We start from the raw sequence: 57,239 nt of genomic DNA, 5'->3' as shown, positions 1-57,239 counted from the left end.
TTACATTTGTGGGGGCAATTTTGTCATTTTTGGTATATAATTGGCATCCAGCAAAAATCTTTATGGGAGATACAGGTTCCCTGACACTGGGCTTTACGCTATCGGTCATGTGTATTAAGTTCATTTCTGTAAATGGGGGACTTGAACAGTCTGATTTTAAATTTAGTGCACCACTTACCACTGCTATAGTATTAATGATTATTCCATTTTATGATACATTAAGGGTTTTTATCAGGAGAGCCAGTAAAGGTAAGTCACCTATGGCTGCAGATAAAAGTCATGTGCACCATTTTTTGTTAAGGATGGGGTTTAGGCATGATCAAGTTACCATGATATTAGGAGGGGTAAAGATTGCGTTTATTAGTCTAGCTGTTGTACTAAACGGTTTGCCAGATATAGTTATGTTCCCTGTATTTTCTGTTTTAGTCATCAGTGCAGGTATTGTTTTGGATAAAGTGACGTTAAGACGGGTAAAATGCATTGTGCGCGATTCTCCGCGGGTATTGTCTCAGAGATCCTATCATGGATTGCGGGGTAAAGTAAAGATAGATCGGGGAGTTCTTGAGAAAGAAAATGTGAATTTGAATTAGAATATATTGGAGGGTTGTTTAGCCCTCTTCTTGTTTAATATTAGTTTGGTGGTAGTTTTATATACCATTGATTTTATTTTTTCTGTAGATCACTGAGTAAGTTCTAAATTTTTATTTTATTTGTTTTTCTACTCTTAGGAATATTTAATGGACTTGATCAAGTTATCTGAACCAGAATTTGAGATTGAAAACCTAGAAGACTTTCGTACGGCCTTATTGAATAAGGAGGTAGGTTATGTAGGGAGTTATATAGATGAATTTAGAAGCGCTTTAGGAGAAATTTTACATGCGGAACATTTAGGTTTGTTTAGTTCTGGGACGTCTTCTATTCATTTAGCTCTTTTGACCGCTGGAATAAAACCAGGAGATGAGGTCATATGCCAGTCTCTGACTTTTGCTGCTTCTGCTAATCCTATTTGTTTTTTAGGTGCTAGCCCAGTGTTTGTCGGAAGTGAATCTTCTACTTGGAATATGGATCCCCAATTTCTTGAAAGAGCGATTGTTGATAGACAAAATAAAGGAAAAAGAGTAGGGGCTATAATACCTGTACATTTATACGGAATGCCTGCGCGGATAAAAGAAATCATGGCAATAGGTAAGAAATATAATGTTCCAATTGTTGAGGATGCCGCTGAGGCACTGGGAAGCTATACTTCTGATGGTATGTGTGGTGCTTTTGGGGATTTTGGTATTTTATCTTTTAATGCAAATAAAATTATTACAACTGGGGGTGGGGGAGGATTAGTAACTAAGAATGCCTTGGACCTGAAAAGGGCCTATTTTTATGCTTTGCAAGCAAAGGATCCTGCACCACATTATGAACATAGTCAACTTGGTTACAATTATGCGTTTAGTAATCTTAATGCTGTATTGGGTGTTCAACAGTTAAGTTGTTTGGTAGATAAAGTTAAAAGACGTAGGGATGCATATTTTCATTATTATGAGCGTCTAAGCTCGAATGATGGAATTACTTTTCAGCAAGGAATTGAAGGGGATTTTAGTAACAGATGGCTTACAAGCATCGTTTTACCAGATAGCGATATGGTACAAGGCCTGAAAAGATACCTGGAAGGGAAAAAGATAGAGACAAGGCCAGTTTGGAAGCCAATGCATATCCAGCCCTTATATGAAAATTGTGCGTATTATGGAGATAACTATGAGGTTACTCTTTTTGAAAAGGGAATTTGCCTTCCCTCTGGTAGTGGATTGACCAAGGAGCAGCTGGAGAAGACCTCAGGGGCCATTCTTGATTTTTTTAGGCATGGATAGGTGAAAGATGTACATTACATTTTGCAAATCAATAATAGATAGGGGAGTAGGCTTTTTGGGTTTGGTAATACTAAGTCCTATTCTGATAATATTGATAATTATACTTACCTTTCATCATAGGGGAAATCCATTTTTTTCTCAAAAACGAGTAGGGAAACAAAACAGGATATTCAGTATAATAAAGTTTAGGACAATGAGTAATAGGAAGGGTGATAATGGGGAGTTGCTTCCAGATCATCTTAGATTGACTGGTGTTGGTAGAGTTATTCGAAATTATTCCTTGGATGAACTGCCACAGTTTTATAATCTATTAAAAGGAGATATGAGTTTAATTGGCCCTCGCCCGCTTTTGGTAGAATATTTGAAATACTATAATGAGGAACAAGCTAGGCGGCATTTGGTGAAGCCAGGAATAACAGGTTTGGCGCAGGTAAATGGTAGGAATAGCTTGACATGGGAGAAGAAATTTTATTATGATGTTCTTTATGTGAATAATCAATCCTTAGGATTGGACCTGATGATATTAATTAAATCTGCTAAGCAGATTTTTAGGCCTAAGGGGATATATGGGGATGATGGTGGAGTTGTGCCATTTAGGGGAAATGTAACCAATGGCAAGGAAATTAATAGTTGATAGAGGTAATTTGTTTATGTTTTTTAACAAATAGTTTGGGTAAATGCGTGGTTTATTTTTGTGTATAGCGTGAATTTCGTGTTGATTTTGATTTTTGAATTATGTTATATGTATTTTAGATCAATAAAATTGCTTTATGATTTGTTTTTTTAGAATGGTTCAACTAAATTGAGTTATTCTTTTAGAAAATTATTGTTGGTTTTGATCAGGAAATATGACATTTTTAGATAAAGATTTTGAGATGATAAAATGGATCACCCGATTTGTTGACTCTTTCATTTTGTTTCAATCAGTGATTTTGGCATTTTTTATAAGGCTAAATTTTGATTTAAACCTAATGGATTCTTATCCTGTTATTGAAGATGGGGTGTTGTTTGCAGGGGCAGGCTTGATTGCTATGGTAGTGTGTGAGAATTGCATTTGGAAAATTGCCAAAACAAATTTCAGCAATATTCTATCTGTTATCAGGATTGTGTTCGGAGCCCTTCTTATATCGTTTTTACTTGGGATTTGGATAGAAAGCAGTTTTGATTTAGATAATTTTCAGCCTTTATCTGTCCTAGTAATAGCTAGTTTGATTTCGTTTTCAAGCTTGATTTTGTATCGTAGTTTAATTAAGGAAGTTTATACCTATTATATTACGAATAAACTACCGGTCAAGAATATATTGATTTTTGGAGCTGGGGAAGCTGGTAGATTGTCAAAGATTGTTTTGGGGAAAGACGGTGATTATAAACAAAAAATTCATGCTTTTCTTGATGATGATCCAGATAAGGAGGGAGAATTTATAGATGGCGTTCCTATTTATTTGGGCTTGGAGGATCTCAAAGAACTAGTCGTTAAATATAAAATTTCAGATTTGTTGATATCTGTTATGAATATCTCACCAAGGAGAAAAAGAGAGATAATTGATGAGTGTTTTAAGTATGGCATAAGGGTGAGTATTGTGCCATCAATAGATGAATGGGTGAAAGGAGGATTCAATGTCGGTAAAATTAGAAAAATAAAGATTGAAGACCTTTTATCAAGGCCTGAAATTACACTCGATAATCCGCATGTTTATACCCAGATTAATAATAAAGTAGTTCTAGTTACTGGAGCAGCAGGCTCAATAGGCAGTGAACTGTGCAGGCAGATAGTTATTCATAGTCCAAAGCTTCTCATATTGTTAGATCAGTCTGAATCGGCGCTATATGATTTAGAACAGGAGTTTAAATCCCAAAAACTGGAGATTCCTGTAAAACCTATATTGACGGATATTCGAAATAAGAAGGCGATTTCTAATATTTTTAAGACCTATAAGCCTCAGATCGTTTATCACGCGGCAGCATACAAGCATGTTCCTATGATGGAAACTTTCCCAGAGGAGGCAATCCGTAGTAATATTTTGGCCACAAAACATTTGGCAGATTTATCCATTATTAATAATGTCAAGCAGTTTGTGTTTGTAAGTACGGATAAAGCCGTAAATCCTACAAATGTGATGGGGGCTTCTAAGCGGATTGCTGAATTGTATATACAGGCATTAAGTGATTATATGAAAGTGGAAGGTGGTCAATATACCAGATTTGCTATAACCAGATTTGGTAATGTACTTGGATCAAATGGGTCTGTAATTCCTTTGTTCAAAAAGCAGATTGAACAGGGTGGTCCCGTGTTTGTAACGGATCCTAATATCACAAGATATTTCATGACCATAGGAGAGGCCTGTCAATTGATATTGGAGGCTGGTGCGATGTCCAAAGGAAGGGAAATATTTATTTTTGATATGGGTGAGCCTGTAAAAATACTTGACCTCGCGAAGAAAATGATCTTATTAAGTGAGAAAAGGATAGAAAAAGATATTAAGATAGTTTTTACCGGCTTGCGGGAAGGAGAAAAGATGCATGAGGAATTGGTATGTAATTCTGAGGAGTTGAAAATCACCTACCATCCTAAAATCAGAGTTGTAGAGATGGCTCCGATATCTTTTAATAGGATCAATTACCAGATAGAGTATTTTGAGAAACTATTGGCGTTAAATTCTGAAACGGATATAGTGCGGCATGTTAAATCGATAGTTCCTGAATATATCAGTAATACTTCTAGATTTACCGTGTTAGATAGACTTAACTAAGTTTATATTATGCTTAAATTGAAGTGTTTGATTTTTAGTTTGTTGATGAAATTGGTGTAGGATTTTATTTTTTTTGCAGGAGTAAATTAAAGGAATTTTATATCTTGCGGTGATGGAAAATTTTGTAGTCTCAGCCAGAAAATATAGACCTTCTAATTTTAAAAGTGTGGTAGGGCAACAGCATATTACCACTACTTTAAAAAATGCCATTAAGAATAATCATCTTGCTCAGGCATTTTTGTTTTGTGGTCCTAGGGGAGTGGGGAAAACTACCTGTGCCCGTATTTTGGCTAAGACCATAAATTGTGAAAGTTTAAGGGAGGATTTTGAGGCTTGTAATGAATGTGATTCTTGTAAAGCATTCAATACTAATAGTTCCTTTAATGTACATGAACTAGATGCTGCTTCCAATAACTCAGTAGATGATATTAGGAATTTGGTGGACCAGGTGCGATATGCTCCACAAAAAGGATCTTACAAAATCTATATTATCGATGAGGTTCATATGCTATCCACTCAAGCATTTAATGCTTTTTTAAAGACGCTAGAAGAACCTCCAAAATACGCCATATTTATTTTGGCCACTACAGAGAAGCATAAAATTATTCCTACGATTCTATCTAGGTGTCAGATATTTGATTTTAATCGTATTCAGATTAAGGATATTGCTGAACATCTAAAATATATTTCTTCTGAAGAAGAGATTGCATATGAGGATGAAGCATTGAGGCTAATCGCTGCAAAGGCTGATGGTGCTTTGCGAGATGCACTTTCTATCTATGACCTTATTGTGACTTATTCAGCAGGGAATAAACTGACCTACCAGGAAACTATCAATAACCTTCATATCTTGGATTATGATTATTATTTCAAGGTGACGGATGCTTTATTGGAAGAGAGTATTTCTAATGTGCTGCTCACTTTTGATGAAATTCTTAAAAAGGGATTTGATGGGCATAATTTTATTGTTGGGCTAAGTGAGCATTTTCGTAATCTAATGGTTTGCAAGGATGCGGCCACAGTTGAATTACTTCAAGTCTCAGAAAGTGCACAAGAGAGATATGTGGAGCAGGCTGCTAAATCCAGCCTTTCATTTTTGTTGTCGGCACTCAATATTTGCAATCAATGTGATATGCAATACAAGGGGAGTAAAAATCAACGTTTGCACGTAGAATTAGCACTGATGAAACTGGCCAAATTACCTCAGGCGATTTCGCTAGCCGCATTGGCCCAAGAAGAAATAAAAAAAAAAGACTAGCTAAGCAGAAAAATAACAGTACCTCAAAGGAAGTTACAAGTCAGGCAGACTTGGTTTCTGATGCCGCCATAAAGAGGGAGGTAAAGAAGACCATGTCCATTCCTTCTAATATTACAGAGGTAAAGCGGCAAGTAAAAAGTAGCATACAAGAATCGAAAGAGCAAGCATCCAAGGCAAAAGAGCAGGTAAAGGTTCATAACGAAGATCAACTTAGAGATACGCCTTTTGATAAAGGAAAGTTCGGAGCAATGCTTGAAGAGATTATTTTAGATTTCAAGCAAAAAAGGAAATACCAAGAAATCACACTTTTAAAACAGCCGTTTGAAGTAGAGGCTAATAGCGTTAATTTTTTCCTGAACGGGGAGCTTCAAGAACATTTGTTTTCCAAACTTAAGCCCGAGTTAATGGGGATTGTGAAAAGGAAGTTGGAGAATGATTATGTTGAAATTCACTATAAAATTAGGGAGGAAGCGGTAAAAGAGGAGGATAAATTATATACTTCTACTGATAAATTGGCCTATCTTACTAAGAAATCCCCAGCATTGAAAGAGTTACAGAAGCGTTTTGGACTAGAAACAGATTTTTAGAAATCCAGCCCCAAGCCGAAGTTGATCAGGTTCTGAAACTGAATAACTTGTGATTTGCTGCCATCATCCTGTTTTATAAACACATTTTCATCATAAATAAGAACGGTCTCTATTCGAGTACTAATGTACTTATTGACTTTCATGCGGAGGGCTGAATTGAAATTGACTACCATATTGCCAAACTTTCCATAATTGGAGAAGAGGTTAAGGTCGGCTTTCCATTCTATATTTTTCATCAATCGAGTGTCTATGGATGCTCCCAAGGAAGCACCTGCCTCAGGTCTTACTTTTTCACCAGGCAATATACCAAATGCGCCAGCTTGACTTAATGAGTCGTTGGCTACAATGGTGAAACGGCCTGTAAAAGGCGATAATATGGAGGATAATTTAAATCCATCTTTGTCTTTTTGGAAGTTAAGACCAGTGGAAGATTGAATATATGCAGGGCTTAGGAAGTCTGAGATTAGATCTCTATCTTCCATTTCTGAATTGGCTGGCTTGAAGTATTTGTACCCCTTTAATAACTGCGTTCGAGCTTCAAGCTGAGTAGATAAATAAAAGCCTTTTGATAGTTCTCTGCCGTACTTACTTACAAACTTAAAGTTATCATTGGTTTTTCGCGTCTTAAATGATCTTTCAGTTTGTCTGTTAAATCCAAAGTTGACTGTTAGCTTTGTGTCCCATATTCGCCCACCTTTTTTATAGTTGGCAAAAAGGTTGACGCCGGTATTTAGTGCAAAGGAACTTGCTCCCCCTGCCGCCCAGTTCGAAAGGCTTACTTGTTGAATACTTAGGTTGTAATTACCTCCCTTTTTCCAGTAGTTTTGTTTTACCTCTTCCTTGATGATCAGAGAGTCTCCTAGCATGATTAAGGTGTCTCCATTGATCATGATAGTGTCAGGAACTATTTTATTGTCCTGGCCCCATGCTTTATGAAATAAGCCTGAAAATAAGAGAGTCGTTATAAAAATGGTAAAATACCGTGACATTCCTGGATGGAGTTTGAATTTATACGTAAAGATACGTTTCTTATTCAATTCTAATTAGTTCTTTTTGATGATTAACTTTTGCCCTATTTTGATGACTGTTTGGTTTTGGATATTGTTCCATGTTTGGATTTCCGAAACAGAGACACCATATTTTCTAGCAATGGCGTAAAGCGTTTCTCCTTGGGAAACGGTATGGGTAATATTATTGCTGACTGGGTTAAGTTTTGGTTGTATCTCTTGTTTTGAGGAGGAGTTTGCTTTTGTTTTTGAAGGAGCAGAACTGGCTTGTTGATTGACAGGGGTAACAGTCATAATTTTGATGTCTTCATTTCTGCCTCTATATTTTTGTAAATTTAAGACCATACCGACCAATAGATCTTCATCTTTGTAAATCCTGTTTTTTGCTTTTAGAGAGTGTAATCTGATTCCATAAGCTTGGGAAATACTCCATAGTGTTTCTCCTTTTTGAACAATATGGTGTGGGACATCCGACTTGGATTTTTTTCGTTTGGTATAATAATAATGGCCTCGTTGTACATGATCATTCTTTGAAAGGTCATTTCTTCTTCTAAATTTACTTTCTTTTATACCTATTTTTTCGGCAAATGCTTCTGTCGTGCTATTTACAACGGCCTGTATTCCCTTGATGCCGTTTACTTTGATTTGACCAGACTCAAATGGCTGTGCTTGCTTACCGGTTATTTTGGGGTAGCCTGATGCGTTTTTAAATCCCTCTGCCGGTAGGCTGTACTGGTTTGAATTACTTTCACTGCTGGCAGATGAAGTAAGTAAGGGTGTTACTGGTGCAGTACCAGAAGCTAAGTAGACGAGTGAATAGCTTTTACCTTCAGGGATTTTGTTCCCTGTGATCCACTTATTGTATTCTTTGAGCTCAGTTTCAGAGATGCCAAGGTTTTTAGAAAGTGCCTTAACGGTTATAGGTCCTTGGACGGAGACTTCTTTTAAATACTGGTTACTAGTGAATTTACCAATATGGTTCTCAAAGGCTATTTTATGAGCCAGGTATTTTTTGAAATACCAGTGGCTAGCCTTGGTGATTTTCATGCTAGAATGGCCGTTGTATTTACTTCCAAAGTAATTTTTGGCTCCTCCAAGTCCCATTTGGTAGGAAACTAATGCACAAACCCAGTTGTCAAAATAATTGTTGTGCTTTTTGAGGTAGATGGCTGCACCTCTTGTTGAAGCAGCTATGTTTTTTCTTTCATCTATTTGGCCATCTACCTGCAGGAAAACCTCATGGGCAGTCCCTTTTTTAAACTGCCAAAAACCAACAGCATTGGATGTGGAGACGGCATCAGGTATTAGTCCACTTTCCTGGATAACCAAATATTTGATGTCATTGGGAACGCCTTGTTCATGGAGTACTCTTTCAATGATCGGCATGTAGAGATTGACCCTTTCCAGTTTCATATTGAAAAAACGTTCACTTCTACAAAGTGCGTCCACATCTAGCTGTATGTCTCTTTGTGCTTGATCATTGAGTTGTATGGTCATTCCTGCAAATTGGATGCTGCTTGGTACCTTAGGTGTCTGTGCATACAGTATAGAGGAAAGAAATATAAAAAAGAGGCCTAGCCCGAATATGACGTTTTGGCGGAAGGAGAATTTCATACTGGTGAAAGAAAATTGAAACCGATCAGATAAATAACGTTTTGGTGTTTATCCTAATATAGTAATTAAAGTTTATTGACCATAGCTATAGTTTTCTGGCCATCATAATGCCATCTCGGATGGGAAATAGTACATTTTCTACTCTTGGGTCAGATTGTATCATGTCATTAAAGTCCATGATTACCTTGGTGTCTTTATCGATTTTCTCTGAAGTATCTTTGAGTACTTTTCCTGACCAGAGCACATTGTCAGCCATGATCAAGCCTCCTTTACTAACTTTATCAATGATCAAATTATAATAATTGATATAATTCTTTTTATCAGCATCAATGAAGACCATATCAAAAGTTTCATTTAATTCAGGAATGATATCTAAGGCATTGCCCAGCTTGTAATCGATTTGGTCTGATAATCCCGATTTCTCAAAAAATCCCCTGACCATATCTTCTAATTCATCATTTTTATCCAATGTGATCAATCTGCCGTCTTTACTTAGACCTCTTGCCATGCATATGGCCGAGTAGCCGGTGTAGGTGCCTATTTCTAGGACGGTTTTGGGATTTTGCATTTTGGTGAACAATTCAAGGGTTTTGCCTTGGAGATGTCCTGAAAGCATGCGTGGCATTAGCACTTTTGCATGCGTCTCCCTGCTGATGAGTTGTAATAGCTCGTCTTCAGGGCTGGTATGTTCTTCACAATAGTTTTGTAATTGTTCGCTGATGAATTCCATTGTTAGTTGGGTAAATAGGTTAGAAAGCTTAATTGATCCTCCATGAATACTTCTTGAGCAATATCCTGAAGCTCCTCGGAACTGGTATTCCTAATTATATCAAAAATATGATCAAGAGATTCTATTTTTCCTTTGTCAAGTAGGTTTTTGCCAAAAACCAGCATCAAAGCGGCATAATTTTCTTCAGCCATGGCCATTTGACCTATAGCTTGCTCTTTAGCCATATGAAGCTGTAGCGAGCCTAGTTTTTTCTCTCTTAATTTTCTGAGCTCACGCATTACTAAGTTTCTGGCTTTTTTTGCTGTCCTTTCTTCAGTACCATAAAATATGCCTACAAAACCAGTGTCTTTGTATACTTGATAGGCTGATTCTACACTATAAACGTAGCCATATTTTTCCCTTAGCGAAAGGTTTAGCCTTGAGTTCATGCTGGGGCCACCTAAAATATTGTTGAGGAGGAAAAGTTTAAACCTTTTAGGGTGGTATAAGGAAAAGGCTGGTTTTCCGATAGCACAATGTGATTGGGTAATATCCTTATATACTGTTTTATGCTGTGGGACATAATGACCAAAATCACTTCTTATATAAAGACTCTTTTTGATCGGAATCTCATTTAATTTGGGTTCCAATTGATTTAGCACTTTTTTAAATGAAATGTTTCCAACGACAGAAAAGACGATTTTGGAGGTGTCCATTCTGGTGGAGATAAAATCGAAAAAGTCGGATTGGCTGAAGGAGTTAACCGTTTCTTCTGTGCCAAGTATATTTCTTCCCAAAGAGTGGTTTTGGAATACGACCTCATCAAATTCATCCTGAATGGCATCATCTGGAGAATCTCTGTACATGGCCATTTCCTCGAGAATTACTTGTCTTTCCTTTTCTATTTGTTTCTCGGGAAAAGTACTGTGGAAAGTAATATCATAGAGAAGTTCTGCGGCTTTATTGAAATGTTCTTTTAAAATGGAGGAGTAGAAGCAGATTTTTTCTTTAGTAGTATAGGCATTTAATTCTCCTCCGACAGATTCGAGGCGATTTAAAATATGAAAGGCTTTTCTTTTTGTAGTACCTTTGAAGGCCATATGTTCCCAAAAATGAGCCAAACCAGCCTGCTCTAACGTTTCATCTCTGCTTCCAATATCAAGAATAAATCCGCAGTGTACTAATCTAGTGTGATTGACTTCTTGATGGACAATTCGGATTCCGTTCTGTAATTCCTTGATGTTATATGACATGTAATAAATGCTTTCAGCTTTGAAATTACGAAAATAATGTACATTGTCTGGATATTTTTTTGAAGGTAATAAATATGTTATTTTTAATTTAGTGAAGAGGCTGTGAGTTATGACGGTTCTATGGGGCTGGCTGACATTTGAAGTCAATCAGGAAATTAGCATTTACAGTCTTAGTCTAAAGGATGTTGGGGAGGTTAGCGAGGAAGTCAGTTAATTTCGGAGAGAAAAAGTAATACCTGGGTTTGTTTGTAAGAATGGACTATTCAAAAAAAAGATGAGATATACACCTATAAATCAATCCTTTTATAAAAAAAACAGAGATAAACTAGCCAAAGCATTAGAACCTAGGTCTTTGGTTATTTTGCATTCCAATGATTTGATGCCTACCAATGCTGACGGGACGATGAAGTTCAGGCAGAATAATGATCTTTTTTATCTCTGTGGAATAGATCAAGAGGATACCATTTTATTGATGTGCCCGGATTTTCCTAATGAGGGTATGCGCGAAATTCTTTTTGTTAAGGAAACAAACGAACATATAGCTATTTGGGAAGGAAATAAGTTGAGCAAAGCTGCTGCCACTGAAATTTCTGGAGTAAAACATATAAGGTGGAGTTCTGAGTATGGAACGGTATTGCAACAGCTAATGGGCTACTGTAATCATATATTACTCCATACCAATGAACATAGGGGAGCTCACAATGCAGTGGAGACAAGAAACACACGCTATAATAAAAAGGTAAAAGATGCTTTTCCATTGCATAATTATGAAAGGTTGGCTCCAATTATGGAGCGTTTAAGATCTGTGAAGGAGCAAGATGAAATTGATCAAATTCAGCGCGCCTGTGATATTACTGAAAAGGGGTTTAGGAGAGTGTTGGATTTTGTGAAACCTGGTGTGAGGGAATATGAGATAGAGGCCGAGTTTATGCATGAATTCTTAAGAAATGGCAGTAGGGGATTTGCCTATGAACCTATTATCGGGTCGGGAAAGAATAGTTGTGTTTTACATTATTTGGAAAACAATCAGTTATGCAATTCTGGTGAATTGATCCTAATGGACGTAGGAGCTGAATATGGAAACTATAATGCTGATATGACTAGGACCATTCCTGTAAATGGCCGGTTTACCCCCCGGCAAAAATCGGTGTATGAGGCTGTTTTGAGGGTGAAAAGAGAGGCTGTATCGATGCTTCGGCCTGGGGTGTTGATTCAGGAATATCAAAAAGAGGTTGGGAAGATAATGGAGTCAGAGCTGATCGAATTGAGGTTGTTGGATAAAATGGACATTAAACGGCAGGATCCTTCTAATCCATTGTATAGAAAGTATTTTATGCATGGCACATCTCATCACTTGGGGTTGGATGTGCATGATGTGGGATCTGTTTTTGAACCTGTCGAGGAAGGAATGGTATTTACGGTCGAGCCAGGTATTTATATTCGTGAAGAGGGGATAGGTGTTAGATTGGAGAACGATTATGTGATAGGGAAAGACAAGAATTTAGATTTAATGAAGAATATCCCTATTGAAGTAGAGGAAATAGAAGCATTGATGAATTATTAGGGAATAAAAAAACCGCAATCCTTTCGGTCTGCGGTTTTTTGTTTTATACTGTTTCGGAATGAATTATCCGATAGCAATTCTTTTGAAGTCTACTACAGTAAGACCTTTAGAAACACCGTCAAGGTACTGAGAGATTGTTTTGCTGTTGTCTTTAACGAATGCTTGGCTTAGCAAAGTGTTCTCTTTGTAGAACTTGTTCAGTTTACCCAAAGCGATTTTTTCAATCATGGCTTCAGGCTTACCTTCAGCTAGGGCTTGCTCTTTACCAACGGCGATTTCTCTTTCTACTACAGAAGCATCAACGCCATCTTTGTCAACAGCAACTGGGTTCATGGCAGCAATTTGCATGGCTACATCTTTACCAGCTTCTTCAACATCAGCACCACTAACGTTATTAAGAGCTACAAGTACACCCAATTTACCGTTAGAGTGGATATAAGGGACAACGGCTTCACCTTTAACTACTTCGAAGTTACTGATTTCGATTTTCTCACCGATTTTACCAGTCATTTCGATGATTTTTTCACCTACTGTAATATTTTCGTATGGCAATGCAAGGATTTCGTCTTTGCTAGCCGCTTCCTTTTCAACCGCTAGGTCAAGAATGGCGTTAGCAAATGCTACGAATTCTTCATTTTTAGCTACGAAGTCAGTTTCACAAGTAAGAGTGATAAGTACACCTTTAGACTTGTCAGCACTTACGCTAGTAACTACTACACCCTCTTTAGTTTCGCGGTCTGCACGGGAAGCAGATACTTTTTGTCCTTTTTTTCTTAAAATATCAACCGCTTTTTCAAAATCTCCTTCAGCTTCGGTAAGGGCCTTTTTACAGTCCATCATACCGGCACCAGTCATTTGTCTTAGTTTGTTTACCTCTTGTGCAGTAATAGCCATTGTTAGATATTTTTAATTATGATAATGATGACTTTTAATTTTAATGTCTCGCTGCAGAACAAAATCCTGAAACGAAGGGGTAATAACAAAAAAATTGAACATAGGTAGTTTACCGTATGTTCAATTTTCTGTTATTATTAAATCATAGTGGATTACTCTTTGGTTTCGGCAGCGTCAGCAGCTTTTTTTGCTTCTTCTTCCTCAGAGAGTTTAGCCTCTTCCTTATCTTTCTTTCTTTCAGAAAGACCTTCTTCAATTGCTGAACCAACGGCTTTCACCAAAAGTGAAATGGATTTAAATGCATCGTCATTGGCTGGGATTGGGAAGTCCACCTCACCAGGGTTAGAGTTTGTATCTACCAATGCGAATACAGGGATACCAAGCTTTTTGGCTTCGGCAATAGCAATGTGTTCTCTTTTGATATCGATCACGAAAAGCGCAGCTGGAAGACGAGTTAGGTCAGCAATACCTCCCAATACATTTTCCAATTTTTGACGCTGTCTAGTGATCATCAAACGCTCTCTCTTAGCCAAGCTAGTATAAGATTCTTCTTTCATCAACTTGTCGATGGAAGACATCTTCTTCAATGACTTACGGATAGTAGCGAAGTTGGTCATCATACCACCTAACCATCTTTCCGTTACGAAAGGCATTTTCAATCTTGCAGCTTCTTCAGCTACCAAGTCCTTAGCTTGTTTCTTAGTCGCTACGAACATCACTTTTTTGCCGGAGCGTACGATTTGCTTGATTGCGTTGGATGCTTCTTCAAGGCAAACGAGCGTTTTGTTTAGATCAATGATGTGGATACCGTTCTTCTCCATGAAGATATACGGCGCCATTCTAGGATCCCACTTTCTTGTTAAGTGTCCGAAGTGAACACCAGCATCCAGTAAGTCTTTATATTCGATTTTAGCCATTTAAATATATATGTTTTAAATAATATCTGAGTATGATCCAGATTAACGTTTAGAGAACTGGAATCTTCTTCTAGCTTTTCTACGTCCTGGTTTCTTACGTTCAACCATTCTTGGGTCACGAGTAAGGAATCCTTCTTTCTTCAATGCAGGTCTGTGCTCTTCATTGATTTCACAAAGGGCTCTTGAGATAGCCATTCTGGCTGCTTCTGCTTGTCCTTTGATTCCGCCGCCGTCTACATTGATTTTGATATCGTAAGTTTCGCCTTCATTAACTAAAGTAAGAGGCTGTTTAACAACAATCTGATGCAGGTCAAACGGGAAATAAGATTCTATGCTTCTGTTATTTACAGTGATTTCACCTTTGCCCGGCTTCATATAGATCCTTGCAACAGATGTTTTTCTTCTACCGATTGTATTGATAACTTCCATGAATGATCAAATTATAATTTAATTTCTTTTGGTTGTTGTGCTTCATGAGGATGCTCAGCACCTTCATATACATAAAGATTGGTATACAACTTGTTACCTAGTCTATTTTTAGGCAACATACCTTTTACCGCTTTTTCGATTAGAATAGCAGAAGATTTCTCCTTCAATAACTTAGGAGTAGAGATTCTTTGACCACCTGGAAAACCTGTGTGACGAACATAAACTTTTTCATCCCACTTTTTACCGGTTAACCTGATTTTGTCTGCATTGATGACAATTACATTGTCTCCGCAGTCTGCATGAGGAGTATAGCTTGGCTTGTTTTTTCCTCTTAGAATTTTCGCTACCTCACTTGCAAATCTACCTAGTACCATAGATTGGGCATCCACTATTACCCAGTTCTTTTGTACTGTAGCACTGTTTGCTGATACGGTCTTATAGCTTAAAGTATCCACTGTGTAAACGTTTAATTATTAGCTTGTTAAATACATTTCACCCTCAAAAAGGGACACAAAGATAGAAGGATTTCCATACATATGCAAAATATATAAAGGTTTACTGCCTAATTTTCACAAGGATAGCTAATTATCTAGTCTAAATCCCTGGAAGTGCCCATGGTAATCAATGGAAGAAAAAATCCAGTTTTGATCTTTTTGAATCTAGCTGGTTTTTTCCAATTGTTTCATTAATACCGAATAGTCTTTAGGGTAGGGGGCGGTGATATTGATCGTTTCTCCGTCCAATCCCGTAAAGGCTATGGAGTAGGCATGCAGTGAAACCCGCTGCATAATTGGAAGCTCTTCAGTGCCTTTCTTAAGGTTAAATCTTCTTTTAAGATCTGACAGGTATAAAGGCTTTCCTCCATACATTGCATCTCCACATATCGGTGAATTCAAATAGGATAAATGAATCCTGATTTGATGAAGACGGCCTGTTATGGGTTTGCATTCTATCAATGAGTGCGCATAATAGGTCTTTAATGTATTGAAGTAAGTGGTGGCTGGTTTTCCCTTAATGCTGATCTTGGCTATCCCCTTATTGGTTGCGATCAGGTTTCTTTCCACAAGTTCATCTTTGTACTCATGGATTCCATCCACTACTGCATGGTAGACTTTTTCTACTTTTCTGTTTTCAAACTGGATCGCGATATTTCTGTACGCATCCGGGTTTTTTGCAATTACCAAACATCCTGAAGTTTCCTTGTCCAATCTGTGACACACCTGGGCATCTGGAGTGTGACTCTTGGCCAAATGGAGAATGTTTTGTCTTTCATGCCTATCGTCTAAGGTCGATAAGTATGGAGGCTTATTGATGACTATATAGTCTTCGTTTTGAAACAGAATAAGATCATTAAAATCTACTTTTTTCATACAGCCTGGCTTACACCTTCCAAATCAATGTGCAAAATTAGGTAAAAAATGGATAGGTAAAAAATGATGAGCCAAATATTATGTGGCTAAATTTGCGCTTTATTATTTATCTTCTTTTTTCTTCTTCTCTAGGGGGAGCGAAAAGCTGAAGTTAGAACCTTTTCCAACTGTAGATGAAACAGATATTTTACTTTTATGCCCTTCTAGGATATGTTTAACAATGGCCAGGCCAAGCCCGGTGCCTCCCATTTCTCTTGAACGGCTTTTGTCCACCCGGTAGAATCTCTCAAATATCCTTTTGATATCCTCAGGGGGGATGCCTAGTCCATTGTCCTGAATATCAACAGTGAGATTGTTTTTGGAGGTTTTTAGGGATATAATTGCTTCACCGCCTTCCCTGTTATATTTGATGGCATTGGAAAGCAGGTTTTGACAGACACGGTAGATTTTATCTTGGTCAGCTTTGATGGTATAAGACTTGTTTTGGTTGTAGAGGAACCTGAGATTGACATGTCTTTTTTCAGCTTTATGCTCTAGCTCTTCTATTACTTCGTGAATGAGGCTTACCATATCAAATTCTTCAAAATTGAATTTTACTACACCGCTTTCCATATGGCTAAGCGTAAGTAAGTCCTGTACAAGGTTGTCCAGCGCATTAAGGCTTTTTGCTGCTCTCTTTAGAAATTTATCCCTTACCTTAACGTCTTCTACCGCACCATCCATTAAAGTATGTACATAACCTTGAGCCGCAAATATAGGTGTCTTTAATTCATGGGATATGTCAGCGATAAATTCTCTTCTGAATGCCTCATTACGTTGCAAGGTCTCAATTTCTTTGTTTTTGGCTATTGCATATGAATTGATGGTGTTATTTATTTTTCTCAGGGGTGAGATAGAGCTTTTCTTGGGTTTTTGAGCGATTCCTGAAAGGTCTTTTTTCTGGATTTTTTCGAGGGCAGCATAGATATTACTGATTTCCTTGAAAATCAAAAATTCCAAAGTGACATTCATCAATAGGTAAGAGATGGACATGGTTAGTGCCCAAGTAACGGTCAATAACAATAAAGTCGCATCATCCAATAAGGATAAGAATGCGACTGTAAAGACTGAAATAGCAAATGCCAGTAAGAGGGCAATCCCTCTGGAAGTGGTAAGCATATTTTAATTATTGTCGAACTTATATCCAACGCCCTTGACGGTGGTGATATAGTTGTCTCCTATTTTTTCACGAACTTTTCTAATGTGAACATCTACTGTTCTGGCCAGTACGAAAACATCGGATCCCCAGATGTTTTGTAATAATTCATCCCTGCTAAACACCATGTTAGGGTTTTTAGCTAAGAAATGCAATAGTTCGAATTCCTTTTTTGGAAGGGTGATAGTTTTGCCAGACTGATCAATGGTAAAGCTGCTTCTGTCAATGATCAAGTCTTTGATGCGGATCTGTGATACATCTTGTTCCTTCTTTGATTCTCTTCTGAAGAGTGCAGAAATCCTGCTGACCAAAGCCCTAGGTTTAATTGGTTTGGTGATATAATCGTCTGCCCCGACATCAAATGCCGCAACTTCGGAGTATTCTTCAGAGCGGGCTGTTAGGAAGATGATGAAGGTGTTTTTCAGTTCTTCCATGTCCCTGATCTGTCTACAGGTTTCCACTCCGTCTTGATTGGGCATCATGATGTCCAATAGGATCACATCAGGTTTGAACTTAGAGGCTGTTTCAACTGCTTTGATGCCGTCGTTGGCAGATTTGACGTCATAACCTTCTTTTTCTAAGTTATAGGTTAAGATTTCAATAATATCTGGTTCATCATCTACTACCAGAACCTTGATTTTTGGTTTGTCACTCATTTGACTTTGCCAGTTAAAATTGCTAAAAACAATGCTAATTTAGGAAAACTATGAAAAGAAATAACATATAGCGGTAAAATTGCGACTTTAATCAATATAATATTTCGCGACATTGGCCTTGTGTTAAGGTAATGTTATGTAATAGTGATTTATTTGTTACGCAATCCTTTTATAGATGTTATCTCCATGTTAAGTGCTCCAACTACCAGATCTGCTTCTATTTTTACCGGTATTCTGTTTTTGTCATTCGTAATCCAAATTTTTATAGGGTTTTTGCCACTGAAAAGTTTATTGCTCGGCATAATTGGGGAAATGACGAAGGTGTTGAAGTCTCCTATTTTGGTTGAAATTCTATCTTTACCTTTATATGTTAATTTTAGGTTATAAGTTTTTTCGTCGAAGAAGCCTTTAATACTAATGGTATCGCCTTCTTTAAAATTACTAAATTCCAAATGTCGCATATAGTAGAACCCACTGACGATGTCTTGAATCCCCGGGGCAATATCATGCTCCAGTGTTTCTACTATTTTTCGGTTTTCCCTATCATATAATTTTGTGGTGGCTTTTTTGTTTTTATGGTCGATATCCACCACTTCATGTTTTCGGTATCCCCCTTCTTCTATATGTCTGTATGATCTGTAGGGGATGTTCTTGGTAGTATCCATGTATGTTCCCCAATTGTCCTTGACCTTGAAGATGCTGAATATACTGAGTGTTTTTCCATAAACGTCGATTTTATAACTGGGGCGATCATTGATTTGATGAATGTCTTTATCAATAATCATTTTTGCCTCAGCAGCATTGAAAAACAGGTATTTAACCTTGAAGGTCAGTTCTTCTCCTGCTTTATAAGGTTCAGTAGTGCCATTTTGGCCTATTGCAGGGGTAGACAAGGCAATACTCATATAGAATAAAATGAAAAATAATTTGGGATTTATGGGCATATTCCGTGCTAATTACTTGTGCATACGGTGAAGTTCAAAAGTTATACCAGTTTTACAAGGGCTAAATTTACGAATTTCTAATTTATAAAAACGTCATTATAAAACAATGGTTGTAGGGAAAGTTGATATTAAAGTTGCGAATGATTACTTTCACGTATTAAATTATACACCAAGTTTCTACCTTTTGATATATGAGTGAAAATACTGAAAAACTAAAAGCACTTCAGCTTACGATTGACAAATTAGAAAAAACCTACGGTAAAGGTACTGTCATGAAGCTGAGTGATAATACGGTCGTTGATATTCCTGCGATTTCTACAGGTTCGCTAGGCTTGGATATGGCCTTGGGTATAGGAGGGGTGCCGAAAGGCAGGATTATAGAAGTGTATGGTCCTGAATCCTCTGGTAAGACGACGTTGACCATGCATTGTATTGCTGAGGCACAAAAGCAAGGAGGTTTGGCGGCATTTATTGATGCGGAGCATGCCTTTGATAAAATCTATGCAGAGAAGCTCGGTATTGATACAGAAAACTTATTGATTTCCCAGCCAGATAATGGAGAGCAGGCACTTGAGATTGCTGAGCACTTGATCCGTTCTGGAGCCATTGATATTATCGTGATAGACTCCGTTGCCGCTTTGGTGCCAAAGGGTGAGCTTGAAGGTGAAATGGGGGATAGCAAAATGGGACTTCAAGCTAGATTGATGTCACAGGCTTTGAGGAAGCTGACTGGAGCTATCAACAAAACGGGTTGTGCTTGTATATTCATTAACCAGTTGAGGGATAAAATAGGGGTGATGTTTGGAAGTCCGGAAACTACCACGGGTGGTAATGCGCTTAAATTTTACGCTTCCGTAAGATTGGATATCAGAAGAATTGGTCAGATTAAAGAGAGTGCTGATAATATACTTGGTAACAGGACCAAAGTTAAGGTAGTGAAAAACAAAGTGGCTCCTCCGTTTAAAGTGGTTGAATTTGACATTATGTATGGTCAAGGGATTTCTAAAGTTGGAGAAATTATTGACTTGGGTGTCGAGTTTGATATTATCAAAAAAGCAGGTTCTTGGTTCTCTTATGAAGGGAATAAACTTGGGCAAGGAAGGGATGCGGTGAAGAAATTGATCTTGGATAATCCAGAATTGATGGAAGAGCTTGAACTGAAAATTAAAAGTAAAGCTGGCTTAAACGGAGCTGTTGAAGAAGAGCTTGAAGAAAATTAATAGACTCTAAGATTGTAAAAAAAAGGAAGCAAGGGCTTCCTTTTTTTTTGCCTAATTTGTGCGGATAGCTTCTACAGGGTCCATTCTGGCGGCCATTGCTGCTGGGATTGATCCGGAAAGCATGCCTATGGTTGAAGAAAGTCCAAGGCCTAAAATGATGTTTTTGGCTGATAGGAATACTTCCAGTGATCCCAAGGGAACGAAGGTGATGCCAAATACCAAGATTAATCCTGCCAAACCTCCAAACAAGCTCAAAAAAGTGGCTTCGAATAAAAACTGTAAAAGGATGAAGTAATTTTTTGCTCCCAATGATTTTTGGATTCCTATGATATTGGTCCGTTCTCTGACAGATACAAACATGATATTGGCTATTCCAAATCCTCCGACCAAAATGGAGAATCCTCCTATTACCGCGCCAGCGATGCTGATCACGTCAAATATGGCCCCAATAGCATTTTGAATAAATTCTGATTTGTTTAAAGCAAAATCGTTTTCTTCTACGGGTTTCAGGCCTCTCTTAGCTCTTAATAAGCCTGTCATTTCATTTTCCAATGAAACCAGGTCCCCGTCGCTGTCAAATCCTTTAGCTGCGATGGTTGGTTCTACGCCCCAGCGGCCTAGGTAGAACATTTTTCCAAAAGCCCCATAGGGAACAAGACAGGCATCGTCTTTTGAAGGGAGGTCAAATAACCCTTCACCTTCTTCTTCCAGAATCCCGATTACGGTAAATTTTTCCCCCTTGATTTTTATTTCTTGCCCAATGATGTTCTGCCCCTGAAAGAGTGCGTCGACTATTTTGGCTCCGATGACTGTTACGTTTCTTGCAGCAGTGATCTCCATTTCTGTAAAATACCGGCCTTCTACGACAGGAATATCATATACGTTTTGATGGTCGTAAACTACACCTTGGAGGTTTGCTCCCTGAAAGGAACTGCTTTTTCTTTTGATGGTGGTGCTGGAAGAAGCTGAAATGGTAATTGCTTCTGCATTCATAAGTCTTTCTTTCAGAAATACAAATTCAGAATAGTTGCCTGGCGGTCTCCTGAAATATTTCCACCAGGGGTATTCTCCACCCCCAGCGGCAAATGGAAACCGGTCTACCCTTAAGACATTTGTTCCTAAAAATGAAAAACTTGATTTGATGTTTTTTTCAAGGGAGTCCACTAAGGTGAAAACTGCAATAATGGCGAAAATGCCTATTGTAACCCCTAAAAGGGACAGTACAGTGCGGGTTAAATTCGATTTTAAGGCTTGGATAGCAAACCTGAAACTCTCCCAAATAAGTCGAAAAACTATCACCGGATTAATTTTGTTTAAAAACTATTTGTCAATATAAGTAGATTTAGCTATAATTCTTTATAACTTTGCGGTTTTTACGACTGTATCGTAAAATCAAAATATTCATCGTATTTCTTAAAATTATATATGAAATTATCAGATTTCAAATTCGAAGTTCCTAAAAAGCTTATTTCTTTATATCCGACAGAAAACAGGGATGAATCCCGTTTAATGGTAGTCCATAAGGATACCGGCGAAATTGAGCACAGGATTTTCAAGGACATCATTGAATATTTTGACGAAGGCGATGTCTTTGTTACCAATAACACCAAGGTGTTTCCAGCACGTCTTTACGGTAATAAGGAGAAAACCGGAGCCAAAATTGAGGTATTCTTGCTTAGAGAATTAAACCAAGAGCTGAGGCTTTGGGATGTGTTGGTGGATCCGGCCCGTAAAATTCGTGTAGGCAATAAATTATACTTTGGGGATAGTGATTTGGTCGCTGAGGTTATTGATAACACTACCTCCAGAGGACGAACTATCAGGTTTTTATTTGATGGAACTGATGAAGAATTTTATAAGACCATCGATGCACTTGGAGAAACACCAATTCTCAAAGATTTTATAGAAAGAAAGGTAGAAGAGGAAGATAGAGAAAGATATCAGACCATCTATGCAGAACATGTGGGAGCAGTGGCTGCACCAACTGCAGGGCTGCATTTTACTCCGCATTTGTTAAAGCGTTTGGAAATCAAAGGAGTGGAAGTAAGTCCGATTACTTTACATATCGGCTTAGGAACCTTCCGTCAGGTAGATGTGGAAGACCTTACCAAACACAAAATGGATTCTGAGAATTATGATATTCCTGAAAAAACTGTTGGTTTAGTAAACGAAGCGTTGGATGCTAAGAAAAGAGTGGTAGCTGTTGGGACGACTTCCCTGAAGACTATTGAATCTTCGGTTACTGCCAATAACAGATTGAAGGCATCTAGCGGGTGGACAGATAAGTTTATCATTCCACCATATGAGTTTAAAATTGCCAATGCATTGATCACCAACTTCCATATGCCTGAGTCAACCCTTTTAATGACAACGGCTGCATTTGGAGGATATGATTTGATAATGAAGGCCTACCAGGAAGCAGTTAAAGAGAAATACAGGTTCTTCTCCTATGGGGATGCCATGTTGATCATCTAAAATAAAAAAGGCTCCAATTGGAGCCTTTTTTATTGCCGTTTAGTTAAAACAAAGGTAATTTATTGTTAGATCAGAAGCGTTTCAATTTCCCTATTTTTGTGGGAATTTATTAATTGATATATGAAAAAAGCAGCCATTATAGTAGCAGGAGGAAAAGGAGCCAGAATGGGGGCGTCTATTCCAAAGCAGTATTTGGAAATTGGAGGTCTGCCGGTCCTCATGCATACATTGAAGGTGTTTTTTGATTTTGATCCCGAAATGAAGTTGGTTTTGGTAATTCCTGAGACGGATTTTGAGTTTTGGAAAGCCCTGTGTGAAAAGTTTGATTTTAAGGTACCCCATGATTTGGTTCCTGGAGGAAAGTCGAGGTTCCAATCTGTGAAAAATGGATTAGGAAGTATAGGCTGGGGCGAAGGTTTGGTGGCTATTCATGATGGGGTGAGGCCTTTTGTAAAGGAAGAGGTGATCAGGAATTCATTTCAAGAAGCAGCTAAAAATGGTAGTGGGATTGCAGTGGTTCCATTGAAAGACTCTATCAGGAAATTGACAGACAGTAATGAATCTTTTTTTCAGGAAAGAGAGTATTTTAGATTGGTTCAAACTCCTCAGACCTTTGATTTGGCCAAAATTAAGCAGGCTTTTGATGTTACGGAGTTAAGACATTTTACAGATGATGCAACGGTGTATGAGCATCAGGGATGGCAGGTGAGTTTGGTTGCTGGAAATCTAGAAAACATTAAGATTACTACCCCAGAGGATATGGATTATGCCAATTATTTGATCGAGAAACATAAGGATTGATCATTTACCGAGAAAACAGACTGCTTTACCGAGAATTTTGAGGTAATGACCTATTTTGACTTCTATTTCTTTATTGACAGTTGTAGTTTTAGTTCATAAATAAAAGTTGAACAATATAACATAGAGATATGTCAGGAAGAATGAGTAATGCAGATGGTGGTAGGTTTACTACTGGTTTGATTGTGGTTTCTGTTGGTTTAATATTATTGATTCGAAAATTAGGGATTGAAATTCCTGATTGGATTTTTTCTTGGCCAATGATCTTTGTGGCTATTGGTTTGGTAGTTATGGCCAAGCATAATTTTAGAAGTGGATTTGGTGCTTTTATGTTGCTGTTTGGAGGTTTTTTCCTGCTTAAGGATGAGTTACATTTTTTTCCGGTAGGCTTAGGTGCTTTTGTCGTTCCTATTATCCTGATTTTGCTTGGTCTTTTTTTAATGATGACCAGGAAGCAGCCAAAGTTTAATGGTTTTTCTGGGTTTGGATCTGCCAATCAAGAGGACATAAAAGGAAAGGGGAAAGGAGTAGGAGAGACCTTTATGTCGGATTCGAGTTATGACTTCAGAACTGGCTCAAAAAGCTCATATTCTGATGATTTGGATATGTTGAATTCTCAAGCTTTATTTTGCGGTATACAGAAGCGAGTACAATCCAAAAACTTTAAGGGAGGTAAGATTTCTGCTATTTTTGGAGGGACAGAGATTGATCTTACCCAAGCAGATTTGGCTGAAAATGCGGTGTTAAATGTAGAGGTGGCTTTTGGTGGGGTGAAATTATTGGTGCCTCCTCATTGGGAGCTGAGAATGGGGGTGACCAATGTTTTTGCTGGCGTGGAGGATAAGCGAATGTATCCTAAAGGAACAGAGGATACAGGTAAGGTGCTGACCATTACTGGAACGGTAGTTTTTGGAGGGCTAGAGATCAAATCATTCTAAACTAAAGTGCTATACAGTGAATAATTCCGCTTTACCATTTATTACAAGGTAAGTATGGAGCATTTCTAAACTTAAAAATAAATGATCGGTAAGATTTTAACTTCCTCGCAGTATGGATGGCTAAAGCTCCTGCCCTTGTTCTTGTTTTTTTTGGGGGGAGGAGCTTTTTTGCTCCATTATTATGGGGAAGGAATTTCTTTGGCTTTGATGGACAGCGGATTATTCACTGTTTTATTATTTGTTGGTTTTTTACTTCTAGAGAATGTTTTTAAATATTATAAACCTCAGCAAGAGAATCTATGGTTGGCATTGTTGCTTCCTTTGATGATAGCTTCTTTAGTGGTTGTGACAGGGCGGTTTTTGTTGCCTTTTTTGATGGATGATACGTTATTTATTAAAGCGTCTATGATGATTCGGGGGGCTTTGATCTTATTGATTTTTATGGGCTATGTTTTGGTCTTAATTGTTAATGGTAAATTGGAGGATCAGTTAGAGATTAGAAATCGAGAGGAGCTGATCGGCAAGATGGCTAAGGAAGCGGAACTTTTTCATCTTAGACAGCAGTTACAGCCTCATTTTCTTTTCAATAGCCTAAATTCCATTAGTGCCTTAGTGAAAAGACAGCCTGAAAAGGCGAGGGAAATGATTCTGCAGCTTTCTACGTTTTTGAGGGGAACAATTAGGGAAAATGAAAACGAATGGGTGAGTGTTGCTGATGAAGCGGCTTCTTTGCAGCTTTTTCTGGCTATAGAAAGAGTTAGGTTCGGGCATAGGTTGGAAGTAGATTTTGAGGTGGAGGAAAACTGTTTAAGTTATAAATTGCCGCCTTTGCTTTTGCAGCCTTTATTGGAGAATGCGGTTAAGCATGGATTGTATGGGTTGATAGAGAAAGTGGTGGTTAAGTTAAGTATGCGGAAAGTAGGCAACTATTTGGAGGTGGAAATTTTAAATCCATTTGATCCGGAATCGATCAGTGAGAAAGGTACTGGTTTTGGATTGGAGTCTGTAAAGCGTAGGCTTTATTTGTTTTTTGGAAGGAATGATCTTTTGACTTTTGTCAGATCCAATAATATATTTCATGTAAAATTAAGAATTCCCCTATTATCATGATTAAGACTATAATCATAGACGATGAACCTTTGGCTGCTCAGCTATTAGAAGAATATTTGGAAGATTTTACTGATTTTCAAGTAGTGGAAGTATGTTCTGATGGTTTTCGGGGAATTAAAGCTATACAGGCTCATGAACCTGATATAGTATTCTTGGATGTTCAAATGCCAAGGATCAATGGTTTTGAAATGTTGGAACTATTAGATCATGCACCTGCTGTGATTTTTACTACGGCCTATGATGAATTTGCTATGAGGGCCTTTGATGCTCAGGCGCTTGATTATCTTTTAAAGCCCTTTTCAAAGGAGCGGTTTGCTCAAGCTGTCAATAAGTTTCTTGTAATGGGGAAACAAAGGTATTCTGGTAATTGGAATGCTAATGATATATGGCAAGGGTATGCCCATAGAATTGTGGTTAAGGAAAGGGGGGAGATACGGATTATTCCAGTAGATAAAGTGGCTTACCTAGAAGCGAATGATGATTATGTCAATATTTTTTTTGATGGAAAAAGATACATGAAGAATAAGCCCTTGAAATATTTCGAAGAAGCGTTAGATCCAAAGGTGTTTGTCCGGGTGCATCGCTCTTATATTGTAAGGGTAGCAGAAATTGCTAAAATAGAAACTTATGAAAAAGACGGGCAAGTATTAAGGTTGAGAGACGACGATTCCATTCCAGTTAGCAAAAACGGGATGGTGAAATTAAAGAAAGTTCTGGGGATATGATGCCTTGGGGCAATCAAAAAGAATAAAAAGAGCCCTTGAAAAGGACTCTTTTTATTTAATATTCATCTTCATTGAAGAAGAAGTCATCCTTTGTAGGATAATCAGGCCATATCTCTTCAATGTTTTCATACGGCTCGCCATCATCTTCAAGCTCTTGAAGGTTCTCGACTACTTCAAGGGGAGCTCCAGAACGAATAGCGTAATCGATTAATTCATCTTTTGTTGCTGGCCACGGAGCATCTTCCAAGTAAGACGCAAGTTCTAAAGTCCAATACATAGTGTCAACATTTTTAGTTTTTCCGCCCAGTGCGGGGTGCAAAAATATAAAATCTTTTAAGTTTTAAAACCCTAACTTAATTTTTGTTTGAAAGTTCTTTTAAGATATGGTTTTTAACATCTAGTTTCCTTTTGTATGCGCCGAGTTTTCTGTACAGCATTGTCTCAAAGTCACTTTCGTGAGAGTGGAATTTCTCAGCATTTTCTTTTACAGTACTTAATTCCTTTTCATCACGTCCAATCAAGTCTTTGATGATATTTGATTTGATTTGATTCTTTTCCCTGTCGCTTAGATCGTGGAAGTTATCATACTTAGATCTGGCTAATTTGTTTAGGAAAGATTTTTCAAAGACCACATCAGTAAAGAAGACGAATAAACGTGAATATTGTTGTGCCTCCCTTGGTTTTTTAGGAGGTAGTGCTTTCCATTCCGCCTGTAATCTTTTTGCTTTGGATATTTTTTCCGGAGTAGAATCCCCCTGAGCAAGATAGCTCATTTCTTCAGCGAGCTTTTCGATTTTCTTGACCACTTCAAATGGTCTCAGTCTCGGCGCCCTGTCGTTTTGCATGGTTCTTTTAAAACGACTAAAGATCCTGTTGTTCAATTTTGAAAATTCATCCCATAGGGGCTGTCTTCTCTCGGCGGGGACTTTGCCAGATTCTTTCCATTGTTTTTGGATTTTTTTGCTGATTTCAAAAGCTTGTTTGGCATCATGCATGGCAAAGGCTTCCCTTGCTTGTACTACCAATGCTTCGTAAACCTTGATGTTTTCATCTGCTTGCAAGGCCAATCCTTCAAAATAGTTTTTCCTATTATCGAAAAATTCATCAGCACAGCTTTGGAAGGCATTTTCAATTTCTTCTTTTAATTCAGGGGCTACAGGTCCGGTTTTTATCCACCGCATTTTTAAGTCCTTGAATTTTTCTGAGGTCTCCTTCCAGTCAGTACTGTCTTTTATCCCTTCAGCTTCTTTGATGAGTTCTTTCTTGATCTCTAGATTTCTGTCTCTGTTGGCATGGATGATTTCATTGAGGTATTCTTCTAATTGATCTAATTCTTCAATTAGCGGGACAAAATTTCCAAGGGCATCATAATTCATCAGGGCTTCTCTCAAGTGGATGAGTTTCATAAGAAAAGAACCCTTGTTTTGGTTTTCTTCTATATCCTTTTTGAGATCAGCGACCTTCTTTTCAGCAAGGACAAAGCGGTCTTCAAAATATTTGATGGTGGAAGCTTCACTTTCTTTGACTTCACCGATCACTCTGTCTTCCTGATTCAAAAAACCCTTTAGATAAACTTTGCTGTCTTTAATGTATCCGTATGGATGCTCCATCTCGATTCAATAGGTTGGTGGTAAGTAGGCTAATTCTTGTTTTCTGCAAATTAATTAATTAAGATGCATTTATCCTAAGAAAGGCGATTATTTGCCATATTTGTTGTTCCATAAATATAAACCATAAGGTAATTCAAAAAAAATATGAGTGACGAGAAAATTATATTTTCAATGGCGGGGGTGTCAAAAATTTACCCTCCTCAGAAGAAAGTGTTGAAAGATATTTATCTATCGTTTTTTTACGGAGCCAAGATCGGGGTACTTGGTCTTAACGGCTCTGGGAAGAGTTCCTTGTTGAAGATCATCGCAGGGGTGGATAAGGAGTTTTTAGGGGAAGTGGTATGGTCTCCTGGTTATTCGGTGGGTATGCTGGAGCAGGAACCGCAGTTGGATCCCGATAAAACGGTTAAAGAAGTTGTAGAGGAAGCTGTAGCCGAAACCGTTGGTTTGCTGAAGGAGTTTGAGGAAATCAATGAAAAATTCATGGACCCCGCCTTGATGGAGGATCCGGATGCTATGAATAAATTAATAGAGCGCCAGGGGGAAGTGCAGGAAAAGCTTGATGCTGCCAATGCTTGGGAGTTGGATGTGATGTTGGACAAAGCAATTGATGCTTTGAGGCTTCCTCCAAGTGATGCGATTGTCAAGAATTTATCCGGAGGTGAAAAAAGAAGGGTGGCGCTTTGTCGTTTGTTGCTGCAAGAGCCAGATGTGTTATTGTTGGATGAACCTACCAACCACTTAGATGCTGAGTCTGTGCTTTGGCTAGAGCAGCATCTTAAGCAATATAAAGGGACAGTAATAGCGGTAACCCACGACAGGTACTTTTTGGATAATGTGGCCGGATGGATTTTGGAGTTGGACCGTGGTGAAGGTATTCCTTGGAAAGGTAATTATAGCAGCTGGCTAGATCAAAAGCAGAAAAGGTTACAGCAAGAAGAGAAGACAGAGTCCAAACGTCAAAAGACCCTAGAGAGAGAGCTTGATTGGATCAGAATGACCCCTAAGGCAAAGCAGGCTAAGGGCAAGGCCCGTTTGAATGCTTATGAGAAGCTCGTTGGAGAAGAAGCCAAGGAGAGGGAGGCTAAGCTAGAATTGTATATTCCTCCAGGGCCAAGGTTGGGGTCCAAGGTGATAGAGGTGAACGGTGTTTCTAAATCATTTGGTGATAAACTGCTTTTTGAAGATTTGGAATTTGCATTGCCACAAGGTGGAATTGTTGGTGTGATTGGTCCAAATGGAGCTGGTAAATCGACTTTGTTTAAACTAATTACAGGCAATGAAAAGCCTGACAGCGGAAGCTTTGAAGTGGGTGAAACTGTTCAGCTTTCCTATGTGGATCAGGAACATGATAATTTAAACCCTGAAAAAACAGTTTATCAGACCATCTCTGAAGGTAATGAAAACATTAAACTGGGTAATAGGGAAATGAATGCCAGGGCTTATGTGAGTAAGTTTAATTTTTCTGGTTCTGATCAAGAGAAAAAAGTAGGAGTGTTGTCTGGGGGAGAAAGAAACAGGGTGCATTTGGCCCTTACCTTAAAGGAAAATGGTAACCTATTATTGCTTGATGAGCCTACCAATGATTTGGATGTAAATACCTTGAGATCTTTAGAGGAGGCCTTGGAGAATTTTGGAGGATGTGCAGTGGTAATATCTCACGACAGATGGTTCTTGGACAGAATTTGCACACATATTTTGGCTTTTGAAGGAGATTCCCAAGTGTATTGGTTTGAAGGCAATTTCAGCGATTATGAGGAGAATAAGAAAAAGAGATTAGGTGATGTGACACCTAAAAGGATTAAGTACAGGAAAATAAAATAAGCCAGGTGTTTACATAGTTTGTGCTAAGTTATAATCGCCAAATTATATTAGTGGTGATTTAAGGTTAGGGAGTTAATTTTCCCTACCTTTGGCGGAAATTTGAAAATGCATTATTGGTATTGCTATGATCAGACAAATACTGCTTGCTCCGGGTGCTGATGAGTTAAATTATGAGATCAGGGGTATAGTTAAGAAGGCAAAGGTGATTGAAAGCCTAGGGCATGAAATTACTTGGGAAAATATTGGTGATCCTATTCAGAAAAGCAACACTATTCCTGCTTGGATGAAGGAAATCGTACAGGAATTGGTCAGTGATGACAAGACTTACGGCTATGCTGATTCCAAGGGGATGTTGAAGACGCGTGAGTTTTTGGCCGGCCTTAATAACCAGCGTGATGGCGTGAAGATTTCTGCTGAGGATATTCTTTTTTTCAATGGGCTGGGAGATGCGATAGCAAAACTCTATCAGTTTTTGATTCCTACTGCAAGGATAATTGGTCCTTCTCCGGCCTATTCCACCCATAGTTCTGCTGAGGCAGCTCATGCCAATACTCTTCCGATTACCTATAAATTGGATCCGGATAATAATTGGTATCCGGATATGGATGATCTATATAATAAGGTCAAGTATAATCCGAATATAGTAGGTTTGCTGATTATCAATCCTGATAATCCTACTGGCATGGTGTATCCTCGTGAGGTGTTGGAGAAATTTGTGGAAATTGCCAGGGAATTTAACCTGCTTTTGATAGCTGATGAAATTTATCAGAATATTACCTATAATGGTTATGAAGCCATTTCATTGTCAGAGGTGATCGGAGACCTACCAGGGATTTCCCTAAAAGGGATCAGTAAGGAATTTCCGTGGCCAGGATCAAGATGCGGCTGGATGGAGTTCTATAATAAAGATGCTTCGGTGGAATTTAATAAACTGTGCAATACTTTGGAAAATGCCAAAATGATCGAGGTGTGTTCGACCATGCTTCCTCAATTGGCCATACCAAGAGTGATGAGCCATCCTGAATATGCCTCTTACCGCAAAGAAGCCAATGAAAGGATTGGTAAGCGAAGTAGGATAATGGAAGAGGTATTGTCAGGCGTTCCCGGAATTAAGTTTAATAAGACTAAAGGAGCCTTCTATAATACCATTGTTTTTGACGAGGAGATGCTCAATGAAAAACAGTATCTGCCTGTAGAAGATGAGAGGGTGAAAGGTTATCTAGACCAGTGGCTAAAAGAGGATGATATGCCAAATGATAAACGATTTGTTTATAACTTATTGGCTTCCGAAGGTATCTGTGTAGTTCCAGTAAGTTCTTTTTGCTCTAATCTCAGGGGCTTTAGAGTGACCCTTTTGGAGGAGAATGAAGATAAATTCAGGGATACCTTTACAAGAATTGCCAATAGTATTCGCTTTTATCTAAAATCAGCTTGAGGTAAAAAAAGAGTTTAAAGAATATAAGAAAGCTGCTTCCAAGTTTAATGGGGCAGCTTTTTTTAATGCTCATGTGTTCTGTTTTGCTTGATGTTTGGGGAAGTGGGGGGTAATTGCTCAAAAGGGATCTTTTGATGTGATAGAGATGATAAATTAGGTTGGCCGGCATCCACCCATGCTGTAAACCAGAAGCTGGCCACCATGATTATTGACCTTTTCATTTGGCGTTCAACTTGGCCAGCCAGTAAGTCGTTATAGGCCATGGTGAATTCTTTGGAATAAACCCTGGTGTTGATGGAACCACGTTCCTCAAAACTATATTTTTTATCACTGTTGAACTTTTGGCTAAGTGTTTTTTCAAAGGTCAGCACACTGTCCAGTGCAGCGTGGGCATAGATTACAGCTTGCCAAGCCGCCAGTTGCGTGTTTTCGATATAATAGGCCTTGCCTACAAATAGCTCAAAGTCTTCCGCAAGAAGCTCCGGGATTCTGCTTTCCCAGAATCCGTGAATACCATATTGGTCGGTCAGTTGCCCATTATAGTTTTCTGTGGTATGCAGCGGTACATTAATGTCTCCAATATAATGTCCCAAATCTGCAGAAAGTCTAAGGATGGCTTCAGCATTTTTGTCCTTGAAAGCCTCTGTAAGGCTTTGTTTCACCTGATCTACATTCCAAGGGGCGATTCCGTATTTCCTGAGACTATCCTCTCCAATTAGCTCTACGGCTTGTTTCCAATACCTTGGTAGCTTATGGATTGCACTGTCGCCATAAATATCCGCATCGATATAATGTTTTTCAGCTTCTCCTTTTATGGCATATCTTCTTTTGTCTGGGTTGACTGCATTTTCTGTGATATAGAGAATGTTCTCTTTGTAAAATCCCAGCATTTCATAGGGTAAGGAGAAGACAGCGAGTTGATTGATTTTTTTGTGGGCATAAAATCCCCAGTATCCAAAGCTTTGAAAATCAATCAAAAAGATGATAAGAAAAAATAATATACGCTTCATATTGAAATTTAGTCAAAAAAAATAAAATATTCGAAGATGAAATTACTTACCTTTGTAATTGATTGGAAGTGTACCAAAATAGATCAATAAGGTTATTTATCAAACTTTCTGATGTATAGTTTCTTATTCCTTTTGGGATTATAAATAAATAAGTTAACTTTGCACTCCTATTTAAGGGAAGAGTAGAAAAAAAGAAATTTAAGTAAAAATAAGATATGGCAAATCACAAATCAGCTCTAAAAAGAATTCGTGCAAACGAAGCCAAGCGTTTGAGAAACAGATATCAGGCTAAAACGACCAGGACATTTATCAAGAAGTTGAAACATACTACTGATAAAGCTGAGGCGCAAGAGCTATTAAAGAAAGTTTCTTCTATGATTGATAAGCTTGCTAAGAAAAATATCATTCATAAAAACAACGCTGCCAACAAGAAATCTAGCTTGACCAAATTTGTTAACGCTATTGCTTAAGCAAAGTTGCATAAAGATTTTTAAAAGCTTCATCCTTTTTCGGTGAAGCTTTTTTTATTGCTTAATTTTTAATAATTTGATTGGCAGTCAATTGTTTGTGATTTTTTTACTCTCTAATATTTTTCTATGGAAAGATACCAATCCATTAAGATATCCTCTTTAGCGGAAGAGGACAGGCCAAGGGAAAAATTGTTGTTAAAAGGAAAGTCTGCTTTGTCGGATGCGGAGTTGATTGCTATTCTTATTGGTTCTGGGACAAAGTCCCTAAGTGCAGTAGATCTTTCTAAACATATTTTGTCCAGTACAAATTTTAATTTGGCAGATTTGGCGAGATTGAGTGTGGAGGATCTTCAAAAATTCAAGGGGATAGGGGTGGCCAAAGCTATTACCATAGTAAGTGCCTTGGAGCTTGGGCGGAGGAGGAAGATGTCAGATCCTCCGAAAAGGGAGAGGATAACTGCATCCAATGATGTGTATGAATTGTTGAGGCCAGAACTTATGGATGAGTCTGTCGAACATTTTTATGTTATTCTGCTAAATAGGGCCAATTATGTGATCAAAAAACAAATGATCAGTCAGGGAGGGACAAGTGGAACGGTGGCAGATCCAAAACTTATTTTTAAATATGCCCTGGAGAATAAAGCTGCAGCTATTATTTTGGTGCACAACCATCCGTCCGGCAATAGCAAGCCCTCAAGAGCAGATGAACAATTGACTAAAAAATTGGTGAATTTGGGTAGGAATTTAGAGTTACCAGTAATAGATCATGTGATTTTCACAGATGTTGGCTATTTTAGCTTTGCAGATGAAGCAATGATCTAATATAACAATGAAACAAAAGCAGTTGTTCCTGGCGCTTGTAGGCTTAGTGGCTTTGATTACAGTGGTTTACATGTTTGCGGGTGGAGATAGAGAAGAGATCTATCATGATAAAATCAGTCAAGAACGAGAAAGGCAATTTAAGTTTTTGAAGTTCAACGAAGAATCACCGCTCAGTACCGAGCAGAAAGCGAAGTTGGATTCTTTGAATTGCTTTCCAATTGATGAAAAATTTAAGGTGCGGGCAAGGTTGATTCCCTTGCAAAATAAACAGACTCTAGAAATAGCGATGTCTGATGGCTCTCAAGAGTTATATACGAAACATTCCATTGCTGAATTTGAATTGGAAGGGAGTACCCACCGCCTTCTGCTGTTGCAATCCAAAGATGAAGTAGATGGGAAGAACTTTTTTCTGACCTTTGCGGATGCAACCAGCGGTGAATCTACTTATGGAGGAGGGAGGTATTTGAATTTAAGGCAGGATGGAATGAATTCCATAACTATTGATTTTAACTTGGCATATAATCCTTATTGTGCTTATAACCCCGATTTTGCCTGTCCTATCCCTCCAAAAGAAAATATTTTAAAGATACCGATTAAAGCAGGGGAGAAAAATTACAAAGAATAAGCTTTTTGCCATTGGCAATTATCTTAAATTTGCTGCTTAATTCGAGAAAATCAGATTGAATACATGAAAGTTGCTATAAATAGATTAAAAGATTTTATACCCTTTGATGAACCCACCAGTAAAATTTCGGAATTATTGACACAATCCGGCTTGGAAGTGGAGGGGGTAGATACTTTTGAGTCCATACCTGGAGGCTTGCGGGGAGTAGTCATCGGAGAGGTCATGACTTGTGAACCACATGCCAATGCCGACAGACTAAAAGTCACGACCGTGGATATAGGGACAGAGGTGGTTCCAATAGTTTGTGGCGCACCCAATGTGGATAAAGGCCAGAAGGTAGTGGTGGCCACTGTGGGAGCAGAACTTAGTCCGAAAGGTGGCGAGGCCTTCACGATCAAAAAAGCAAAAATAAGAGGGGAAGTATCTCAAGGGATGATTTGTGCTGAAGATGAATTGGGGCTTGGTAAAAGTCATGATGGCATTATGGTATTGGATACAGATCTTCCAAACGGGACTCCTGCAAGTGAGTATTTTGAACTTGAGGCTACCGATGTGCTGGAAATTGGTTTGACTCCAAATAGGGCTGATGCAGCTTCCCATATTGGTGTAGCCCGGGATCTAAAAGCTTTATTGAAAAGGGATTTGACCCTTCCTTCTGTAGAGGATTTTAAGGTGGATAATACCTCCCGTCCTGTTTCAGTGGAAGTGGAAGATGCCAAGGATTGTCCTCGCTATGCCGGCTTGACCATTTCTAATATTAAGGTGGGGCCTTCTCCTGAATGGCTTCAAAATTATCTCAAAGCATTGGGATTGGAACCCATCAATAATGTAGTGGATATCACCAATTTTATTTTGCATGATTTGGGGCAACCTTTACATGCCTTTGATTTGGATCAGGTGGCCAATGACAAGATTCTCGTCAAAAAACTTCCCAAGGATACGGCTTTTATTACTTTGGATGAAAAAGAAAGAAAGCTGAGGGGAGAGGAATTGATGATCTGTGATGAAAATCATGGGCTTTGTATGGCAGGTATTTTTGGAGGCAAAGATTCTGGGGTGACAGATAGAACTACTTCTATTTTTCTAGAAAGTGCTTACTTCTCTCCTGATGTGATAAGAAAGGGAAGCCAAATACATGGTTTGAAAACCGATGCTTCTTTCCGTTTTGAAAGAGGAACTGATCCCAACATGCCTGTATTTGCTTTGAAAAGAGCGGCTATATTGATCAAGAAAATCGCTGGTGGAGAAGTGAGTTCAGATATTGTGGATTTGTACCCGCAACCGATCGAAGATTTTAAGATCAACGTTAAATATGCTCATATTGATCGTCTGATCGGGAAACATATTCCTCAGGAATTGGTAGACGAAATTTTGGAGAGCCTTGAAATCAAGGTGACGGAAAAAACAGAAGAAGGCTTCATGGCCATTGTGAAGCCCTACAGGGTGGATGTAACTAGGGAAGCAGATATCATAGAAGAAGTTCTTAGGATATATGGTTTTGAGAATGTTCTTCTTTCCGATACCTATCAGGCCGGGTTTTTGGCTGAACATCCGGCCAAGGATTCCAATAAATTGCAGTACAGAACCTCTGAGTTGCTTTCGGGAATGGGGTTTCATGAGATCATGACCAATTCCCTGACCAAGCCCATATATGCGGAAAAATCAGGTTTCCTTAAAAATGAGGAAAACGTAGAAATCTATAATAAACTCAGTGAAGACCTGGGTGTCATGAGACAGAGTTTGTTGTTTACTGGTTTGGAAGTATTAGCGCATAATATCAACAGGAGACAAAAGGACCTTAAATTCTTTGAGTTTGGTGCGGCCTATTTCAAAGAAGATGATGGGTACAGAGAAGAGAAACATCTTGCCATGTTCTTGACTGGAGATAAGTCTGCGGAGAGCTGGCTGGAACCCGCTAAGCCTGTACGTTTTCCTGATCTCTACACTGTGGTGGAGAGATTGTTGGATAAGCTGAATGTGAAAATGCCGGAAGTCGAAATTATCCATGAAGCTCCGTTTGATTATGCTCTTAAGTTAAGCTTAGGCAAAAAAGAAATTGGAAAAGTGGGACTTCTATCATCAAAAATCACCAAATTGTCTGATGTAAAGCAAGAAGTGTTATATGCTGAATTGAGATGGGATATTTTGGTAAAGAAAGCTGCTGGATTGAAAAAATACAATGAGATATCCAAATTCCCAGAGGTAAGAAGAGATCTTTCTTTGGTGATTGATAAGGAGATTTCTTTTGATTCAGTAAGAAAGATCGCAGAAAAGTCAGGTGGTAAATTGCTAAAGCATATTGGAGTATTTGATGTGTACCAAGGGGATAAAATTGAGTCAGGAAAGAAAGCTTATGCTTTAAGCTTTTATCTTCAGGACAATGCCAAAACATTGACGGATAAAATCATTGAACAGTCTATGAACAGGCTGATGAAGTCTTTTGAAAAAGAGATTGGAGCATTGATTAGAAAATGATAAAATGATCCACGAAGAACTCCAGAATTTGCGTCAGCTGACCAATAAGGTCACCAAAAAGATCGAACAGCTTGAGCTGGAAAACCAATCATTGAGGGATGAATTGGGAGGCTTGAGAGCGGAAGTTGATGAAAAGGAGGCTGCATTGGAGCATTTTAAAAATCAAATTAAAATTAGTAAAATTGTAAACAACATACCGGTAGAAAATATAGCTTCTGCAGAATTGAGAAATAGAATCAATAATTATATTAAGGAAATCGATAAGATAATTACTTACCTGTCTGAATAATATGGATACGCTTTCTATCAGAATAAAAATAGGCGATAGGGAATACCCTATGAAAGTGAAAGCAGAGGATGAGGCGAAAATCAGGCGGGCCGGTAAATTGATTAATGATAAATTAAAGAGATATAGAGAAGAATTTGGGTTGGATGATAGACAGGACCTTTTGGCCATGGTCGCCTTTGACTGTATGGTTGAGGCCATGGAAGCCAATGAGGTAAGTTCGGAAGACAGTGAGCAAATTTCAGAAACTTTGTCTAGTATCAATAACCAGTTGAAATCAATCTTATAATTATTATTCCCCCACTTTTCTGGATGAGTTATCCAAACCGGTAGGTCTTTTATTAACCTAAAAAACCTATGGGAGAATCACTATACATTATCGTAGCGGGCATAGTAGGCCTAGTTCTTGGAGCCACTTTGGTTGGGATCTTTTTAAAGAAAAACAATCAAAAGCTTGAGGAAGAGGCTCAGGACAAGGCAAAGAGCCTAGTTAGAGAAGCAGAATTAACTGCAGAATCCATTAAAAAGGATAAAATATTGGAAGCTAAGGAGAAATACCTTAAGCTGAAATCAGAATTTGAGGAAGAGGTAAATAAGAAAAAGAACATCCTTATTACCAATGAAGGGAAGTTGAAGCAAAGAGAGCAGATCCTTTCCAAAGAAATGGAACAAATCAAGCGCAAAGAAGCAGAGCTTGATAGTAAAAAAGAAAACCTTAGTGCTCAGCTGCACGCTGTTCAAGTTAAGAAAGAGGAACTGGACAGGGTAACCAATCAGCGTATCGCGGACCTAGAGAAGGTAGCCTTATTAACCAAGGAAGAAGCCAGGGACCAGTTGGTTGTGATGCTGAAGGATGAAGCACATACCAAAGCATCCTCGCATATTAAGGATATTTTGGATCAGGCCAAATTAAGTGCTACCAAGCAGGCCAAAAAGATTGTGTTGGATACCATACAGCGTACAGCCACCGAACATGCGATCGAAAACTGTGTATCTATCTTTAATATAGAAAGTGATGATATTAAAGGTAAGATCATTGGTAGGGAAGGACGTAATATCCGTGCGCTAGAATCGGCTACAGGAGTGGAGATTGTAGTGGATGATACACCGGAGGCAATTATTATTTCAGGATTTGACCCGGTAAGAAGAGAGATCGCAAGGCTTTCCCTACATAGGTTGGTACAGGATGGAAGGATCCACCCTGCTCGAATCGAAGAGGTAGTAGCTAAAACTGAGAAAAATATTGAAGAAGAGATCGTAGAAATCGGCGAAAGAACTTGTATCGATTTAGGTGTTCATGGTTTGCATCCTGAATTAATCAGGATGGTGGGAAGAATGAGGTTCCGTTCTTCTTATGGTCAGAACTTATTACAACACTCTAGAGAGGTTGCCAAGCTTTGTGCTACCATGGCTGCTGAAATGGGGCTGAATGCCAAATTGGCTAAGAGAGCAGGTTTGCTTCATGATATTGGGAAAGTATATCCTGAAGAGGCTGAATTACCTCATGCTATTTTGGGTATGGAATTGGCTAAGAAATACAAAGAGCATCCTGAAGTTTGCAATGCCATAGGAGCTCACCATGATGAGATTGAGATGACCTCAATGATCTCTCCGATCATCCAAGCGTCTGATGCCATTTCCGGATCTAGACCAGGCGCGCGAAGGGAAATTATGGACAGCTATATCAAGCGTCTTAAAGACCTAGAGGATTTGGCATTGAGCTTTGACGGCGTCAATAAGTGTTTTGCTATGCAAGCTGGCCGTGAGTTGAGGGTAATGGTTGATGCGGAGAATGTAGATGATAATACTGCAGGTAAATTGTCCTTTGATATTTCTCAAAAGATCGAAAAGGAAATGCAGTATCCTGGACAAATTAAGGTTACAGTAATCAGAGAAATGAGAGCTGTAAATTACGCCAAATAGCGAAAATAAATATTGTTTTAGTTAGAGCCACATATGACCTGAAAGCTTCTTTCAGATCATATGTGGCTCTTTTTATTCCATGCTGGATGATTCCATCTTGAGAAAAGGAGAAAGACGGTGGGGCATTTGGGTATAGCTAAGTGATATGCTATATGTGTAATGATCGGAGAAGCTGAATGGCTAAAGTTTGTTTTTAACCTACCTAACCTATATTATTCGTAGGATGAAATATTTGTCAATCAAAGTGGAGAAATGAATTTTTATGAAGATTTTTAAAGAGCTAGAATAGGTGGTTAATTTTGATGTTTTTTAGTAGTTATAGATGTTTTTGAAAAATATTTTCTATTGTTAAGTGAGATATACTATTTTTCATGTATTGTATGATTATATTGGTACCCGTAATATTACCATTTATATGATTTTAAGGGAATCTGTGTGATTTTATCCCATTTTAAGTTTGACAGCGAAAACAATATATAACTAAATCTAAATTATTCTCATGAGAAAATTATTTACTATTCTTTCCTTATTTGTCTTGTCATCAGCAATGGCTCATGCCTTTGACAAAAAGATTAAGATTTCAGCTTCTGAGCAGGATGCTAGTATTTATGTGAATGGACAAATGACTGGGACAGGAAGCGTCGAGCTGAAAATCGAAAAAGGTACTTGTGTCAATGTTAGGGTTGAAAAGGTAGGCTTTGTAGTCGAAGAAAGATCTTTTTGTGATCAAAAAAATCAACCAGAACCAGCGAAGAGCGAATACATAAGAATGACTGTCGATGAGGCTTATACTGCGTCTTCCAGTTCAGATATCGCTAATGTAGACATTAGCCTTAAGCCTAGTGGTAATGAGTTAGAAACATGGAAGTTGTTGTCGAGGATCATTACTTCCTATTTTGATGTAATTGAAACTACCGACAGAGAAACTGGATACTTGAGGACAGCATGGGTAGCTCAAAACTTCAATGGTTCCATGGTTAGATCAAGGTGTATCGTAAAATTAGGGAATACTAGTCCTTTGGAATATAAGGTGAAGCTGGTCAGTGAATATACCAATGCAAAAGGAGCTTCCGTAAAGACAGATGAAGCTTTTAGAGAATGGGATAGGATCTTAAGAAAATATGAAGGGATTATCCCTGAAATGCAATCTCGAGTAGGAAGATAAAAAAGAAAGGCGGCTAAAATTTAGCCGCCTTATTTATTAAAATGGTAAAGGGTCAGCAGCATTACATGCTATCCAGTTCTCCATTTTCAGCTTTTTCAACTAATTCATCCGTTGCAGTAATCGCTACTTCCACTCGTCTATTTTCCGCTCTGCCAGCATCGGTGTCGTTTGTTGCTACAGGCATGCTTTCACCGTGACCTACAGTTGTCAATCTTATATTGTTAATTCCTTGCATTTTTAAGTAATTAGCTACAGAACTGGCCCTTTTTTCTGAAAGATCCTGGTTGTATTCATCGCTACCCTTACTATCTGTATGGCCATTTATCATAATGTTCGTGTCAGGGTAATCGTTTAGGATTTTGGCAAGTTTCATGACGTTTTCCTGAGCGCTAGGGGTAAGCTGATAAGAGTCAAATCCAAATAGAATTCCAGAATCAAAGGTAAGCTGGATTCCTTCACCAACTCTTTCTACTTCAGCATCCTCAATGGCTTCCATTTCTTCGGCCTGCTTGTCCATATATTTGCCAATGGCAGCCCCAGCGGCTCCGCCTACGGCTGCACCAATTACTGCTCCGGCAGCAGTATTACCTTTTTTTGAGCCAATTAGCCCGCCAATTGCTCCACCAGCACCACCACCTATGGCGGCTCCTTTACCAGTGTTGCTCCAGTCTGCACAACTAAACAAAATGGCAGAACTTAAAATAATTCCTAGTACTGATTTAAAAGTTTTCATAACAAATATTATAGTTGGTTTAAATTTTCAAAACCCTTTTGGACCAATGATATTGCATCAAAGTTATCGTCAAGGTTAGTTACTCCTTTGCCAAATTTGTGCCAAACTCCATCTCCGCAATCAATATATTCTCCCCGTTTCTTAGGGATTGATTCTGAGGCAATTTCATAATCATAGTCAGGCAAGTAAATATTGGAGAGTAATTCCCTGCTTTCCTCCCAGTCCATTTCCTTGATCGATCCATTTATTTCAACGATAACCTTTCTTACTGAAAACTTAACTGTAAGCGTGTAATCAGTGGTGTTTTCTTTGGTCACCTTTCTGTACCGAATAGTCAATGGGGCTTCTTTTTTAGTGATTTCAAAAATGGCCTGAATGTATTCTTGAGCGAGCATGTGCCACTCGTCTTGGTTGGTGGGGATACTTCTGGCAATTTTACCATGGATATCTTTTGCAAATATCTTGATTCCCCCATTATCATCCAGTTCCTTTTTATTGGACCATTTGCTGGCAGTGTATAATTCTTTGAATGGCTGTTCCCAAATGGGGGCTACCTCCCCTATAAAATCAAAATCATCGTCAAGATTAAATCCTTCTGCAATAATTTCTTCTTCGGAAAGCTCATCTCGATCGGTATATTGAATAGTAAATTGGGTATTGATAAAGTCTTTTTCAAAGCCAAGTTTCAATTTAAATACATGGCTGAAAGGAGGGGGGACTACTCCTGAATTAAAATCTATTTCGAGTCTTTTTATATCGTCTGATTTTAGGAACATTTTAGCTTCGCTTGATGAATGTTTTATCTGAGTAATTAATAATGAGTTATTTCAATACAAAATTATGCTTTTTTGGAAAATTATTGATGTATTTTTGCCAGCAAAAATACATCAAGTATGGAAAACCTGTATGAGGCCATAGTAAATGGACTTTATGATCAAGGATGGTATATAGCTGAGAATTTTATTTCTGACGAATTTAGAAAGGAATTGTTGCATGAACAGCAGGAAATATTGGTGCATGGCCAATTTAGACATGCGGGAATAGGAAAAGGAGAGGCTTTTAGGATACGGCCTGAAATCAGAAGTGATAAGGTTTTTTGGTTGGATCCGATTAATTTGACTGAGTTGCAAGAGGTGTATTGGGATAAGATGGAAGCATTGCGTCGAGAGATTAACCAAAGGTGTTTTTTGGGACTTCGGTCATTCGAAGCGCATTTTTCTATGTATCCTCCAGGTTCTTTTTACCTCAGGCATTTGGATCAGTTTCAAAACGTAAAATACAGGGTTGTGACTGTCATACTATATTTGAATGATTCATGGTCCAAAGAAGATGGCGGTGCATTGCGAATGTATCTTCCAATGGGAGATGGGAATGAAGAAATCATGGATGTTTATCCTGAAGGAGGTAAGTTAGTCGTATTTATGAGCGGAGAGATTCCACACGAAGTACTGACTACTAATAAGTCAAGGATCAGTATAACCGGCTGGCTAAGAGATATAGAATATTGATAAATAGAAAGGCGCAAAGTTTTTAATTTTTGCGCCTTTCTATTGAAGTATTGAACTACTTATAACTAAGCCTTTACATTCAATGCTTGGGCCATTACTTCACCAATTTCAGCAGGAGATTCAGCGACATTAATGCCGTTTTCTCTCATAATTCTCATTTTGGCCGCAGCAGTGTCGTCAGCGCCACCGATGATTGCACCAGCATGTCCCATTCTTCTACCTGGAGGGGCTGTTTGGCCAGCGATAAATCCTACAACTGGTTTTTTATTGCCGTCAGCCTTAATCCATTTAGCTGCTTCAGCTTCATAGTTACCTCCGATTTCTCCGATCATTACGATAGCATCTGTCTCAGGATCTTCCATTAACAATTTTACTGCATCTTTGGTTGACGTGCCAATGATAGGGTCACCACCAATACCTATTGCAGTAGATACTCCTAAACCTGCTTTTGCAATTTGGTCGGCTGCTTCATAGGTGAGTGTTCCAGATTTGGATACGATACCTACTCTACCTTGCTTAAATACGAAACCAGGCATAATACCTACTTTGGCCTCTCCAGGAGTGATCACACCTGGACAGTTAGGGCCGATCAATGTTGCCCCTCTTTCTTTGATATAAGGTTTTGCCATCATCATGTCCTTGACAGGAATGCCTTCAGTAATAGCGATGATTACTTTAATACCTGCATCAGCTGCTTCCATGATCGCATCCGCTGCAAAAGCTGGTGGAACGAAAATAATGGAAGTATCTGCACCAGTTTTATCTACAGCTTCCGCTACTGAATTGAAGACTGGCTTACCTAAGTGTGTATTTCCTCCTTTTCCTGGAGTGACACCACCTACTAGGTTAGTGCCATACTCTATCATTTGTTGCGCATGGAATGAACCTTCCGATCCAGTGAAGCCCTGCACGATTACCTTAGAATCTTTATTTACTAAAACACTCATGTGATGCTATTTTTAAAGTTCGATTACAAAAATATAAGATTAAGGCCTAGTACAAAAAGAAATGAGGAAACAATGTCAAATTTAATTCAATCCAATGAATTCTTTTTATAATTTAGTTATTGGCTATGATGAAAAAGAAGATCCTAATTCTATTGATGTCATTGCTTTATGGCATGGCATTTTCCCAATCATTTCAGGTTAACAAGCAAATAAAGAGCTTGGCCTTACCCACAGAAAATATTTTTGAAGTGGCGCAGGATTTAGAAGGGAGAATGTGGTTCGCTACAGATAGGGGGATTTTTTATTCTGATGGGATCAATACCTATTCCCTGCCCAAAAATGTCGAAGAAAGTCTAGGAAACAATTTAGGCGTGAAGGTAGATGAAGATGGGCTTGTTTGGGTGTATAATAGTGCCGGCATTCCTAAGGTGTATTATTTTGAGGAGGAAGAATGGCATACGTTTGATTTACCCACCGAAATTACGGATGGAGGAAGTGTTGGCTATATAAAACTTGAAATATTGGGTTCAAAGGGCAGAAAGAAACTTTTTATTTATAAAAAAGATTTGCTGGGAATTACCAATATGACCAATCCGAATTGGGAATATTTTTTTATTGAAAGGGAGACACAGGGGGAGCTGATGTCGGTTTATCAATGTGATAAAGATGATTTTGTCCTTTATTTTAAAAAATCGGCCTATCGGCTAAAAAATGGAACGCTTTCAGTGATCCAATATGATTACGAATTATTGCCTGGGTGTATTGGCCAAATAGCCTATAATAAGGAGGATGAAAATTATTACTTTTTGGGGAGTGATTTTCTGGCCAAAGGTAAGGATCCTTATGAGGCCACTGAAATAGTTCACCAAGGTTTTTCCAAAGTTAGTTATGCTCCCCAAAAACAATTTGGATTGCAGGTGAAAAAAGGTCAAGTATATTTTTTCTATTCTTCGCAGCTTTTTAAGTACAACCCTAAAAATAATGGTGTTCTGGAAATCACCTCTTTTGATGCACTGAAGGCATATTATATCAATACTGCTTTGGTAGACAGGGAAAATATTATTTGGATAGGAACAATAAGGGGGGTAGTCAATCTCCCAAATTTGAGGTTCCAAAATTTCGGTTTGCAGGATGGATTTATGGAACAGGAAGTTTCTGCAATTGAAAAACTTGGAGAGAAAGATTTTTTATTTGGCTTTAATAATGGCATTCAGTATTGGAAGGATGAGAAATTGCTATATGAATCAAAGGGAGACGGGGAGCTTGGTGAGCCCAAAAATAGGGTGACTAGCTTTCATAGGGACGGAAGAGGAATTGTTTGGATTGCGTCTTCTGTTAGAGGAGTGGGGAGATTTGATCCAGAAAAGAAGGAGGCTGTCTTCTATAAATGTCCCAGCGATAGGATTGTGGCTAATATTTTTATTGATGGAGAGGATTTGTATATAGTGGCAGGTTTAAAGGTCTATAAATCGAACATTTACACAAAAGGCGCAGCACTGTTTAAAAGAGATATTACAGATTCATTTTTTAAGGAACTGACGGGAAAGGCCCCTTTGGGGGTGAGGAAGATCAATAAGGATAAAGATGGCAGGTTTGTTCTGATGACTTTGGGCTCGCTTTATGAAGAACAGCAAATCATCCAAAATGAGAAAGTGGTGATGTTCAGAGGGTATGATTGGACTTATTTTAAAGGTGAAATGGTTCTGGGTACTCCAGAAGGATTGAAGGTCGTACGAGATGGAGAAGCACGGGATTATATTGTGAAAAATCAGAAAATTAACCGTCCTGTCTATGCCTTGTTAAATGATACGAGAGGACATTTGTGGATCGGCACAGATCAGGGAGTTACATTGTTGAACGGGGAAACAATCAGACTTTTTGATGCTCAAAATGGACTTTCGGGGAATGAAATCAATAGAGGAGCATTGATTAAAGGTGACGAAGGGCAGGTAATGATCGGAACCCAAAACGGCCTGTCCATTTATATGGCCCAGGAGGATGAAGATTATGTGGTTAACCCAATGGTGTCGGTTGGAAATATTAAGGTCTTGGGGACTACTGATGGAGATATTAACATCGATAAAATTCCGTATGCTTTCAATAATGTCTCCATCGAATTTAGTGCTATCAGCTTTTTGGAGTTGGATAATTTTACTGTGAGCTATAAGCTGTTGGGCTTGCATGAGGACTGGCAGACTTCTATTAATCCCAGGACGAATTTCCTGCAATTTAATAATCTCCCCGCGGGGGATTATCAACTGGTTCTTAAGGCAAGTTTGGGAGGCCAATTTGAGTCAGAGATGGCTTATTCAGATAGTTTTTCTGTTGTAAAACCTGTTTACTTACAATTTTGGTTTATCGGCTTGCTCATGTTTTTTTTCTTGATGATAGGTTTTGGATTGAACATGATCGTCAATCAATTCAAAGAACAAGGCTTGCTTAAGAAAAGTATTGATGAGAAGAATTTGGTGATAAAAACTGCAGAAGACCAATTTAGGAATGTCTGGGAGAGCTCTCAAGATGGCCTGGTGCTGACACACACAGATGGAACGGTAATAGCACTAAATCCTGCCATTATTTTGATGTCAGGCGTGAATCTTGAAAATGCAAAAAACATAAATCATGTAAAAGAGCTTTTTAAGGACAAAAGTTTTTTTTATAAAAATAGGAGGGAAATAGTCGGTATGCTTAGAAAGACCGATGGTGAAGGTGGGAGCTTTGAAGTGGATATTCCTTTTTATAGTGCTTTGAAGTCCATAGAACTTTTCGTCACGAGGGTAAACCCAAAGAATGAGGAGCATGAAGTGATATTGATAGTTTTTAGGGATGTTACAGATAAAAAAATATACGAAAAAGGATTAAAAGAGGCGAAAGAAAAGGCGGAAGAAGCCAATCGGATAAAAACCAATTTCCTTTCAAGTATGAGCCATGAAATCAGGACTCCTCTAAATGGAATTCTGGGCAGCACAGAAAATATCATCCTGCAAAACCCCAATAATCAGGCTTTGATAGGCCAGCTGGAAATCATAATGGAAAGTGGGGAACGCTTGTTGAATACCATTAACAGCATTTTGGATATGTCCAAAATAGAGGCCAATAAGATGGAAGTTGTTTATGAGGAAACCAATGTGAATGATTTTTTGTCGAAGATATTGCTGCCACTAAAAACCCTTGCCATCAAGAAAAACTTATTGCTCACGGCAAAGTTTGAGACCAAACCTCTAATCGTTAACGTGGACAAGCGCTATTTGGAGATGATCGTGAATAATATCGTGGGCAATGCTATCAAATATTCCAATGAAGGATTGATCCAAATAAATGTAAAAAAACATAATAGGCACATATGTCTTTGCGTAAAGGATATGGGGATAGGAATGAGTGAGGAATTTGTAAAGAATATTTACCAGCCTTTTGAGCAGGAAAGCGGAGGTTATGATAGGAAATTTGAAGGTACAGGACTGGGATTGTCCATTACAAAAAATCTGGTTGAAATTCTGGGAGGAAGCATTGAAATTGAAAGTGTGCAAAAAGAAGGGACCACTGTTAGGGTTAAATTGCCAATCAATTAATATATATTGTTAATATTGTGGAAAATTGACCTATTCAATTGCTTTTTTGAAACAAATAAAAATCTATGCTCGCACTTAAAATATTAATAGTAGAGGATGATAATGTTTCAGCACTTCTACTGAAAAAGGCGCTGGAAAAAAACCATCATGAGATTATTGGCATAGCAGCTACCGGAGAGGAGGCTTTGGAGGTCTTGGGAGAAAATGATGTGAGCTTGGTGATGATGGATATCAATCTTGGAGGCGAACTCGACGGTATTAAAACAACGGAAATCATTAATGAAAAATATGATATTCCGGTAGTTTATCTTACGGCAAGTTCTGATGAGGAAACTTTGCACAAGATTGCTGGGACCAATCCAAGTGCTTATGTCATCAAGCCTTTTAACATCCGGGAGCTCAACATGATGATTGAGTTGGCAATCTTTAAGGATAAGAAGGAAAAGGAACTTCAAAAACTTAATAATGAGCTAGAAGAGAAAGTAAGGAAACGTACAGCAGACTTAAATGAGGCAAATAAGGAACTCAAAAAAGCACTTGAAAAGGAGCGTGAAATAGGGGAGCTAAAGTCCAGGATTGTCCAAAATGTATCCCATGGTTTCAAAACGCCTTTGACTTCTATTTTAAGTTCTGCTCAGCTTTTACAGATCTATGCAGAAAAGGATCATCCTTTAAAACAGAAGTTGGTGAAGCATTCCAAGAAAATTGAGAATTCCGTAAGAAGCTTGAACAGCTTGCTTACTTCGGTGCTGTTTTTCGGTAAAGCGGATGCCAATAAAATCGACTATAAACCATCCCGTTTTTTTACAGCTGCTTTTTTCAATGAAGTATTGGATGTGGTGAAAGCTAATAATGATAATGAAGTCACTATTAGGACCTCATTTAGTAAAGTGCCGAAGACGGTGAAATCAGACACAGAGTTGTTGTATCAGGTTTTTGAGAACCTGCTTTCTAATGCGGTGAAATATTCCAAGGAGAAAGGCAAAGTGGATTTTTCTGTTGCAGTAGAGGATGGGATAATGTTGGCAGAGATTACAGATGATGGTATTGGTATTCCAGAACAGGAACAGTCTCAATTATTTGAAAGGTTTTTTAGGGCCAAGAATGTGGGGATTACAGAAGGATCTGGTTTAGGGCTTTCTATAGTGAAGAAATGTGTGGATGTACTCAAGGGAGAAATTTCAGTGGAAAGTGAAGCTGGTAAGGGATCAAAATTTGTGGTGAAAATTCCTATTGGATAAGTAATATGATTTTAGCTAGAGGTATTTCATTTAGTTATAAAGGAGCTCAGCAGATTCAAATACCGGAAATTGAGTTGAATGAGCACGATGAATTATTGGTGTTGGGGAAGTCTGGAAGCGGAAAGACTACTTTGTTGAATATTCTTGGCGGCCTTTTAAAGCCACAGCAGGGTACGGTAAAGATCGACCAAACTGATATTTATCAATTAAGAGGAGCCAAGTTGGACAAGTTTCGTGGGGCAAATATTGGCATCGTTTTTCAGAAACCCCATATACTTGCCCCCCTGACGGTAGAAGAAAATTTGGCGCTGGCACAGTTTTTTTCAAGAAAAGAAAAGTCCGCAACCATCGATAAAATTCTGCATGATCTTGGGATTGGCCATAAAAAAAAGGCAAAAGTAAATGCTTTAAGTGAAGGAGAGGCCCAAAGGGTTTCCATTGCCAGGGCATTGGTGAATAATCCTAAGGTGATTTTGGCCGATGAGCCTACTGCAAGTTTAGATGATGCCAATGCCGAGATGGTTATCAAAATGCTTAAGGAGCAGGCCCACAAAATGGGATCAGTGCTGATTATCGTCACCCATGACCAGAGAGTGAAAGAGCATGTAGGTAAGCAGATAATCATGGGAGGTGAGTTATGAATATGATTCGATTAAGTTGGAAATATTTGATAGCAAAGCCCATGAATACTGGGCTGAATATTTTATTGTTGGCATTGGGATTGGCCATTATTACTGTTTTGATTCTTATTCAGGATCAATTCGAGAACCAGATGAGCAGGGATGCCAAAGGTGTGGACTTGGTGATTGGAGCAAAAGGAAGTCCATTGCAACTGATCCTTTCTAGTGTTTACCATATTGATTTTCCGACAGGAAATATTGATTTGAAGGAAGCCAAGGGAGTCTCCAGAAACAGGTTGGTCAAGAAGGCTATTCCTATGGGCTTGGGGGATAATTATAAGGGTTTTAGGATTGTAGGAACCAACCATGACTATTTGGATCTCTATGAGGTTGATTTTGTTTCAGGCCAAGCATGGGAAAAGCCTTTCGATGTAGTATTGGGAAGTGCTGTAGCGGAAAAATTAAAGCTTAAGGTAGGAGATACTTTTATGGGCTCTCATGGGATTGGGAGCAGTAGTCATGAGCATGATCACCATGATTATGTTGTGACTGGTGTATTGGCCGCTTCGGGAAAGGTTGTGGATAAACTCATTATGACTAGCTTGGAATCAGTTTGGTTTACCCATGACCAAGAAGGGGAACACCATCATGATATGATGGAAGAAGCAGTGGCCAAAAGAGGGTTTCCAGATACTGATGAAGATAGAGAGATTACTACCCTTTTGATCCAGTATAGAAGTCCTATGGCGGCAGTACAACTGCCCAGGTTTATTAATAGTCGTAGTTCATTGCAGGCAGCTTCTCCAGCTTTTGAGATTTCAAGGCTGTTTGAGCTATTGGGGGTGGGTATAAAGCTTATCAAGGGATTGGCATTTGTGATTATTTTTATAGCCGGTTTAGGCATATTTATAGCTCTTTATAATTCATTAAAGGAACGTAGATACGATTTGGCTGTTATGCGTACCATAGGGGCTTCCAGAGGGCAATTGTTCGTGCATATCATTTTGGAAGGAATTATCTTGACAGGTTTGGGTGCGGTGGTAGGAATACTCATGGGGCACCTTTTTCTGTCAGTTTTGGTTATGGGGCAGGAACAAGGCGCTTTAAGCAATATTTCAGCTTGGATATTCCTTGAGGCTGAGGCATGGATTTTGGTATATGCCATTGTCGTAGGGATTTTTGCTTCCCTAATTCCAGCTTGGGGAGCTTATAAGACAGATATAGCGAAACAATTGACCAAATAATAGAGAAGAATAAAAATGAGATTAAAGTTAAGTTTACTAGTAGTATTGATGATCGGGGTATTGGGCTATGTCCATGCCCAATCTGAGAAAAGTGTTTGGAAAGATCTTTCTGAGGTTACCTATGAAATTGGTGAGGATGAATATGGAGAGTTGTACCTGCCTGTTTTTAGTGATAAGATAAAATCATTGGAGGGAAAAGAGGTGGCTGCAGAGGGATATATTATTCCTTTTGAAGGAATGTTTAAGCCTGAGCATATTATTTTGTCTTCTCTGCCCATAGCGGAATGTTATTTTTGCGGCTCCGGTGGGCCTGAGACAGTAATGGAAGTGATGTTAAGTACACCTATTGAATATACTTCCAAGAGGGTAAAGGTCAAAGGAACCTTAAAACTGAACAAAAAAGATCCAGAAAAACTCATGTATATTTTAACGGATGCAGAGTTGGTATTATAAGATCAAAAAGAAAGCGCCTTTTTAGTAGGCGCTTTCTTTTTCCAGTGATAAAAATTTCTCAAAAATACTTTTTGTTATATCACCTGGGATACCTTTTCCGATGTTTTTGCCATCAACTTGGGTGATAGGTAGAATCCTTTTGGTGGTACTACTGATAAATACTTCATCTGCTTCAAGTACTTCCTGCAATGAAATGTCCCTTACTACTATAGTCGGTTCAATTTCCAGGATTCTTTTTCTTGTGATGCCCAATAAAATATTTTCCTTTGGTGTGCTGATGAGGCCGTCTTTAACAATGAAAATATTACTTCTTGAGCTTTCTGATATAATGCCGTTAAAATGGTAAAGTACATCTTCCACACCTTTTGATTTCCAATCAGCGCTAAGGTAAACAGGTAAGGCGTAATTGGTAGTTTTGATTTCGGGAATAGGCCTAATATAATCTACTGTTAAAAGATTGATACCTTTGTTGTACTTTTCTGGTGAGGGTAAAAGCAATTCCTCACAGAAGATATACAAGCTCCCTTTGTCTGGAGAAAAATGATTCTCAGAAACTCCTCCCGTCAAGACCATTCTTATACCGCCTTCCTTAAGGTCATTCTTTTTGATGAGCTCCAAAATAACGGACTCCAACTGTTTGGTGTCTAAAGTTAAGCTGAGATGTGTCTTTTTGGCTGAACTGGTAAACCTTTTAAGGTAATCTTTTAGAAATAGGGGGGAGTAATTTGTGGTTCGGAAAAAATCAAATACAGCATAGCCGCGGATCAAGCCAATGTCCATGGGGTGCATACTTGCATTTTCACTATTGATAATTTGATCTAGAGCAAAGCAAAATGGTTTCATAGTAAAGATTTAAATTGGATAGTTTCTTGTTGAAAAGAAATAAGATGCAGGTCGTTTGATTCTATGGGTTTATGTGTTAAAAATAAGTTTTTGGATAATAGATTACTATCAATTGCTCATCTTATTTGTGTGTGCGTGATCAAGGATGAAACGCATGTGATTTATTTGGGTTTTTATTTCATTCTAATCATTGAATTAGGGAAATTTGGGGAAAATGATGGGAGATATGAAAATGATCAAAAGTGCAGTTTTTGTAATGATTAGCGTGGCGTTTATGATAGCCTGTGATGGCGTCTCAGAGCAGGAAGCCTTAAAAGACAAGGTGATTCAAATACATGATGAAGTCATGCCAAAGATGGGAGAGTTGAAATCTGAACAGAAAAGATTGATGGACCTAGCAGAACAATTGCATCTTGAGGATAGTGTAAATAATACCGATAGGATAGAGAAGTTAAAGGGAGCAGTGGGAGATTTAGAGGGTGCTTATGAGGGGATGTTTGTTTGGATGAGGCAGTTTAAGGCGGATGTAAGTGAAATGGAGGAAGAAGAAGCTATCATCTATCTAAATGAGCAGAAGGAAATGGTCACCAAGGTAAATGAGGCTATTAAAAAAGCATTGGAAGAAGCTAAAAAAATAGAGGAGTAAAAATTTACTCCTCTAAAAATGCTTTGACCTTATTCACTTCAATGATTTTTTCTTGACCTGTAAAGGCAGTATAGATATAGGTAGTGATTTCAGCAATTTCCAAATTGGTCAAAGCAGGGTTAGCAGGCATTTCTTTATTGTAATCCGCTCCATTGACAATTATTTCTCCTTTGATGCCATGTTTGATCAGCCTTACGGTTCTGCCAATATCTGCTTTGAGGTAGTCCGCATTTTTCAGGGGAGGGATCAATCTGCCCAGACCTGTTCCGTCAGATTGATGGCAGTTGGCACAGTGGTTTTCGTATAAGACCTGTCCTTCAATCGCATATTGCCGTGTTTTTAGGTCTTTGATATTATTGAGGGAGAAATGATTCTTTTCAGCTTGTTTGTTTCCCTGACAGCCTCCAATAAACAGGGAGATGAAAAGTCCGATATAGAACAGCTTAAGCCCCTTTTTCATGTGCATTCAAAATTTTTGGAATGTCCTTCATTAATTTGTTTACCTGTTCCGCAACCGTACCATCATATACCCCCCTGATATGCCCTTCTTGGTCTATCAGGATAAATGCTCCGCTATGTAGAAAACCACCAGGCTCATTTTTATCCTCCATGGCGGTGGCAAGGTAACTTGTTTGCCCTATTTCAAAAATTTTTTCTTGCTCTCCAGTAAGAAAATGCCAAGCACTGGCGTCCTCTATACCTAACCTTTCTGCATAATCTTTTAGTACTTCCACTGTATCATAAGTTGGGTCTATAGAGTGGCTTAGGATGGTGAAGCTGGGGTTGTCTTTGAATTTTTCATAGACCCGTAGCATTTGGGATTTCATTACCGGGCAGATAGTTGGGCATGAGGTAAAGAAAAAATCAGCCACATATACTTTTCCTTTAACGTCTTGATTGGTGATGGTATTTCCTTCTTGGTCCGTAAATGAAAATGGGGCGATTGTATGGTAAACTGTGTCCGTGATGGTTTTGCCATCTACAGTTTTCTCTTCGGTGTATTTGTGGCCCAAAAAAGGTAGTTGGCCTTCATTGTCTGTTTTTGGTGAGCAATTCCAGATCAATAAGATAGAAGCTAACAGGGTGAAAATAGTCAGGTTGTGTCTAAGCATTTTTTTGTATAATCTACAATTCAAAATATTGATTAGTTCCTTTCTCGTGATCTTTTGTAAAGTTTGATGCCAAGCATAAGTAGGGCACTTAACAGTACCAATCCTATGATTCCCCAAAGCATATTGATGAGGCTTTTCATGACGATCAGGAATACAACAGCAAAGAGAATGATCGTAGCTACTTCATTCCAGATCCTTAATTGTGTGGAGGTCCAATTAGCGTTTCCATTTTGCAGATCTTTGTAAATCCTATGGCAGATGAAATGATAGACATAAAGGAAAAATACAAAGACCAATTTGGCCTGCATGAAGCCAAATTCTACATATTCCCAGCGGTAATATAAAGTCCAAGAACCAAAAATTAAGGTGAGAATAGCGGAGGGCCATGTGATGCCCAGCCAAAGTCTTCTGGCCATTATATCCAATTGTGGCCTAAGGAACCGCTGTTCTTCAGAAGGCCTCTCGAGGGTTTCAACTTGATAAATAAACAATCTAACGATGTAGAATAGACCTGCAAACCATGTGACAATAAAGATAATATGCAGTGCTTTGATATATTCAAACCCCATATTCAAATTTTTCCCCTAAATTAATGTTTTAAGAGTGAAGAACCTTAGATTATAATGAAAACTAAACAACTGTTTTATTTGATTTCCTTAGCTGTTTTGGGACTATTGGTCTGGATATCAGTCGAGACCTTTATGCAGCCGGGCATAAAAGACCTGAAGATGGATTTTACGGAGATTAGTAAATTTAGAAACCTTAATAATACTGGTCCCATTAAAAGGGTGTACCTAGTCACTGTATCTGATACATTATGGCAAGAAATGGAAAAATATGGGGAGATGATGCCTCATACCAAATATGGAAATACGCAGGTTTATTTCTTTTCTGCAAAAGGAAAGTACCCTAAAAAGGTAAGTGGGACCATGCCTTATTTTGATTCAAAGTATAATGCATATTGCTTAGGGAAATTTGAAAAAAAGGCTATGGGCGAAGAAGGTTTTGTCAAATATCCATTTCATTGATTGAAGTTGTTAATATAGTAAGCACACACTTTTATGTCCATGACCAACCGAAAAAGATTGAAACTGTCGGAGTACGAACAAGGGTTGCTAGCAAAAGATACGATTATTCTAAGTAGGGCCATCACCCTACTGGAAAGTAAATTGGAGGTAGATCAGTCACTGGGACAGGACTTGATTGATAGGATTATGAAATACACAGGGAATTCCATTAGAATTGGAGTTACTGGTGCAGGAGGGGTGGGGAAAAGTACTTTTATAGAGCATTTTGGACAATTGTTGGTTGAGAGAGGGAAGCGACTGGCTGTGCTTACCATAGATCCAAGCAGCCAAAAATCAAAGGGAAGTATTTTAGGTGACAAGACGAGGATGGAGTTGCTTTCAAAGGCCTCAAATGTTTTTATTAGACCTTCCCCCAATGCGCAAAGCTTAGGCGGAGTGGGGGCTAGGACCAGGGAGAGTATTTTGCTTTGTGAGGCGGCAGGCTTTGATGTGATTTTGGTGGAAACCGTCGGGGCCGGCCAGTCTGAATTTATCGTTAATGAAATGGTGGACTTCCTTTTGCTTTTAGTACAACCAGATGCAGGTGATGAACTGCAAGGCATCAAACGGGGAATTATGGAAATGGCCGATGCTATCGTACTGACCAAGGTGGACGGAGACTTGGTGGGGAAGGCTGAAGAGGCCAGGGCGGCTTTGCAAAGTGCATGTCAGTTTTTTGGGGCTAGAGAGGATGGTTGGCTGCCCAAAGTGATGGAATGCTCTTCCATAAACCAAGTTGGTTTGGATGAAGTATGGCAGGTGGTACAGGAATTTGAAAAAAAGATGAATGATTCGGGGCATTTTAATGAAAATCGATTTCACCAAAGGGAATATTGGTTTTATGCCTATGTGCAACAAATATTGGAGGCTCGGTTCTATCAAAACAAGGATGTTCAAGCTAAAATAAAAAGTATCTTACCTTCTTTAAAGGAAGGTGGTTTTTCACCACAATCTATGGCAAGAAATTTGGTAAATGATTTTTTTAAGCGAAATAAATAGACGAAAAATGAGATTGAAAACCATACATAGGTCATGTTTGATGATTGGATTACTTTTAGGTGGCTGTAATGCTTCAAAGCAAGAAGCTGAAGAGGAGCCTTTGACCTATAAAATTGAAACATTTGAAAAGTCAAATTGTTCTGATGGGGAAGAATCCTGTGCTGAAGTGAAAATGAGTTACCCAACTTTTAGTGGTGGAGAGGATACAACAAATGTATTGCTCAATATCCATGTGCTTGAACAATTAAAGATGTATTTGCAGTGGGGTGAAAAAGCAAATAATCTACCCTCATTGGATGAGCTGGCAGATGGCTTTTTAGTTGAGTTTGATGCTTTCAAACAAGAGTTTCCGACTTCCAGTCAGTCATGGTATTCCGAAACTGAGGCCAAAGTGGGGTTTATGAAGGAAGGTTTGGTGTCTATTGAGTTTTTAAACAGTGCGTACACAGGAGGCGCTCATCCCAATTATGTGAGTCAGTACCTAAATTATGATTTGGAGCAGCGGTCTTTACTTAAAAATGAAGATCTAATTTTAGATGAAGCAAAACTAAGGGAAATGGCTGAACAGGCATTTAGAAAGCATCATGAAGTAAAAGAAGGGGTAAGTTTAAAGGATGATGGAAGATTTTTCTTGGATGATGGAGCATTTTTCCTTCCAGCTGCAATGGGATATGAAGGTGAGGAATTTGTTCTGCTTTACAATACCTATGAAATCACACCTTATTCTATGGGGCAAACTGCATTAAAGTTCCCTTTGTCGGCTTTAGAAGGGGTGGTTAAACAATGAAAAAGGAGGTTAAACCTCCTTTTTAATATGATCTCATCTTGAATTTTTTCCTTTGTTCATTGATAGCATTCTTAAATGCAGTGTCTGTCTCAATGAGGTCGTTGACCGTTTGTACAGCGTGAATAACGGTACTGTGATCTCTGCCTCCGAAGTGGTAGCCAATGGATTTTAATGAATGATTGGTAAATTCTTTGGAGAAATACATGGCTACTTGCCTTGCTACTACAATCTCCTTTTTTCTGGTTTTGGCCTTTAAGTCATCCAGTTTTATTCCATAATAATCAGAAACAGTTTTTTGGATAAAGTCTATACCTACTTCTGTTTCAATGTCTTTGACAATATTCTTCATGATAGTCTTGGCCAAACCAAGATCTATTTCTACCCGATTGAGGGAAGCATGGGCGATCAATGAAATCAATACTCCTTCAAGTTCACGAATATTGGTGTCGACTGTATAGGCCAAGTATTCAATTACATCATCAGGAATATATATACCCTCGGTTTGCATTTTCCTTTTGATGATGGCCACCCTGGTCTCAAAGTCAGGCATGTGCAAGTCAGCTGTCAGTCCCCACTTAAATCTTGAAAGTAACCTTTCTTCCAAGCCTTTTAGGTCCTTGGGAGGACAGTCAGAGGTCATGATGATCTGCTTCTTGTTTTGGTGCAGGTGGTTGAAAATATGGAAAAACATTTCCTGGGTCCTGTCCTTACCGGCCAAAAACTGGATGTCATCAATTATAAGCACATCCACTTGCATATAAAAGTTGGTGAAGCTTTTCATGTTCCCGTCTTTAATGGAATCCATGAATTGGTTTACAAACTTTTCAGAGGAGACATATAGTACAAATTTTTCTTCAGGGCCATTTTTGATTTCATTTCCGATGGCTTGGATCAGGTGTGTTTTTCCTAATCCTACACCTCCGTATATCATCAATGGGTTAAAAGAGGTTACTCCTGGTTTGGTGGCAACTGCATAACCAGCAGATCTGGCCAAGCGGTTACAATCTCCCTCGATATATGAGTTGAAGCTGTAATTAGGGTTCAGGTTGGATTGCAAAAGCGCATTACTGTCCAGGGATTTCATATCGAAGGGACTTTTGCTCTGCTCTTGCTCTAGTTTTTCGGCTGCCTTCTTTTTGTTGGGGCTGATATTTCCCTGAGGATAGCTGACCACATAAGGCTGGTTTTGAGAGTTTCCTCTATCCACAACCACAGCATATTCAAGCTTTCCGTTTGGACCGAGTACATTCTTGATGGCCAATTTTAGGACCTGAACATAGTTGTCCTCTAGCCATTCATAAAAAAATTGACTGGGTACCTGGATGGTAAGTATTGAACTGTCCAATCTCACCGGGTTTATCGGTTTAAACCAGGTGGAAAAACTTTGGTCGTTTACGTGATCTTCAATGACACGCAAACACTCGTCCCATACTGCTTTTGCCTCTGAACTCATTTAAAATTGGTTACAAGAAAGAATTAAAGATGCTCTACTTCACCCTAGAAGGGCAACAAATTTGGGGAAAATAAATCTAAATTAAAAATCAAAATTTGCT

57 protein-coding genes (1 of these 57 running past the window's edge) are annotated in these 57,239 nt (G+C 38.5%); 33 read left to right on the top strand and 24 right to left on the bottom strand.

The genetic code is table 11. The features are described 5' to 3' along the window. From KZP23_RS00285 to KZP23_RS00260, 6 genes are all read left to right on the top strand, one after another. Positions 1-590: the 3' portion of an MraY family glycosyltransferase gene (locus tag KZP23_RS00285; protein ID WP_226334192.1), read on the top strand. 409 nt of this gene lie to the left of the window's left edge; only the last 590 of its 999 coding nucleotides appear in the window; the start codon falls outside the window, past its left edge; its stop codon occupies positions 588-590. Positions 591-737: 147 nt separating this feature from the next. Further along, a complete protein-coding gene (locus KZP23_RS00280; protein ID WP_226334191.1) occupies positions 738-1,859 on the top strand; it encodes an aminotransferase class I/II-fold pyridoxal phosphate-dependent enzyme in 1,122 nt (373 codons plus the stop codon). Positions 1,860-1,866: 7 nt separating this feature from the next. Next, positions 1,867-2,493: a sugar transferase gene (locus KZP23_RS00275; protein ID WP_226334190.1), complete on the top strand. Its 627-nt coding sequence runs from the start codon at positions 1,867-1,869 to the stop codon at positions 2,491-2,493. A gap of 337 nt (positions 2,494-2,830) precedes the next feature. Continuing rightward, positions 2,831-4,609, top strand: a complete 1,779-nt coding sequence (locus tag KZP23_RS00270) for a polysaccharide biosynthesis protein (RefSeq protein WP_317198027.1) — start codon at positions 2,831-2,833, stop codon at positions 4,607-4,609. 112 nt (positions 4,610-4,721) lie between these two features. Further along, on the top strand, positions 4,722-5,867 hold the full coding sequence (locus KZP23_RS00265; RefSeq protein ID WP_226334189.1) for a DNA polymerase III subunit gamma/tau: 1,146 nt from the start codon (positions 4,722-4,724) through the stop codon (positions 5,865-5,867). Positions 5,868-5,959: 92 nt separating this feature from the next. Continuing rightward, positions 5,960-6,454 carry a DNA polymerase III subunit gamma/tau gene (locus tag KZP23_RS00260; RefSeq protein WP_226334188.1) on the top strand — a complete coding sequence of 165 codons (495 nt, stop codon included), beginning with the start codon at positions 5,960-5,962 and terminating at the stop codon, positions 6,452-6,454. On the opposite strand, the gene KZP23_RS00255 is transcribed toward KZP23_RS00260, so the two are convergent. From KZP23_RS00255 to KZP23_RS00240, 4 genes are all read right to left on the bottom strand, one after another. Continuing rightward, complete coding sequence (locus KZP23_RS00255) at positions 6,451-7,443, bottom strand: DUF3078 domain-containing protein (protein WP_226334187.1); 993 nt, start codon at positions 7,441-7,443, stop codon at positions 6,451-6,453. The two genes, KZP23_RS00260 and KZP23_RS00255, sit on opposite strands and share 4 nt — an antisense overlap. A gap of 54 nt (positions 7,444-7,497) precedes the next feature. Further along, the gene (locus tag KZP23_RS00250; protein WP_226334186.1) at positions 7,498-9,075 is read right to left on the bottom strand and encodes a LysM peptidoglycan-binding domain-containing protein; all 1,578 of its coding nucleotides are present in this window, start codon (positions 9,073-9,075) and stop codon (positions 7,498-7,500) included. Between the two features lie 85 nt (positions 9,076-9,160). Next, positions 9,161-9,805, bottom strand: a complete 645-nt coding sequence (locus KZP23_RS00245) for an O-methyltransferase (protein WP_226334185.1) — start codon at positions 9,803-9,805, stop codon at positions 9,161-9,163. 2 nt (positions 9,806-9,807) lie between these two features. Further along, a complete protein-coding gene (locus tag KZP23_RS00240; RefSeq protein ID WP_226334184.1) occupies positions 9,808-11,037 on the bottom strand; it encodes a M16 family metallopeptidase in 1,230 nt (409 codons plus the stop codon). A 274-nt stretch (positions 11,038-11,311) separates the two neighbouring features. Here KZP23_RS00240 and KZP23_RS00235 point away from each other — a divergent pair, with 274 nt between their 5' ends. Next, complete coding sequence (locus KZP23_RS00235) at positions 11,312-12,601, top strand: aminopeptidase P family protein (RefSeq protein ID WP_226334183.1); 1,290 nt, start codon at positions 11,312-11,314, stop codon at positions 12,599-12,601. A gap of 63 nt (positions 12,602-12,664) precedes the next feature. Here KZP23_RS00235 and tsf read toward each other — a convergent pair whose 3' ends face one another. From tsf to KZP23_RS00195, 8 genes are all read right to left on the bottom strand, one after another. Then, a complete protein-coding gene (gene tsf / locus KZP23_RS00230; protein WP_226334182.1) occupies positions 12,665-13,495 on the bottom strand; it encodes a translation elongation factor Ts in 831 nt (276 codons plus the stop codon). Between the two features lie 152 nt (positions 13,496-13,647). After that, positions 13,648-14,412 (bottom strand): 30S ribosomal protein S2, encoded by a 765-nt coding sequence (gene rpsB, locus KZP23_RS00225; protein WP_186758463.1) that lies wholly within the window; start codon positions 14,410-14,412, stop codon positions 13,648-13,650. A 42-nt stretch (positions 14,413-14,454) separates the two neighbouring features. Beyond that, complete coding sequence (rpsI, locus tag KZP23_RS00220; protein ID WP_226334181.1) at positions 14,455-14,841, bottom strand: 30S ribosomal protein S9; 387 nt, start codon at positions 14,839-14,841, stop codon at positions 14,455-14,457. Between the two features lie 11 nt (positions 14,842-14,852). Beyond that, positions 14,853-15,296: a 50S ribosomal protein L13 gene (gene rplM, locus KZP23_RS00215; protein WP_186758461.1), complete on the bottom strand. Its 444-nt coding sequence runs from the start codon at positions 15,294-15,296 to the stop codon at positions 14,853-14,855. 204 nt (positions 15,297-15,500) lie between these two features. Next, the gene (locus KZP23_RS00210; protein ID WP_226334180.1) at positions 15,501-16,211 is read right to left on the bottom strand and encodes an RluA family pseudouridine synthase; all 711 of its coding nucleotides are present in this window, start codon (positions 16,209-16,211) and stop codon (positions 15,501-15,503) included. 102 nt (positions 16,212-16,313) lie between these two features. Then, entirely contained in the window at positions 16,314-17,369 is a 1,056-nt protein-coding gene (locus KZP23_RS00205; RefSeq protein ID WP_226334179.1) for a sensor histidine kinase, read from the bottom strand. Positions 17,370-17,372: 3 nt separating this feature from the next. After that, positions 17,373-18,062: a response regulator transcription factor gene (locus KZP23_RS00200; RefSeq protein ID WP_226334178.1), complete on the bottom strand. Its 690-nt coding sequence runs from the start codon at positions 18,060-18,062 to the stop codon at positions 17,373-17,375. A 149-nt stretch (positions 18,063-18,211) separates the two neighbouring features. Continuing rightward, entirely contained in the window at positions 18,212-18,967 is a 756-nt protein-coding gene (locus tag KZP23_RS00195) for a DUF3108 domain-containing protein (RefSeq protein WP_226334177.1), read from the bottom strand. Positions 18,968-19,197: 230 nt separating this feature from the next. Between KZP23_RS00195 and recA the strand changes: the two genes are divergently transcribed. Beyond that, positions 19,198-20,226: a recombinase RecA gene (recA, locus tag KZP23_RS00190; RefSeq protein ID WP_226334176.1), complete on the top strand. Its 1,029-nt coding sequence runs from the start codon at positions 19,198-19,200 to the stop codon at positions 20,224-20,226. Positions 20,227-20,277: 51 nt separating this feature from the next. On the opposite strand, the gene KZP23_RS00185 is transcribed toward recA, so the two are convergent. Beyond that, the gene (locus tag KZP23_RS00185; RefSeq protein WP_226334175.1) at positions 20,278-21,525 is read right to left on the bottom strand and encodes an ABC transporter permease; all 1,248 of its coding nucleotides are present in this window, start codon (positions 21,523-21,525) and stop codon (positions 20,278-20,280) included. Between the two features lie 126 nt (positions 21,526-21,651). On the opposite strand from KZP23_RS00185, the gene queA reads away from it, so the two are divergent. The 5 genes from queA to KZP23_RS00160 all read left to right on the top strand — a co-directional run bounded on the left by queA (position 21,652) and on the right by KZP23_RS00160 (position 26,272). Then, positions 21,652-22,701: a tRNA preQ1(34) S-adenosylmethionine ribosyltransferase-isomerase QueA gene (gene queA / locus KZP23_RS00180; RefSeq protein ID WP_226334174.1), complete on the top strand. Its 1,050-nt coding sequence runs from the start codon at positions 21,652-21,654 to the stop codon at positions 22,699-22,701. Positions 22,702-22,821: 120 nt separating this feature from the next. Further along, the gene (locus tag KZP23_RS00175; RefSeq protein ID WP_226334173.1) at positions 22,822-23,502 is read left to right on the top strand and encodes a 2-C-methyl-D-erythritol 4-phosphate cytidylyltransferase; all 681 of its coding nucleotides are present in this window, start codon (positions 22,822-22,824) and stop codon (positions 23,500-23,502) included. A 128-nt stretch (positions 23,503-23,630) separates the two neighbouring features. Continuing rightward, positions 23,631-24,437, top strand: a complete 807-nt coding sequence (locus tag KZP23_RS00170; RefSeq protein WP_226334172.1) for a LiaF transmembrane domain-containing protein — start codon at positions 23,631-23,633, stop codon at positions 24,435-24,437. 81 nt (positions 24,438-24,518) lie between these two features. Continuing rightward, on the top strand, positions 24,519-25,547 hold the full coding sequence (locus KZP23_RS00165; protein WP_226334171.1) for a sensor histidine kinase: 1,029 nt from the start codon (positions 24,519-24,521) through the stop codon (positions 25,545-25,547). Further along, on the top strand, positions 25,544-26,272 hold the full coding sequence (locus KZP23_RS00160) for a LytR/AlgR family response regulator transcription factor (protein ID WP_226334170.1): 729 nt from the start codon (positions 25,544-25,546) through the stop codon (positions 26,270-26,272). The genes KZP23_RS00165 and KZP23_RS00160 overlap by 4 nt, the downstream gene beginning before the upstream one ends. 55 nt (positions 26,273-26,327) lie before the next feature. Here the strand turns inward: KZP23_RS00160 and KZP23_RS00155 are convergent, their stop codons facing one another. Both KZP23_RS00155 and KZP23_RS00150 read right to left on the bottom strand, forming a co-directional pair. Continuing rightward, a complete protein-coding gene (locus KZP23_RS00155; RefSeq protein ID WP_008625540.1) occupies positions 26,328-26,549 on the bottom strand; it encodes a DUF2795 domain-containing protein in 222 nt (73 codons plus the stop codon). A gap of 76 nt (positions 26,550-26,625) precedes the next feature. Further along, entirely contained in the window at positions 26,626-27,882 is a 1,257-nt protein-coding gene (locus tag KZP23_RS00150; protein ID WP_226334169.1) for a DUF349 domain-containing protein, read from the bottom strand. 144 nt (positions 27,883-28,026) lie between these two features. Between KZP23_RS00150 and ettA the strand changes: the two genes are divergently transcribed. Continuing rightward, entirely contained in the window at positions 28,027-29,706 is a 1,680-nt protein-coding gene (gene ettA, locus KZP23_RS00145; RefSeq protein WP_226334168.1) for an energy-dependent translational throttle protein EttA, read from the top strand. Between the two features lie 127 nt (positions 29,707-29,833). Beyond that, a complete protein-coding gene (locus KZP23_RS00140; protein WP_226336574.1) occupies positions 29,834-31,141 on the top strand; it encodes a pyridoxal phosphate-dependent aminotransferase in 1,308 nt (435 codons plus the stop codon). Between the two features lie 62 nt (positions 31,142-31,203). Here KZP23_RS00140 and KZP23_RS00135 read toward each other — a convergent pair whose 3' ends face one another. Beyond that, positions 31,204-32,151 carry a zinc dependent phospholipase C family protein gene (locus KZP23_RS00135; protein WP_226334167.1) on the bottom strand — a complete coding sequence of 316 codons (948 nt, stop codon included), beginning with the start codon at positions 32,149-32,151 and terminating at the stop codon, positions 31,204-31,206. Between the two features lie 215 nt (positions 32,152-32,366). Between KZP23_RS00135 and rpsT the strand changes: the two genes are divergently transcribed. The 8 genes from rpsT (at position 32,367) to KZP23_RS00095 (ending at position 39,917) form a co-directional block, all read left to right on the top strand. Next, the gene (gene rpsT / locus KZP23_RS00130; RefSeq protein ID WP_215226047.1) at positions 32,367-32,621 is read left to right on the top strand and encodes a 30S ribosomal protein S20; all 255 of its coding nucleotides are present in this window, start codon (positions 32,367-32,369) and stop codon (positions 32,619-32,621) included. A gap of 126 nt (positions 32,622-32,747) precedes the next feature. Beyond that, positions 32,748-33,443 carry a RadC family protein gene (radC, locus tag KZP23_RS00125; RefSeq protein WP_226334166.1) on the top strand — a complete coding sequence of 232 codons (696 nt, stop codon included), beginning with the start codon at positions 32,748-32,750 and terminating at the stop codon, positions 33,441-33,443. 7 nt (positions 33,444-33,450) lie between these two features. Beyond that, positions 33,451-34,068: a DUF1684 domain-containing protein gene (locus KZP23_RS00120; protein WP_226334165.1), complete on the top strand. Its 618-nt coding sequence runs from the start codon at positions 33,451-33,453 to the stop codon at positions 34,066-34,068. 63 nt (positions 34,069-34,131) lie between these two features. After that, positions 34,132-36,543 (top strand): phenylalanine--tRNA ligase subunit beta, encoded by a 2,412-nt coding sequence (gene pheT, locus KZP23_RS00115; protein ID WP_226334164.1) that lies wholly within the window; start codon positions 34,132-34,134, stop codon positions 36,541-36,543. A 4-nt stretch (positions 36,544-36,547) separates the two neighbouring features. Next, complete coding sequence (locus KZP23_RS00110; RefSeq protein ID WP_226334163.1) at positions 36,548-36,832, top strand: hypothetical protein; 285 nt, start codon at positions 36,548-36,550, stop codon at positions 36,830-36,832. Between the two features lies 1 nt (position 36,833). After that, complete coding sequence (locus tag KZP23_RS00105; protein WP_215226042.1) at positions 36,834-37,118, top strand: cell division protein ZapA; 285 nt, start codon at positions 36,834-36,836, stop codon at positions 37,116-37,118. Positions 37,119-37,186: 68 nt separating this feature from the next. After that, positions 37,187-38,752, top strand: coding sequence for a ribonuclease Y (rny, locus tag KZP23_RS00100; protein WP_226334162.1), 1,566 nt, complete (start codon positions 37,187-37,189; stop codon positions 38,750-38,752). 499 nt (positions 38,753-39,251) lie between these two features. Then, positions 39,252-39,917, top strand: a complete 666-nt coding sequence (locus KZP23_RS00095) for a hypothetical protein (protein WP_226334161.1) — start codon at positions 39,252-39,254, stop codon at positions 39,915-39,917. Between the two features lie 61 nt (positions 39,918-39,978). Here the strand turns inward: KZP23_RS00095 and KZP23_RS00090 are convergent, their stop codons facing one another. Further along, a complete protein-coding gene (locus KZP23_RS00090; RefSeq protein ID WP_226334160.1) occupies positions 39,979-40,650 on the bottom strand; it encodes an OmpA family protein in 672 nt (223 codons plus the stop codon). A gap of 8 nt (positions 40,651-40,658) precedes the next feature. Continuing rightward, on the bottom strand, positions 40,659-41,426 hold the full coding sequence (locus tag KZP23_RS00085; protein WP_226334159.1) for a hypothetical protein: 768 nt from the start codon (positions 41,424-41,426) through the stop codon (positions 40,659-40,661). Positions 41,427-41,543: 117 nt separating this feature from the next. Between KZP23_RS00085 and KZP23_RS00080 the strand changes: the two genes are divergently transcribed. Next, complete coding sequence (locus KZP23_RS00080; RefSeq protein WP_226334158.1) at positions 41,544-42,158, top strand: 2OG-Fe(II) oxygenase; 615 nt, start codon at positions 41,544-41,546, stop codon at positions 42,156-42,158. Positions 42,159-42,223: 65 nt separating this feature from the next. Here the strand turns inward: KZP23_RS00080 and sucD are convergent, their stop codons facing one another. After that, entirely contained in the window at positions 42,224-43,105 is an 882-nt protein-coding gene (sucD, locus tag KZP23_RS00075; RefSeq protein ID WP_226334150.1) for a succinate--CoA ligase subunit alpha, read from the bottom strand. 125 nt (positions 43,106-43,230) lie between these two features. On the opposite strand from sucD, the gene KZP23_RS00070 reads away from it, so the two are divergent. The 5 genes from KZP23_RS00070 to KZP23_RS00050 all read left to right on the top strand — a co-directional run bounded on the left by KZP23_RS00070 (position 43,231) and on the right by KZP23_RS00050 (position 50,232). After that, positions 43,231-46,674 carry a sensor histidine kinase gene (locus KZP23_RS00070; protein ID WP_226334149.1) on the top strand — a complete coding sequence of 1,148 codons (3,444 nt, stop codon included), beginning with the start codon at positions 43,231-43,233 and terminating at the stop codon, positions 46,672-46,674. A gap of 65 nt (positions 46,675-46,739) precedes the next feature. After that, positions 46,740-47,915 (top strand): hybrid sensor histidine kinase/response regulator, encoded by a 1,176-nt coding sequence (locus KZP23_RS00065; RefSeq protein WP_226334148.1) that lies wholly within the window; start codon positions 46,740-46,742, stop codon positions 47,913-47,915. A gap of 5 nt (positions 47,916-47,920) precedes the next feature. After that, positions 47,921-48,556: an ABC transporter ATP-binding protein gene (locus KZP23_RS00060; protein WP_226334147.1), complete on the top strand. Its 636-nt coding sequence runs from the start codon at positions 47,921-47,923 to the stop codon at positions 48,554-48,556. Further along, positions 48,553-49,779, top strand: coding sequence for an ABC transporter permease (locus tag KZP23_RS00055; protein ID WP_226334146.1), 1,227 nt, complete (start codon positions 48,553-48,555; stop codon positions 49,777-49,779). Before KZP23_RS00060 ends, KZP23_RS00055 begins: the two co-directional genes overlap by 4 nt. 15 nt (positions 49,780-49,794) lie before the next feature. Beyond that, complete coding sequence (locus KZP23_RS00050) at positions 49,795-50,232, top strand: hypothetical protein (protein ID WP_226334144.1); 438 nt, start codon at positions 49,795-49,797, stop codon at positions 50,230-50,232. A 21-nt stretch (positions 50,233-50,253) separates the two neighbouring features. On the opposite strand, the gene KZP23_RS00045 is transcribed toward KZP23_RS00050, so the two are convergent. Beyond that, positions 50,254-51,075 (bottom strand): aminotransferase class IV, encoded by an 822-nt coding sequence (locus KZP23_RS00045; protein WP_226334143.1) that lies wholly within the window; start codon positions 51,073-51,075, stop codon positions 50,254-50,256. Positions 51,076-51,301: 226 nt separating this feature from the next. Between KZP23_RS00045 and KZP23_RS00040 the strand changes: the two genes are divergently transcribed. Next, complete coding sequence (locus KZP23_RS00040; RefSeq protein WP_226334142.1) at positions 51,302-51,721, top strand: hypothetical protein; 420 nt, start codon at positions 51,302-51,304, stop codon at positions 51,719-51,721. Between the two features lie 4 nt (positions 51,722-51,725). Here KZP23_RS00040 and KZP23_RS00035 read toward each other — a convergent pair whose 3' ends face one another. The 3 genes from KZP23_RS00035 to KZP23_RS00025 are packed head-to-tail and all read right to left on the bottom strand — an operon-like array spanning position 51,726 to position 53,402. Continuing rightward, positions 51,726-52,181 carry a c-type cytochrome gene (locus KZP23_RS00035; RefSeq protein WP_226334141.1) on the bottom strand — a complete coding sequence of 152 codons (456 nt, stop codon included), beginning with the start codon at positions 52,179-52,181 and terminating at the stop codon, positions 51,726-51,728. After that, positions 52,165-52,833 carry an SCO family protein gene (locus KZP23_RS00030; protein ID WP_226334140.1) on the bottom strand — a complete coding sequence of 223 codons (669 nt, stop codon included), beginning with the start codon at positions 52,831-52,833 and terminating at the stop codon, positions 52,165-52,167. The genes KZP23_RS00035 and KZP23_RS00030 overlap by 17 nt, the downstream gene beginning before the upstream one ends. 32 nt (positions 52,834-52,865) lie before the next feature. Next, entirely contained in the window at positions 52,866-53,402 is a 537-nt protein-coding gene (locus tag KZP23_RS00025; protein ID WP_226334139.1) for a CopD family protein, read from the bottom strand. Positions 53,403-53,456: 54 nt separating this feature from the next. Here KZP23_RS00025 and KZP23_RS00020 point away from each other — a divergent pair, with 54 nt between their 5' ends. The 3 genes from KZP23_RS00020 to KZP23_RS00010 are packed head-to-tail and all read left to right on the top strand — an operon-like array spanning position 53,457 to position 55,686. Continuing rightward, a complete protein-coding gene (locus KZP23_RS00020; protein WP_226334138.1) occupies positions 53,457-53,861 on the top strand; it encodes a hypothetical protein in 405 nt (134 codons plus the stop codon). Between the two features lie 33 nt (positions 53,862-53,894). Beyond that, the gene (gene meaB, locus KZP23_RS00015) at positions 53,895-54,899 is read left to right on the top strand and encodes a methylmalonyl Co-A mutase-associated GTPase MeaB (protein ID WP_226334137.1); all 1,005 of its coding nucleotides are present in this window, start codon (positions 53,895-53,897) and stop codon (positions 54,897-54,899) included. 7 nt (positions 54,900-54,906) lie between these two features. Beyond that, positions 54,907-55,686, top strand: a complete 780-nt coding sequence (locus KZP23_RS00010; protein WP_226334136.1) for a DUF3298 and DUF4163 domain-containing protein — start codon at positions 54,907-54,909, stop codon at positions 55,684-55,686. Positions 55,687-55,708: 22 nt separating this feature from the next. On the opposite strand, the gene dnaA is transcribed toward KZP23_RS00010, so the two are convergent. Further along, on the bottom strand, positions 55,709-57,139 hold the full coding sequence (gene dnaA, locus KZP23_RS00005) for a chromosomal replication initiator protein DnaA (protein WP_226334135.1): 1,431 nt from the start codon (positions 57,137-57,139) through the stop codon (positions 55,709-55,711). Positions 57,140-57,239: the final 100 nt, after the last annotated feature.

Source organism: Echinicola marina, assembly GCF_020463795.1.
Lineage (GTDB): Bacteria > Bacteroidota > Bacteroidia > Cytophagales > Cyclobacteriaceae > Echinicola > Echinicola marina.
Note: the sequence above shows the minus strand (reverse complement) of the source record. Positions and strands in the feature narration are given on the sequence as shown.

Excerpts from the sequence above, each read along its gene's own strand:
- KZP23_RS00245 (WP_226334185.1), bottom strand. The coding sequence starts at position 9,805 with ATGGAATTCATCAGCGAACAATTACAAAACTATTGTGAAGAACATACC.
- KZP23_RS00255 (WP_226334187.1), bottom strand. The coding sequence starts at position 7,443 with ATGTCACGGTATTTTACCATTTTTATAACGACTCTCTTATTTTCAGGC.
- KZP23_RS00200 (WP_226334178.1), bottom strand. The coding sequence starts at position 18,062 with ATGAGTGACAAACCAAAAATCAAGGTTCTGGTAGTAGATGATGAACCA.
- KZP23_RS00150 (WP_226334169.1), bottom strand. The coding sequence starts at position 27,882 with ATGGAGCATCCATACGGATACATTAAAGACAGCAAAGTTTATCTAAAG.
- KZP23_RS00175 (WP_226334173.1), top strand. The coding sequence starts at position 22,822 with ATGAAAAAAGCAGCCATTATAGTAGCAGGAGGAAAAGGAGCCAGAATG.
- sucD (WP_226334150.1), bottom strand. The coding sequence starts at position 43,105 with ATGAGTGTTTTAGTAAATAAAGATTCTAAGGTAATCGTGCAGGGCTTC.
- KZP23_RS00170 (WP_226334172.1), top strand. The coding sequence starts at position 23,631 with ATGTCAGGAAGAATGAGTAATGCAGATGGTGGTAGGTTTACTACTGGT.
- KZP23_RS00250 (WP_226334186.1), bottom strand. The coding sequence starts at position 9,075 with ATGAAATTCTCCTTCCGCCAAAACGTCATATTCGGGCTAGGCCTCTTT.
- recA (WP_226334176.1), top strand. The coding sequence starts at position 19,198 with ATGAGTGAAAATACTGAAAAACTAAAAGCACTTCAGCTTACGATTGAC.
- pheT (WP_226334164.1), top strand. The coding sequence starts at position 34,132 with ATGAAAGTTGCTATAAATAGATTAAAAGATTTTATACCCTTTGATGAA.
- KZP23_RS00085 (WP_226334159.1), bottom strand. The coding sequence starts at position 41,426 with ATGTTCCTAAAATCAGACGATATAAAAAGACTCGAAATAGATTTTAAT.
- KZP23_RS00035 (WP_226334141.1), bottom strand. The coding sequence starts at position 52,181 with ATGAAAAAGGGGCTTAAGCTGTTCTATATCGGACTTTTCATCTCCCTG.
- KZP23_RS00160 (WP_226334170.1), top strand. The coding sequence starts at position 25,544 with ATGATTAAGACTATAATCATAGACGATGAACCTTTGGCTGCTCAGCTA.
- KZP23_RS00010 (WP_226334136.1), top strand. The coding sequence starts at position 54,907 with ATGAGATTGAAAACCATACATAGGTCATGTTTGATGATTGGATTACTT.
- KZP23_RS00120 (WP_226334165.1), top strand. The coding sequence starts at position 33,451 with ATGAAACAAAAGCAGTTGTTCCTGGCGCTTGTAGGCTTAGTGGCTTTG.
- KZP23_RS00095 (WP_226334161.1), top strand. The coding sequence starts at position 39,252 with ATGAGAAAATTATTTACTATTCTTTCCTTATTTGTCTTGTCATCAGCA.
- tsf (WP_226334182.1), bottom strand. The coding sequence starts at position 13,495 with ATGGCTATTACTGCACAAGAGGTAAACAAACTAAGACAAATGACTGGT.
- KZP23_RS00070 (WP_226334149.1), top strand. The coding sequence starts at position 43,231 with ATGATGAAAAAGAAGATCCTAATTCTATTGATGTCATTGCTTTATGGC.
- KZP23_RS00270 (WP_317198027.1), top strand. The coding sequence starts at position 2,831 with ATGGATTCTTATCCTGTTATTGAAGATGGGGTGTTGTTTGCAGGGGCA.
- KZP23_RS00040 (WP_226334142.1), top strand. The coding sequence starts at position 51,302 with ATGAAAATGATCAAAAGTGCAGTTTTTGTAATGATTAGCGTGGCGTTT.
- rny (WP_226334162.1), top strand. The coding sequence starts at position 37,187 with ATGGGAGAATCACTATACATTATCGTAGCGGGCATAGTAGGCCTAGTT.
- KZP23_RS00195 (WP_226334177.1), bottom strand. The coding sequence starts at position 18,967 with ATGAGTATTGCCTTGTCTACCCCTGCAATAGGCCAAAATGGCACTACT.
- KZP23_RS00205 (WP_226334179.1), bottom strand. The coding sequence starts at position 17,369 with ATGCTTACCACTTCCAGAGGGATTGCCCTCTTACTGGCATTTGCTATT.
- KZP23_RS00210 (WP_226334180.1), bottom strand. The coding sequence starts at position 16,211 with ATGAAAAAAGTAGATTTTAATGATCTTATTCTGTTTCAAAACGAAGAC.
- rpsB (WP_186758463.1), bottom strand. The coding sequence starts at position 14,412 with ATGGCTAAAATCGAATATAAAGACTTACTGGATGCTGGTGTTCACTTC.
- rpsT (WP_215226047.1), top strand. The coding sequence starts at position 32,367 with ATGGCAAATCACAAATCAGCTCTAAAAAGAATTCGTGCAAACGAAGCC.
- KZP23_RS00050 (WP_226334144.1), top strand. The coding sequence starts at position 49,795 with ATGAGATTAAAGTTAAGTTTACTAGTAGTATTGATGATCGGGGTATTG.
- KZP23_RS00020 (WP_226334138.1), top strand. The coding sequence starts at position 53,457 with ATGAAAACTAAACAACTGTTTTATTTGATTTCCTTAGCTGTTTTGGGA.
- KZP23_RS00155 (WP_008625540.1), bottom strand. The coding sequence starts at position 26,549 with ATGTATTGGACTTTAGAACTTGCGTCTTACTTGGAAGATGCTCCGTGG.
- KZP23_RS00055 (WP_226334146.1), top strand. The coding sequence starts at position 48,553 with ATGAATATGATTCGATTAAGTTGGAAATATTTGATAGCAAAGCCCATG.
- rpsI (WP_226334181.1), bottom strand. The coding sequence starts at position 14,841 with ATGGAAGTTATCAATACAATCGGTAGAAGAAAAACATCTGTTGCAAGG.
- KZP23_RS00110 (WP_226334163.1), top strand. The coding sequence starts at position 36,548 with ATGATCCACGAAGAACTCCAGAATTTGCGTCAGCTGACCAATAAGGTC.
- queA (WP_226334174.1), top strand. The coding sequence starts at position 21,652 with ATGAAATTATCAGATTTCAAATTCGAAGTTCCTAAAAAGCTTATTTCT.
- KZP23_RS00090 (WP_226334160.1), bottom strand. The coding sequence starts at position 40,650 with ATGAAAACTTTTAAATCAGTACTAGGAATTATTTTAAGTTCTGCCATT.
- KZP23_RS00105 (WP_215226042.1), top strand. The coding sequence starts at position 36,834 with ATGGATACGCTTTCTATCAGAATAAAAATAGGCGATAGGGAATACCCT.
- KZP23_RS00265 (WP_226334189.1), top strand. The coding sequence starts at position 4,722 with ATGGAAAATTTTGTAGTCTCAGCCAGAAAATATAGACCTTCTAATTTT.
- KZP23_RS00045 (WP_226334143.1), bottom strand. The coding sequence starts at position 51,075 with ATGAAACCATTTTGCTTTGCTCTAGATCAAATTATCAATAGTGAAAAT.
- KZP23_RS00235 (WP_226334183.1), top strand. The coding sequence starts at position 11,312 with ATGAGATATACACCTATAAATCAATCCTTTTATAAAAAAAACAGAGAT.
- KZP23_RS00280 (WP_226334191.1), top strand. The coding sequence starts at position 738 with ATGGACTTGATCAAGTTATCTGAACCAGAATTTGAGATTGAAAACCTA.
- KZP23_RS00135 (WP_226334167.1), bottom strand. The coding sequence starts at position 32,151 with ATGAAGCGTATATTATTTTTTCTTATCATCTTTTTGATTGATTTTCAA.
- KZP23_RS00080 (WP_226334158.1), top strand. The coding sequence starts at position 41,544 with ATGGAAAACCTGTATGAGGCCATAGTAAATGGACTTTATGATCAAGGA.
- meaB (WP_226334137.1), top strand. The coding sequence starts at position 53,895 with ATGTCCATGACCAACCGAAAAAGATTGAAACTGTCGGAGTACGAACAA.
- ettA (WP_226334168.1), top strand. The coding sequence starts at position 28,027 with ATGAGTGACGAGAAAATTATATTTTCAATGGCGGGGGTGTCAAAAATT.
- KZP23_RS00275 (WP_226334190.1), top strand. The coding sequence starts at position 1,867 with ATGTACATTACATTTTGCAAATCAATAATAGATAGGGGAGTAGGCTTT.
- dnaA (WP_226334135.1), bottom strand. The coding sequence starts at position 57,139 with ATGAGTTCAGAGGCAAAAGCAGTATGGGACGAGTGTTTGCGTGTCATT.
- KZP23_RS00260 (WP_226334188.1), top strand. The coding sequence starts at position 5,960 with ATGTCCATTCCTTCTAATATTACAGAGGTAAAGCGGCAAGTAAAAAGT.
- KZP23_RS00165 (WP_226334171.1), top strand. The coding sequence starts at position 24,519 with ATGATCGGTAAGATTTTAACTTCCTCGCAGTATGGATGGCTAAAGCTC.
- KZP23_RS00030 (WP_226334140.1), bottom strand. The coding sequence starts at position 52,833 with ATGCTTAGACACAACCTGACTATTTTCACCCTGTTAGCTTCTATCTTA.
- KZP23_RS00025 (WP_226334139.1), bottom strand. The coding sequence starts at position 53,402 with ATGGGGTTTGAATATATCAAAGCACTGCATATTATCTTTATTGTCACA.
- KZP23_RS00065 (WP_226334148.1), top strand. The coding sequence starts at position 46,740 with ATGCTCGCACTTAAAATATTAATAGTAGAGGATGATAATGTTTCAGCA.
- radC (WP_226334166.1), top strand. The coding sequence starts at position 32,748 with ATGGAAAGATACCAATCCATTAAGATATCCTCTTTAGCGGAAGAGGAC.
- KZP23_RS00060 (WP_226334147.1), top strand. The coding sequence starts at position 47,921 with ATGATTTTAGCTAGAGGTATTTCATTTAGTTATAAAGGAGCTCAGCAG.
- KZP23_RS00240 (WP_226334184.1), bottom strand. The coding sequence starts at position 11,037 with ATGTCATATAACATCAAGGAATTACAGAACGGAATCCGAATTGTCCAT.